Raw genomic sequence first — 55,554 nt, forward strand, 5'->3', positions numbered from 1 at the left:
CACGCCATCATCGCCGATCATGCCGCGCTGACGATCGTCGGCCACAGTTTCGAACTCGCCAATCGCGCCGGCCTCGCGGCCAACCGCGTCCATGTCCAGCGGTTCGAGGCTTTGTGCCGGATGCTCGCCGCCCGCCGCGGCAAGGCGCCGACGACGCATTTCGCCGATCGCCCGAGGCTCCGGCTCGGCCGCGACGATCGCCCGCTCCCCGCCAGCCGCTGGCGGCGCGGGCGGCGCCAGGCGGAGCAGCTCTGGTCCAATCTGGTGGCCGAGCGGCGCGCGTGACGACGGCCGCCCTGCGCCTGCAGATCGGCGCCCGCACCTTCGCCACCATCCCGCGGCGCCTGACCCGCGTCGCGCTATCGCTCGATCAGGCGCTCGATCAGGCGCTCAATCAGGCGCTCGATCGGAAACTGGGCGGGGCGCTGCCGCCGCTGCCGCCGCTCGATCCCGCGGCGCACGGCTATCTCGTCACCTCGCTGCCACAGGCGCTGGCCCCCGACTGGCCCGGCGTGCTGTTCGAACGGTGGGTCATCTTCGAACGACAGCGTTACACCCGTTATTATGTCGATCTCGCCGCGGGGGAGGCGGCCTGGCGCGACGGCCTGTCACGGCAGGCGCGTTCCACCATGAAGCGCAAGGCGAAGAAGCTTGCCGCTGAATCGGGCGGCGCGCTCGATATCCGCCGCTTCCGCAGCGCTGCCGATCTCGCCGCCTTTCACCCGGTGGCGCGGCGGCTGGCGGAAAGGACCTATCAGGAACGGCTGATGGGGGCCGGTATCCCCGACGACCCCGCCTGGGTGCGCGCAATGCTGGCGCAGGCGGGCGAGGATCGGGTGCGCGCCTGGCTCCTTTATGTCAGCGATACGCCCGCCGCCTATCTGTGGTGCGGCGCCGACGGTGGGACGCTGCGCTATGATTATGTCGGCCACGATCCCGCCTTTGCCGCATTGTCGCCGGGCAGCGTCCTGATGGAAGCGGCGCTGGGTGACCTCTTTGCCGATCGCTTCGCCCGCTTCGATTTCACGGAGGGGGAGGGGCAGCACAAGCGCGGCATGGCGACCGGCGGGGTGGCATGCCGTGATCTGCTGCTGCTGCGCCCCTCGCTCGCCAATCGCGGCGCGGTCGCGCTGGTCGGCGGCTTCGATTCGGCGATGCGCGTGGCCAAGCGCCTGTCCGGCACCCCGCTGCTGCGCGGTGTCGCGCGCCGGATTCGTCGCGCAGGCTGACCGACGGGGCGCGCGGCCGGCGCGGCGACATGCTATGGCGCTGCGATGACATGGGAACGACGCACCTTTCTGGCCGGCACGGCTGCAGCGGCGGTGGTCGGACCCTTTGGGGCAATGGCAAAGGGGACGGGGATGTACGGGCTGATTGGAAAGATGACCGCGCAACCCGGCAAGCGCGCGGAGTTGACGGCGATCCTGCTCGATGGCGTCGCCGGCATGCCCGGCTGCCTCAGCTATGTCGTCGCCGATGATCCCGCCGAGGCCGACACCATCTGGATTACCGAGGTGTGGACCGATCAGGTATCGCATGTCGCCTCGCTGCAGATGCCCTCGGTCCGCGACGCCATCACGCGCGGTCGCCCGCTGATCGCGGGGATGGAGCGGATTGCCGAGACACGGCCGCTCGGCGGCACCGGGCTTTCGGCGCGCTGATCCTCTCCGGCGGCATGACGCGATTTTTGCGGGCGGGCGCATCGCCTTTGCGGCGCCTCGCCATTGATGCCCCGCGCGCCAGCCGCTAAGCGCTGGGACGACATGGGCATCAACCTCAATCCCTTCACCTGGTGGAATGGCGCCACCATCGGCACCTGGTTCGGCCTGCGCGGCATGACGCGCGTCGGCGAGGACTCGCTTGGCAACGTCTATTACCAGGGCGGCAAGGACACGGCCGGCAACCCGCGGCGCTGGGTGATCTACAACGGCTCCAACGATGCCAGCCGCGTGCCGCCCGAATGGTTCAGCTGGCTGCACAAGCATGTGGACGATGCGCCCACCCAGGCGCTGCCGCCGCCCCGCCCCTGGCAGAAGCCGGCGAAGCCGAACATGACCGGCACGCCCGAGGCTTATCGTCCGTCGGGCGCGCTCGAAAAGGGCGGTCGCCGCCAGGCCGCCACCGGCGATTATGAGGCGTGGAGCCCCGACGCGTGAAGCCGGCGGTCGCGGCGGCCGCGATCGGCGGCGCCGCCCTGCTCGGCGTCGGCGTCTGGTATGTCGCCAGCGACGGCGACGACGCCGCCTCGCGCCGCGCGCCGGCCGCGAGCCAGCAGCTTCCCGAGGCGGCCGAGAATGTCCCGTCCGACGTCGTGACGGTGGAGGGGGATGCCGCCCCGGTCGATGCCGGCAGCACCCCGATGGCGCAGCGCAGCGCGGTGATCGGTCTCCTCAACAAGCGCAATGGCGTCAGCCGCGACGTGCCGATCAAGCCGGGCCAGGCGGTGCGCGTCGGCGACACGATCATCCGCCTGCGCGCCTGTGAGCGGACCGCGCCGTGGGAGCAGGAACAGCTCACCGGCGCCTTCGTGCAGCTCGATGTGCGCGGCAGCGACGACAAATGGCGCCGCGCCTTTTCGGGCTGGCTGTACAAGGAACGCCCGGCGCTGAACGTCGTCCAGCACCCGATCTACGACGTCTGGCCCAAGAGCTGCACGATGTCCTTCCCCGACAAGGGGCCGGATACCGATGTGATCGCCGCGCCGTCGACCGCGCGGAAATCCGCTGGCGCTGCGACGGACAGCGGGTCGGCTCCCGCACCCTCGACGCCCGCCGCCGCGGCGCCGTCCGCACCCGCCGCACCCAGCACGTCGGCCAGCGCCTCGCCCAGCAACGCGATGTAATCGTCCCGGTCGATCTCGATCGCGCCCAGCGTTGCGAGGTGATCGGTCATGAACTGGCAGTCGAGCAGCGTGAACCCGCCATAACGCAGCCGCGCGACCAGCGCGGCGAGCGCGGCCTTGGACGCGTCGGTCGCGCGGCTCACCATGCTCTCGCCAAAGAACGCGCGGCCCAGCGCCAGGCCGTAGAGGCCGCCGACCAGCTCGTCACCTTCCCAGCATTCGATCGAATGCGCGAATCCCGCCTCGTGCAATTGCAGAAAGACCCGCTCGATCGACGGGTTGATCCACGTCTCCGGCCGGTCGCTCGCCGACTCGGCGCACAGCGCGATGATCTGCGCAAAGGCGGTGTCGCTGGTCAGGCGGAAGCGTTCGGAGCGCAGCGTGCGGCGCAGCGATCGCGACAGATGGAACTGGTCCAGCGGCAGGATCGCGCGGTGGCGCGGCTCGACCCAATAGACGCCGGGGGCGTCGCGCGCGTCCGCCATCGGGAACACGCCGACCGCATAGGCGCCAAGCACCGTCGCGGGGTCGAGGATTTCGAAGGGGCGATGGCGCGTCATGGTCGACGCGCAAGATAGAAAGCCGTCGCCGCTCCTGCAAAGGGGCGGCGACGGATCATCGATGGGTTAGCCGCGGCAGGTGAGGGCCTTCTGGCCCGGCTGCTCGATCGTCACGCTCTTGGTGTCGCCGGTCAGCTTCCAGCCGCCCTCGGCGGTCAGCGGCTCACCCGCGTTCGGGGCGGTCAGCGTGGTCGACGGGCCATCCTTGGCAGTCTTCACGACGACCTGCTTGTCGCCTTCGAAGAAGGTCACGTACACAAGGCTGTTGTCGCCGCAGCGCATCGACTTTTCCGCCTTGATCGACGGCGGAAGCTCGATCGCGCCGGCGTTGGCGAGTTCGCCCGCCATCGGATCGGGGTTCGAGTCGAGCACTTCCGGCACGGTGGGTTCGGAATTGCAGGCAGCGAGCGCGAGGAGCGCCGCGGTGGCGAAAAGGAAGGGGCTCTTCATAGCGGCCCGCGACTTCGCGCATGCAGCACAGAGCGTCAAGGCAAAGGCGGTGAGCCGCGATACTTTATTTCGATAAAAGCGGCCGGAACGGAAGGATCATCGCCTTTTCGCCCGCTTCACTCATGGAATTCGTCCAGTTCCGGGATTCGGCCAAAGGCGATCTTGCTCCCCACCCGGTCCGCCCGCCCGCCGCCCAGCGGGCCGAGCGATACCGCATGGCGGCCAAACCGCTGGTTGATCCGGTCCATCGCGCGGCTCAGCGCCAGCCCGCGAGTCTCGCGCGCCAGCGAGTCGGCGGGGTCGAGATGCGCGAACAGGCTCGCCTGCTCGCCCGCCACCGGCACAATCTCGGCCAGCGTCACGCCGATCATGCGCAGCCGGAACCCGCCCGGCCGCCCGCGCCCCGCCTCTCGCAAGCGCGGGAACAGCGCATCCAGCCGGTCGAGCACGACGAAGCTGTCCTGCGTCTCGGGCAGCCGGATCGACGTGCGCCACGCGCTCTTGTCGTCCTCGAACCGGACATGCAGCACCAGCAGCCGCGCGCGATAGCCCTTGCGCCTGAGCCGGCTCGCCGCCTTCAGCGCCAGCCGCCGCGCGGTCAGCCGCGCCGGCTCATAGCCGCGCTTGCCCGGCGACAGGACGTGGCTGTGCCCGATCGTCCGGCTCTGCGTCGGCTTCTCGGGCAGGTCGACGCCGTGCAGCAGGTACCACAGCCGGTCGCCGTCGGTGCCGCCCCAGGCGTGGCCGGCGTCACGCGGCCGCCGCGCGCACAGTTGCGCAATGTCGTTCACCCCGTCACGCGCCAGCCGCCGCTCCATCTTCGCGCCGATCCCGGCGATGTCGGTCAGCTTCAGCCGGAACAGCGCGTGCGGCAGGTCCTTGTCCTCGAACACCACCAGCCCGTCGGGCTTCTGCAGGTCGGAGGCGAGCTTCGCGAGCAGCCGGTTGGGCGCGATTCCCACCGACGACGTCAAGCAATCGCCAACCCGCCGGCGGATCCCCCCCTTGATCCGCTTGGCCAGCGCCATCGCCGCGTCGCGATCATTCTCATTGTCGAGCAACCGGCATGCCACCTCGTCGATCGAGCACACCCGCGTCACCGGAATGTGGCGCCAGATCTCCGCCACGATCGCATCGTGAAACTCGACGTAGCGCCGGTGCCGCGCCGGGGTGACGACAAGGTCCGGGCAGCGCTGCTTCGCCTCCCACACCGGCGTCCCCGTGGTGATGCCATAGCGTTTCGCCTCCACCGACGCGGCGATCGCGACCGTCGTATCGCTCCCCACCGGCGCGACGATCACCGGCCGCCCGCGCAGCGACGGCTGCAATTGCTGTTCGACGCTGGCGAAATAGGAATTGAGGTCGAGGAACAGCCAGCGCAGCGGCCGCGGCGGCAGGTCGTGCCGCGGCGCGATCGAAGGGAAGGGCGACTCGGCCGGCATCATGGCTACGGCAGGATAGCGAAGCGCGGGATTGTTCTCCAGTTGTTCTCACGATAGAACAGGCGGCGATGCTCCCGCCGCGATCCCGGAACCCCCATGGCTAAGATCCAGAAGCGCTTCGTCTGCCAGTCCTGCGGGTCGGTCTCGTCGCGCTGGCAGGGGCAATGCGTCGACTGTTCCGAATGGAACACCCTGGCCGAGGAAACGCCCGCGATCGTCACGCCTTTCCATGCCAAGCACAATCTGCAGGGCGGCGGCCGCACCGTGACGATGGTCGCGCTCGATGCCGAGATCCCGTTGCCGGCCCGCCGCGCCAGCGGCATCGCGGAGCTTGATCGCGCGCTCGGCGGCGGTTTCGTGGAGGGCAGCGCCACGCTGATCGGCGGCGATCCCGGCATCGGCAAGTCGACCCTGCTGCTGCAGGCGGCGGCGTTGATGGCGCTCGCCGGCGCCGACGTCGCTTATGTCTCGGGTGAGGAGGCGGCCGATCAGGTCCGGCTGCGCGCCCGCCGCCTGGGGCTGGGGGAGGCGCCGGTACGGCTCGCTTCCGCCACGTCGGTGCGCGACATCCTGACCACGCTCGGCAGCGGCCGTCCGCCCGAATTGCTGGTGATCGATTCGATCCAGACGATGCATTCCGACCTGATCGAGGGCGCGCCCGGCACCGTCAGCCAGGTGCGCGCCTCCGCGCAGGAGCTGATCCGCTTCGCCAAGGAACGCGGCACCGCGCTGGTGCTGGTCGGCCATGTGACGAAGGACGGCACCATCGCCGGTCCCCGCGTGCTCGAACATATGGTCGACACCGTGCTCAGCTTCGAGGGCGAGCGCAGCCATCAATACCGCATCCTGCGCGCGATCAAGAACCGCTTCGGCGGCACCGACGAAATCGGCGTCTTCGCGATGGAGGCGCAAGGGCTGACCGAGGTGTCCAACCCGTCCTCGCTGTTCCTGACCCAACGTGACGAGGGCGTGACCGGCACTGTTGTCTTTCCGGCGCTGGAGGGGACTCGCCCCGTGCTGGTCGAAATCCAGGCGCTGGTCGTCCGCCTCGCCAGCGGCGCCACGCCGCGCCGGGCGGTGGTCGGCTGGGACAGCGGCCGGCTGGCGATGATCCTCGCCGTGCTGGAGGCGCGCTGCGGGCTCAGCTTCTCCTCGGCGGAGGTCTATCTCAACGTCGCCGGCGGCTACCGCGTGCAGGACCCCGCCGCCGACATGGCGGTCGCCGCGGCGCTTGTCTCCGCGCTGTCGGAACGCCCGGTGCCGACCGACGCGATCGCCTTTGGTGAGGTCGCGCTGTCGGGTGAGGTGCGCAGCGTCGCGCACGCCGCGCTGCGCCTGAAGGAGGGGGCAAAGCTCGGCTTCGGCCAGGCGCTCGTCCCCGCCGCTTTGGCGAGGGAACAGGCGCCGATGCGCCTCTCCGGCTTTCCCACGCTGGCGCGGCTGGTGGATCATCTTCTCGGCCGCGGCTAAGGGCCCGCCAACGCCCCGCCGCATGGCTGGGTGACGTTGCAACCGGCGGACCCTAGATAAGCGACAATGAACCTGAACGGACTCGATATTGCGGTGCTCACCGCCGTTGGCGGCAGCGCCCTCCTGGGGCTGAAGCGCGGGTTCGTGACGGAGGTGCTGGCGCTGTTCGCCTGGGTCGCGGTGGTCTTCGCGATCAAGATCTTTCACCTGCCCGTGTCGCAGGCGCTGGCCGGGCCGATCGGCACCCCCTCGGGCGGCGCGGCCTTGGCCTTCGTTCTGGTCGGCGGCATCACCTATTTCCTTGGCCGCATCGTCGCGCGCGCACTGGGCGACCGGGTGCGCAAGTCGGTGGTCGGCCCGGTCGATCGCGCGATCGGCTTCGGCTTCGGCGCGTTGAAGGGGCTGATCCTCGCCAGCCTTGCCTTCCTGCTGGCATTGCTGGTGCTCGACACGATCGGCGGCGGCCCGCGCAGCCGCCCGGCGTGGATGAAGGACGCGCGCACCTATCCGTTGCTCAACGCGACCAGCAGCGCGATTGCCGATTTCGTCGATCGCCGCCGCCGGGGTGAGCCGGTGTTCGGCCCCGACGGCCCCTTCGGCGGTGCCACGCCCACCCCCTCCAGCAGCAGGACGCCGGCATGAGCGACACGCTCTACAATGATGCGATCCTTCGCCTCGCCACCGACAATCCGATCGACGAACGCCTGCCCGATCCGATGGGCAGCAGCGAGAAACGCTCGCCGATCTGCGGCAGCCGGGTGACGGTGGACGTCAATCTCGGCCCCGACGGTCGGGTGAGCGAGGCGGGGATGCTGGTGCGCGCCTGTGCGCTGGGCCAGGCATCCTCCTCGCTCCTCGCCGCGCAGATCATCGGCCGCTCGCCGGATGAACTGGCCGCGGCGCGCGACGCCTTGACCGGCTGGCTTGCGCGGACCGGGAACATCCCGGATTGGCCCGGGCTCGACGTGCTGACACCCGCGCTCGACTATCATGCCCGCCACGCCTCGATCCGTCTCGCCTTCGAGGCCGCGGCGGAGGCGGCGGAGCAGGCGACGCACGCAGCCGCGAGGAACTGATGGAACACGGTGCCACTGGATCACTGCTTCGCGATGGGGTGATCCTGCTCGGTGCCGGGCTCGGGTTCGTTCTTCTCTTCCGCCGGCTGGGGCTGGGCGCCACGCTCGGCTATCTCGTCGCCGGGGCCGTCGTCGGCCCCCATGTGCTGGGGCTGGTCGGTGATGCCGATGCCAAATTGGGTGTCGCCGAACTCGGCATCACCTTGCTGCTGTTCGTCGTCGGGCTGGAACTCAAACCGTCACGCCTGTGGCAACTCAAACAGGATATCTTCGGCCTCGGCCTGCTTCAGGTCGTCGCCTGCGGTATTGCGATCACCGCCATCATCGCGGTGTTTGCGCATTTCTCCATTCCCGCCGCGCTTGCGCTCGGCCTGCCGCTGGCGCTGTCCTCGACCGCGCAGGTGCTGCCGCTGCTGCAATCCTCCGGTCGGCTGCGCACCCCCTTTGGCGAACGCGCCTTTTCGATCCTGCTGTTCCAGGATCTCTCGATCATCCCGCTGATCACCATCATCGCCGCGCTGAGCCGCAATCCGGCCGATGCCGGCGGCCCGCCGGGCTGGCTGCTGATCCTCTACACGATCGCCGCCGTCGTCGGGCTGATCGCCGCGGGACGCTTCATCCTGTCGCCCTTGTTCCGCCTGATCGGCAACATGGGCGAACGCGAGATGTTCGTCTTCGCCGCGCTGTTCACCGTCATCGCCAGCGCCGCCTTGATGGAATCGCTCGGCCTTTCCACCGCGCTCGGCGCCTTTGTTGCCGGGGTGATGCTGGCCGACAGCCCGTACCGGCATGAACTGGAGGCCGACGTCGATCCCTTCCGCTCGATCCTGCTCGGCCTGTTCTTCCTCACCATCGGCATGATGCTGAACCTGACGGCGATTGCCGAACGCCCGCTGTTCGTCGTGTCGATGGCGCTGGCGCTGATCGCCACCAAGACGCTGGTCATCTTCGGCCTAGGCCTCCTGTTCAAGATGAACTGGCGCTCGGCGCTCGGCCTTGGCGTATTGCTCAGCCAGGGCGGCGAATTTGGCTTCGTCCTGTTTGCGCAGGCGACCAAGGCGTATCTGATCGCGCCGGAGGCCGCCTCGCTGTTCGGCGCCATCGTCACCTTGTCGATGGCGACCACGCCGTTCCTGATGAGCGCCACCAGGCGGCTGCGCGAGGCGCCGATCATCGCCGAGGAACGCGAGGGACCAAAGGCGGAGGGCGCCAATGCGATCATTGTCGGCTATGGCCGCTTCGGCCAGACGGTCGGGCAGATGCTGCTGACGCAGGACATTCCCGTCACGCTCATCGACACCGATATCGAGATGATCGACATCGCCGGGGAATTCGGCGCCAAGGTCTATTATGGCGACGGCACCCGGCTCGATCTGCTGCGCCAGGCAGGCGCGGCGGAGGCGGAGCTGATCCTGTTCTGCATCGACGACGAACAGGTCACCGCTGAAGTGGTCGAATCGGTGCATGAGGCATTTCCCCATGCGGCGATCTATGTGCGCGCCTATGACCGCCGCATGCTGATCAAGCTGAAGGGCAGCCCGGCCAAGCTGGTGGTCCGCGAAGTGCTCGAATCGGCGGTGAAGATGGCGCGCGGCGCGATGGCGGATCTTGGCATCGACCGCGGCGAGATCGACCGGTCGGAGGCGATGTACCGCGCCAGCGACCGCGAACGGCTGCGCATCCAGCTGGAGGCTGGCGATATCTATGCCGCCCGCGCGATCGTCGCCGCGGAGCAGCCATGGGGCAGGGGGAACGACACATGAACTGGTTGATGGTTCTGGCGGGTCTGTCGGGCGCGCTGGCGGTCGGCGCGGGTGCATTCGGCGCGCATGGCGCCAGCGGGCAGGCGGCCGAATGGCTGCGCACCGGCGGCCAGTATCAGTTGATCCACGCCGTGGCCGCTTTGGTCGCCCTCCGCCTCGACCTGCGCGGGCCCGGATGGCTGTTCGTCGTCGGCGCCGCGATCTTCGCCGGCACGCTCTATCTGATGGCGATGGGCGCCCCGCGTTGGCTCGGCGCGATCACGCCGATCGGCGGTACGTTGCTGATCGCCGGGTGGCTCTGGCTCGCCTGGGCGGGTGTTCGCGGCTGATGGCCAGCGGCCGCGTGTTCGAGGCCAGATTTCTCCGCAGACAGGCCGGATGCATCACGTCTTCTGCCGGCACGCGGCCGAACAATAGACCACCGCGTCCCAGTCGCGCGCCCATTTCTTTCGCCAGCTGAACGGCCGCTGGCACACCGGACAGGTCTTGGTCGGCAAGTCGCGCTTGGCAACGCCGTTGGGCATCAGCGCGGCTGGATTGCCAGGAATTCGCGCACATCGTCCAGCGACACCTGCTTGTCGAGGTAGGTCTGCCCGATCCCGCGCGCGAGAAGAAACGGGATATTTCCGCCACTTGCCTTCTTGTCGTGGCGCATATGCTCGACCAGCCGCTCGGCCGGCGCATCGATCCCCGCCGCCGCCAGCCCGCTCGGCAACCCCGCCGCCTGCCAATGCGCCGCCACCCGCACCGCATCCTCGATCGGGCACAAACCGTGCGCCGCGGAATAACCAAACGCCAGCGCACACCCCGCCGCCACCGCTTCGCCATGCAGCAGCTTGTCGGAAAACCCCGCCTCCGCCTCCAGCGCATGGCCGAACGTGTGGCCCAGGTTCAGCAGCGCCCGGCGCCCCAGCGTCTCGAACTCATCCTCACCCACGATCCGCGCCTTGGCCGCGACCGAATGGGCGATGGCATATTCCCTCGCCGCCGAGTCACCCGCGAGCAGCTTCTCGCCGTTTGCCTCACACCAGGCGAAAAAGTCCGCATCGTCGATCAGCCCGTATTTGACGACCTCGGCATAGCCGGCGCGCAACTCGCGCAGCGGCAGCGTGTCGAGTACCGACGGGTCGATCAGCACCACCTTGGGCTGGTGAAAGGCCCCGATCAGATTTTTGCCCGCGCGCGTGTTGATACCGGTCTTGCCGCCCACCGAAGAATCCACCTGCGACAGCAAGGTAGTGGGAATCTGCACGAAGCCGCACCCCCGCTTCAGGATCGCGGTGGCAAAGCCGACCAGGTCACCGATCACCCCGCCGCCCAGCGCCACCACATGGTCGCCGCGCTCGACACCCATCGCCAGCAACTGATCGGTCAGCGATTCCAGCGTCGCCCAGCTCTTTGACTTCTCACCCGCCGGGATGATGATCGCCTCGCTCTCAATTCCCGCCGCGGTCAGCGATGATCGCAGCGTGGCGAGATGGGCGCCGACATTGGCGTCCGCGACGATCGGCACCCGGCGCTTGCCGACCAGCGGCGCGAGGCGCTCGCCCGCGCGAGTCAGCAGTCCCGCCTCGATCACCACGTCATAGCTGCGCGTCCCCAGCGCCACCTGCACAATCGTCATGCGTTCCCGTACCCAATCGCTTTCAGGATCGCGCGCACGGTCGCTTCGTGCGGCGCATTGTTGCTCGTCACATGGATGTCGGCCTGCGCGTAGAGCGGATTGCGCACCTCGGCGAGCTCGCGCAGCACCTTCGCCGGGTCCTTGCCGCGCAGCAGCGGCCGCGTATCGCGCCGGCGCACCCGGTCGACCAGCACGTCGATATCCGCGTCCAGCCACACGGACAGCGCATCGGACAGGATCAGCTGGCGTGTCGCATCATTGATGAACGCGCCGCCCCCGGTCGCGATCACCTTGGGTCGCCCGTCGATCAGCCGCTGGATCACCCGTCGCTCGCCATCGCGAAAATAAGGCTCGCCGAATTGCGCGAATATTTCCGCGATCGACATGCCCGCGGCTTCCTCGATCGCATTGTCAGCGTCGACGAAGGGCAGGCCAAGCCGTTGCGCCAGCCGCTTGCCCACGGTGGATTTGCCCACGCCCATCAGGCCGACCAGCACGATCGGTTCACGCTGCCAGCGGCTCTTGCGGTCGCGGTTGGATGGGGCGGGGCTTTGCAACATGGGTCTGCGGGCTATACAGCGCGTCGGCGCCCCGGGCACAAGGCTCGCGGAAGGTTAGGCTCGACGCTGGCGGGTTTTGCCGGCGTCGTACAGGGTGTGGAACATGTCGCGGTTGATCGTCTCGCTGGTGGTACTCCTGGTCGTCGTGATCGGCGGGTTGTTCTTCCTCGCGGGCAGCGCGACCGAAAAGCCCACCACGCGTGTCGAGAAGGCGGTCGAGCTTGGCAACCTCGCGGGTTAGGCTGCTGGCGGCGCTCGCCGCAGCAGGATCATTGGCAGCAGCGGCGGTCGCACAGAACGCGCAGGCACCCGAATCACTCTTGCCGCCCGGCTTCGGCGAGCCGGTTGCGCCGCCCCCGGCCCAGGCGCCCAGCAACCAGACGGTTCAGCCGCTGCCACAAGCGCCGCTAGACCTGCCGGCGCCGGAGGCAAGCCCGTCGCCCATCCCGACGCCGACACCGCCGAGTGCCGCGGAACTGGCGAAATATGAGATGCCGCTGTTCGCGCGGCGCTCGCTGTCAATCGTTGGCCCCATCGGTCAGCCGGAGGGAGGCGTTGCGCCGAACGCGTTCGGCGACGCCGACGGCGGCTACCTCCAGGGGCTGATGCGCCGCCTGTCCGCGCCGCTGCCGTCGCGCTGGCTGTCGATCGCGCTTCGCCGCGCGTTGATGTCGCGCATCGATACGCCCGCCGGCCTCAACGGCGCCGATTTCGCCGCAGAGCGCGCGTGGCTGTTGCTCCGGATGGGCGAATCGGTCGCGGCGCGCAGCGTGATCGAGAGCGTCGACACGATGAACGCGACCCCCAAATACGAACAGGTCGCGATGCAGGCGATGCTCGCCAATGGCGACCCGGGCGGTCTGTGCACGCTGGCAGAGGCGCCACAGGATCGGGCGCGTGGCTGGATCCTCGCGCGGGCCATGTGTGCGTCGCTCGGCAATGAGGAAGGCGCCGGGCGCGCGCTGATCGATGCCGCGCGTCGCCAGCGGGTGGCCAGCGGCATTGACCTGGCGCTTGCCCGCAAGGTCGTCGGCGCAGGGCTGGGCAGCCGCCAGGCGGTGACGATCGAATGGGATCCGGTGGTTCAATTGACCAGCTGGCGCTTCGGGCTGGCGACGGCGACCGGAGTCGCCGTGCCAACCGAACTATATGAGACCGTCGGGCCGCAGGTGACCGGCTGGCGCGCGCTGGCGCCGGCCATCCCCATCGCCGATCGCGCCGCCGCCGCGGAAACCGCCGCTGCAATGGGCGTGCTGTCCAGTGCGGCGCTGGTGGATCTGTACGCAGCCCTTGATGCTGGCGAGGATACGCCGGCGGCGCTCGGCGCGATCGCGTCGGACCTGCGCTCGGCCTATGTCGGTGCCGACATCGCCACGCGTCTGGGTGCGCTGCGCCAATTGTGGGATGGCGTGGAAACGCCGCAGGCCCGCTATGCGCGCTACATCCTGACGGCGCGCGCCGCCGCGCGGATCCGCCCGGTCGACGGTCGGGAGGAGGCCAATCGCATCGTCGCTTCCATGTTGTCGGCGGGGCTCGACCGTACCGCGCAACGCTGGCGCGGCCAGGTCGACGAGGGCAGCGATGCCTGGGCCATGCTGGAATTGTCCGATCCGGACGCCAGGACTCGGCTCGGTTATGGCGCGGTGGGCAAATATGCGGGCAGCGGCAATGCGACGCTGAAGCGGCAGTTGTTCTTCGCTGGTTTGGCCGGTCTCGGCCGTCTTTCCCCGCAAGAGGTCGAAAGCGGCGCCGAGTCGCTGGACGTGCCGATCGGCGTGCAGAACAGCTGGACGCGCGCGCTGGATCGCGCCGTGCGCGACCGGCAGCCCGCCACGGTGCTGCTGCTGTCCGGGATTGGCATGCAGGCGGACTCCTGGCGGGCAATACCGCCGGCCGCGCTCTATCGGATCGTCGCTGCGCTGCGCGCGGTGGGGCTGGATGGCGAGGCGCGGATGATCGCCGTCGAGGCGCTCACGCGGGCCTGACCGGATGGGCGATACGGCCCTCATCGACCGCTTTCTGGAGATGATGGCGGCGCAGGCGGGCGCCGCGCGCAACACGATCGCCGCCTATCGCAGCGATCTCTTGCTTGCGTCGGAAGCGCTGGATGGCCGCTTGGCCGAGGCGAATGCCGACATGATCGGGCGGCTTGCAAGCGGCTGGTCCGCGCTGGCCCGGTCGACCGTGTCGCGCAAGGCATCAGCGCTCCGGCGCTTCTTCACCTTCCTCGCGGAAGAAGGGTTGCGGGCGGACGATCCGGGCGCGGCGCTGCCGCAGCCGGCACGCCGTCGTCCGCTTCCCCGCACGCTCAGCCATGCCGACGTCGATCGGCTGTTCGCGGTCGTAGCGGCGCGACTCGCGCGTGATCCGCCGCTCGCTCCCGATATGCGCAACGCGGCGCTGCTGGAACTGCTGTACGGTTCGGGCCTGCGCGCGACCGAGCTCGTGTCGTTGCCGCGCAATGCCATTCATCCCGATCGGCCCTTCATCATCCTCTCGGGCAAAGGCGGCAAGGAACGGCTGGTGCCGATATCCGACCGCGCCCGTGCCGCCGTCGCGCAATGGCGCGATCATGTCCCCGCGGACGACAAGTTCCTGTTTCCGTCCGGTACCACGCACATTTCGCGCGTGCGGCTGTTTCAGATCATCCGGGCGCTTGGTGCCGAAGCCGGTATCCCGCCCGATCGCATCAGCCCGCATGTGCTTCGTCACGCCTTTGCCACCCACTTGCTTGAGGGGGGCGCAGATCTTCGTGCGCTCCAAGCAATGCTGGGGCATGCCGACATTGCGACGACGGAAATCTACACACATGTCGATCGTGCCCGGTTGGTCACGCTGGTCAATGAACGGCACCCGCTCGTTGACGTGGCGAAACCGCGCGCCTAGCTCCGCGCGATGGCGACTTTCCTCGACTTTGAAAAACCCATTGCCGAACTGCAGGCACGGATCGACGAACTACGCGATACCGGCGCCGAGGGCGGTGTCGACATCGCGGCAGAGGTCGCGAAGCTTCAGGCGAAATCCGATCGGCTCCTGAAGGAAACCTTTTCCAAGCTGACGCCGTGGCAGAAGACCCAGGTTGCCCGGCATCCCGAGCGGCCGCACTTCAAACATTATGTGGCTGGGCTGTTCGACGAGTTCATCCCGCTCGCCGGCGATCGCGCCTTTGGCGACGATCAGGCCATCATTGGCGGGTTCGCCAGTTTCCGCGGGCAGCGTGTGCTGGTGATGGGACATGAGAAGGGTGACGACACCACCTCCCGTCTCCGCCACAATTTCGGCATGGGCAAGCCGGAGGGGTATCGCAAGGCGGTGCGCCTGATCTCGCTCGCTGATCGCTTCAACCTGCCGATCGTGACCCTGGTCGACACGTCCGGCGCTTTCCCGGGCCTGCAGGCGGAGGAGCGTGGCCAGGCCGAGGCGATCGCGCGCTCGACCGAGGCGTGTCTCGCCGCCGGCGTGCCCTTCGTATCGGCGGTCGTGGGCGAGGGCGGCTCGGGCGGCGCCGTTGCGCTGGCCAGCGGTAATCGCGTGCTGATGTTCGAACACGCCGTCTATTCGGTCATCTCGCCCGAAGGCTGCGCCTCCATCCTGTGGCGCACGGCCGACAAGGCGGCCGACGCGGCTGAAGCGATGAAGGTAACGGCGCAGGATCTGAAGGCGCTTGGCGTGATCGACACGATCGTGCCCGAGCCGCTGGGCGGCGCGCATCGCGGCCCCTCGGCAGCAATCGGCGCGCTGGGGGACGCGATCGAATCGGCGCTCGGGGAATTGCGCGGCATGGATGCGGTCGCGCTGCGGCGCGAACGGCGCGAGAAGTTCCTCGCGATGGGCCGCGCGCTTAGCTGACGCGAGGCAAAAGAAAAGGGCGGCGAGCCGAAGCTCGCCGCCCTTTTCTTTTTTTGACGATAGCGCGGACGATTATTTAGGCGCGCCGTCCTTCATCGTCGTCGAGACCTTGCTGAAGGTCGAAGTCAGTTGGTTGCCCAGCGTGCCCATGGCTGCAATGGCGGCGACGGCGATCAGGGCGGCGATCAGGCCGTATTCGATCGCGGTGGCACCCTTGGAATTCTTGAGGAATGCGCGCATCTTCTGCATGTTCGGTCTCCAGTGGTTGTCTAACGCTTCAGTCACCCGACCGGATGAAGGTGCCCCCCGCTCCGGTACCCACCCCAATTAACGTGGCCAGGTTGAAAAACATTTAAGGGCCGTTGCGGCTGGGCGGATTGAGGACGGCGGTGACGCTGCTGCTGAGGTCGTTCCACATACTTGTCGTCTTTTCCGCCAAGCCGGCCACGCTTGCCATGATCGCAATCACGATCAGGGCGAGGATGAACCCATATTCGACCGCGGTGGCACCACGCTGATCGCCTGCAAGCCGCAGGGTTGCGGCAAGCGCGCGTTTGATCGCTGAAGGGCCTCGGTGCATGCGCTGCTGATCGCATGGCTGTGTTAAGGAAAGGTCGACATGCCCCATCGCGCCAGCGCGCCTTCTCTACCGATGCTGGTGGTCGCCGCTGCGCTGATCGCGGCGGATGGCCGGATCCTGGTTCAGCAACGCCCGCTCAACAAGCATCATGGCGGCCTGTGGGAGTTCCCGGGCGGCAAGGTGGAGCCAGGCGAGACACCCGAGGCGGCCTTGGCTCGCGAGCTGGCGGAGGAACTCGGAATCGGGGTTGAAGCTGCGGACCTTCACCCCGTCGCCTTTTCGCGCGGCAGCGCTGGCGATCGCCCGATGGTCCTGCTCCTCTATCGTGCCGAACGGTGGGAGGGGACTGCGCAGGCAATCGAAGCCCCGGCAATCCGCTGGGTCGCGACCGAGGAACTGGCCGCACTGGCCATGCCGCCCGCCGACCGGCCGCTCGCCGAGGCGCTGATGGCGCTGATGGCGCTGATGGCGCTGCGCTAACGCCCATCGCGCGGACGCGACGCCCGGCAAGTCACAGCATCAACAGCGTCCCCGTCCCGCCAAGGACGAATGCCAGCACCAGCCAGTAATGCGAGCGGACGAGCCAATCGGAATCGCCGTCAAAGATGCGCATGAGGTCCCTCGATTCTTCGAGAACGGGCAAGCCGCCGGAGCCCGCCAATCTGCCACCGGCCTTATCGCACGCGCGACCCGTAGCGACCTAGAAATGGCACCGAACCGGAGCAACCAGGCTTGCGGACAAGAAGGGGATACCACGCTGGAGGCCCGACCGGGAATCGAACCCGGGTGCAAGGATTTGCAGTCCTCTGCGTCACCACTCCGCCATCGGGCCTCGATCGCGTGGAGGCGGGCTGATGGGGCGGCGCGCCAGCCATGTCAAGTTTCGACATTGGCGCATTTGCCGCGACAGGATAAAGCGCCACTTCGATGGTAAGTGTATTGCCATGCTAAAACAGCCGTGCGACAGGTGACAGAATGACGATGACCATGGAACGCCAACCCGATTTCGCCGCCCTGCGCACCGCGATGGTGGCCAGTCAGCTGCGCACCAATGCGGTGTCGGATGCACGCGTGGTCGCCGCCATGGCCAATGTGCCGCGCGAGCGCTTCGTGCCCGCCGATCAGGCGCCGTTCGCCTATCGCGACGGGCTGGTGGAGCTGGGCGGTGGTCGTTCGCTCAACCTGCCGATCGCCACCGGCCGCTTGCTCACCGAGGCGCGCCTCACGTCGCACGACCGCGTGCTGCTGATCGGCGCAGCGTCGGGTTATACGGCCGCGGTTCTGGCGGAACTGGTGGCTGCGGTCGTCGCGGTCGAATCGGATCCCGCGCTGGTCGCCAGGGCGCGTACGGCGCTTGGCGGCGAGGATCGCGTGACGATCGTCGAGAGCCCGCTGGAACATGGCCATCCTGCCGATGCACCGTACGACGTGCTCATCATCGACGGCGCGGTCGAGCAGGTGCCGGAGACGTTGGTGACTCAGGTTCATCCCGCCGGCCGGGTGCTTGGGGGCCTCGTTGATCGAGGCGTGACCCGGCTTGCGGCTGGTCGCCGAAGCGAAGGCGGCTTCGCGCTGCTCGATTTTGCCGATGTCGAATGCTGCCGGTTGCCCGGCTTCGCCAAACCGGCACGTTTCACCTTCTGAGCAAAGGCTGCAATGACCCGCGTTCGTTCCCTTGCCATGCCGCTGACGATCGCGGCCGTGATTGCGGTATCTCCGGCGCGCGCGGACACGCTGCGCGAGGCGCTGGCGCGGGCCTATCAGGATAATCCGACGATCACCGGCAGCCGCGCGCGGCAGCGGGCGATTGACGAGACGGTGCCGATCGCGCGCGCTGCGGGCCGTCCCACGCTGGGCAGCAACGCGGGGGTGACGGAAAATTATCTGCGCAGCGGCAATTCCTTCACCACGCCGGAGAAGGTGGCGCAGGCGCAACTGGCACTGAACGTACCCTTCTATTCCGGCGGCGCGGTGCGCAATTCGGTGCGCGCGGCCGAAACCCGGGTGGAGGCAGGGCAGCTTGGCCTGCGCGGGACGGAGGCGGGGCTCTTCACCGAAGTGGTCGGCGCCTATAACGACGTACTGCGTGACGAGGCGATCGTCGGCCTCAATGCCCAGAATGTGCGCGTGCTGGAGACCAACCTTCAGGCCAGCCGCGATCGCTTCCAGGTCGGCGACCTGACCCGCACCGATGTCGCCCAGTCGGAGGCGCGGCTCAGCCTCGCCCGCGCGCAGCTCGACCGCGTGCGCGCCAATCTCATTGCCAGCCGTGAGAATTATGTCCGTCTGGTCGGCGGCGCCCCCGGCGCGCTCGAGCCGCCGCCGCCGCTGCCCAATCTGCCGTCCAATGCGGATGCGGCCGTCGATGTTGCGCTGCGCGACAATCCGACTTTGCTGTCCGCCCTGAAGGAGCGTGACGCCACCGCCTTCGACGTGCGCGTCGCCCGCGCCAGCCGTCTGCCCACGCTCGGCATCGGCGCCACCGGAAATTATGTGAACTATCTCGGCTCGCTGGGCTCAGGCACCGGGCTCGGCGTCGGCCAGAGCGGCACCTCCGCCGGCATCGGGCTCAATGTCAGCCTGCCGTTCTTCCAGGGCGGGCGCCCCGCCGCGCTGGTGCGCCAGGCGCAGGCGCAGCGATCGCAGGCAATCGAAAATGCAACCGCGGCCGAACGTCAGGTGATCGCCTCGACCCGGTCGGCCTATGCCGTGTGGCAATCCTCGCTTCAGGTGATCGCCTCGTCGGAACAGGCGGTGGCCGCCAACCAGCTCAGCCTGGAGGGCGTTCGCGCGGAAAACAGTGTCGGCACCCGCACCATCCTCGACATCCTCAATGCCGAGCAGGAATTGCTGAACAGTCAGGTGACCTTGGTGACGGCCCGCCGCGACGCATATGTCGCCGGCTTCGCCTTGCTCGCCGCGATGGGGCAGGCGGAGGCGCAGGACCTCGGGCTGGAAGCAGGGCCGCTCTACAATTCGGCCGACAATTACCGTTCGGTGCGCGGCCGCTTCTCCGACTTCTCGGACGGGCCGGCGCCACAGGCCATCGCACCGTCGACCAGCACCGTCCCGCCGCAGAACGCCACCGTCACCCGTCCGCTCGATCCCGCGCTCGACAGCAGCAAGGTTGACAGGAGCCCGGCGTTGACCACAGGTGAGAACGCACCGAACCGCTGATAGTCAGCCGTTTTTGGGACGAGGTGGACTGCGCGCATGGGGGATGTCAGCGCCGAGCCGTCGATGGAAGACATTCTGTCCTCCATCAAGCGCATCATTGCGGAGGAGGGCGATGACCGCCCGATCCGGCCGCGCCGCAGTGGCGCGGTGCGTGCCATGCCGGCCGCCCCGATCGCTGATGACGACGACGAGCCGGAAGAAGTGCTTGAGCTGAGCGATCCGATGCCGCCGTCGCGCGCGCCGGCCAGCGGCGCGGCGGCCGCAGATGCGCCCGTTGCTTCTCCCGCACCAAACACCGCTTCGGCCAGCATGTCCTCGGCGCAGGCCGCCGCCGCTTTGCTGTCCGAACAGACGACTCAGGCGACTCGCGGCGCGCTCGACGCGCTCTCGCGGCTCATGGTGAAGCCGGAACCGGGCAGCGACGGTACGCTGGAGGGGCTGGTGCGCGACATGCTGCGCCCGATGCTGCGCGAATGGCTCGACGCGAACCTGCCGGCACTGGTCGAAACGCTGGTCGCGCGCGAGATAGCGAAGATCACGCGCGGTTCCTGATCGCCTGTCCCGGCACCTGGCCGGGAATATGACAAGATCATTGTCGCGCCTGATACGATCTGCTTTACCGCAGGGCCATGAGGATGCTCCTGTCCGCGAGCTTCGTTGCGCTCGCCGTCGCCGCCGCTCCGGCCTTTGCCCGCCCGCTGACGATCGAGGATCTGACGATGCTCAGTCGCATCGGCGCTCCGGCCGTCTCCAAGGACGGCCGCTGGATGGTCTGGGCGCAGCGGGAGACCGATCTCGACTCCGATCGCGGCCGCTTCGATCTGTGGCGGCTCGATCTGACGAAGCCCGGCGCCGCGCCGGAGAGGTTGCTCGCCGATCCGCAGAAGGACGAGAATGATCCGCAGATCGTCGGCAACACCGTCTATTTCGCGATGGACGATGCGGTCTGGGCCGTCCCCGTCACCGGCGGCACGCCGCGCCGGCTGACCGACTTCAAGGGCGGCTTCAACGGCTTCAAGGTCGCACCGACGGGCGACAAGATCGTGGTCTGGGCGGATCGGCTGCCCGGCGCGCCCAGCCTCGAGGAACCGATGATCCGCAAGCTGGCGGATGCCGGCTCGGGCCGCACCTATGATCAGCTCTTCGTGCGCCACTGGGATAAGTGGAGCGACGGCAAAAGGTCGCAGCTGTTCGTCCTGCCGCTGACCGCCGCCGGCGCGCGCGGCAATGGCAAGGCAGTGGTCGGCAACCTCGTCGGCGACACACCCTCCAAGCCGTTCGGCGGCGCCGAGGAAGTCGCGTGGAGCCCCGACGGCAAGACGCTCTACTTCGCGCTCCGCGAGGCCGGCCGGATCGAGCCGACCTCGACCAATCTCGACATCTTCGAGGTGCCAGCGGACGGCAGCCGTGCGCCGGTGAACCTCACCGCGGACAACAAGGCGACCGACAATCAGCCGGTCGTCTCGCCCGATGGCCGAACGCTCGCCTGGTTCGCGATGCGCCGTCCCGGCTACGAGGCCGATCGCCAGGTCCTGATGCTGCGCGATCTCGCCACTGGCCGCATGACGTCGCTCACCGAAAAGTGGGACCGTTCGGTCGGCTCGATCGCTTGGGCGCCCGACTCGCGCTCGCTTTACGTGACGGCGGATGACACGCAGGAAACCCCGCTGTTCCGCGTCGATGCGACGACCGGTCAGGTCACGCGGCTGACCCAGCAGGGCCATGTCGGGGCGGTCGCCGTGACGCCGAGCGGGCCGGTCATCGCGCTCGATTCGCTCACCGCCCCGGCCGATTTCTACCGCGTCGCCGCCACCGGCACGCCGCAACGGCTGACCAACGTCAACGCCGCCAAGCTCGCCGGCATCGACATGCCGACGGTCGAACGGTTCAGCTTCACCGGCGCCAACAACGACACCGTCTGGGGCTATGCGGTGAAGCCCGCCAATAGCACCGGCAAGGTGCCGATCGCGTACATGGTCCATGGCGGGCCGCAGGGGTCGAGCAACAACAGCTGGTCCTACCGCTGGAACCCGGCGGTGTTCGCTGGTGCGGGCTACGGCCTCGTCGCGGTCGATTTCCACGGCTCCACCGGCTACGGCCAGGCCTTCACCGACAGCATCCGCAACAATTGGGGTGGCTGGCCGCTGGAGGACCTGAAGAAGGGCCTCTCCGCCGCGACCACCAGGTTCACCTGGCTCGACGCGGACAATGCCTGCGCGCTCGGTGCCTCCTATGGCGGCTATATGATGAACTGGATCGAGGGGCAGTGGCCCGATCGCTTCAAGTGCATCGTCCAGCACGATGGCGTCTTCGACGCGCGCGCCATGGCGTATGAAACCGAGGAGCTCTGGTTCGACGAGTGGGAGCATGGCGGGAAGACCTATTACGAGGACCCGCAGGCGTTCGAGAAGTGGAACCCGGTCCACCACGTCGCGAAATGGAAGACGCCGCAACTCGTCATCACCGGCGAAAAGGATCTCCGCATCCCCTACACCCAGGGGCTCGCCGCCTTCACCGCGCTCCAGCGCCGCGGCATCCCCTCGCGCCTGCTCGTCTTCCCGAACGAGAACCACTGGGTGCTGAAACCGAAGAACTCGCGCCAATGGTATCGCGAAGTGACCGGCTGGATGGACAAGTGGACCGGCAAGGCGGCCGCTAACCAATAACACCTCGTCATCCCGGCCTGGAGCCGGGGTGATGGTGTGAGGAGGGGGGACTTGGGTTCCCCCCACCGCCTCGCTATGGCCGCTCCATGAGCGAGCTGCCGAAAACCTTTGACCCCGCCGCGATCGAATCCCGCTGGTACAGCCATTGGGAAGAAAGCGGCCTGTTCCGCCCCGAGCGTCCCGGCGCGGAGCCGTGGACGATCGTCAACCCGCCGCCCAACGTCACCGGCTCGCTCCACATCGGCCATGCGCTCGATAACACGCTGCAGGACATCCTGACGCGCCACGCGCGGCTGAAGGGCAAGGACGCGCTTTGGGTCGTCGGCACCGATCACGCCGGCATCGCGACGCAGATGGTGGTCGAGCGGCAGATGGCGCTCAAGCAGCAGAAGCGCACCGATTTCACCCGTGACGAATTCGTCGCCAAGGTGTGGGAATGGAAGGCGGAGAGCGGCGGCCAGATCACGGGCCAGCTCCGCCGCCTCGGCTGCTCGATGGATTGGGCCAATGAGCGGTTCACGATGGACGAGGGCTTCTCGAAGGCCGTGATCAAGGTCTTCGTCGAGCTTCACCGCCAGGGCCTGCTATACCGCGACAAGCGCCTGGTGAACTGGGATCCGGGCCTCGGCACCGCGATCAGCGATCTCGAGGTTGAGACGCGCGAGGTGAAGGGCAGCTTCTGGCAGATCCGCTACCCGCTCGCCGACGGCTCGGGCACGATCACCGTCGCCACCACGCGCCCCGAGACGATGCTCGCCGACATGGCCGTCGCGGTGCATCCCGACGACGCGCGCTACAAGGACATGATCGGCAAGCAGATCAAGTTGCCGATCACCGGCCGCCTGATCCCGGTGATCGCCGACGAACATGCTGATCCGTCGCTTGGCACCGGCGCGGTGAAGATCACGCCGGGGCATGACTTCAACGATTTCGAGGTGGGCAAGCGCGCCGGCATGAAGGCGGGCGAGATGCTCAACATGCTCGATGCCAAGGCCAACGTCACGCAGACCGCGGACGGCCTGATCCCGGCCGAGTTCCTCGGGCTTTCGACCGCAGACGCACGCAAGGCGGTCGTGGCCCGGCTCAAGGTCGATGGCGTCCTCGTGCCCCACGTCGACAAGGAAGGCGTCGAGCATGATGCCGAGCCGCGCACGATCCAGACGCCCTATGGCGATCGCTCGGGCGTCGTCATCGAGCCGTGGCTGACCGACCAATGGTATGTCGACGCCAAGACGCTGGCGCAGCCCGCGATCGAGGCGGTGAAGTCCGGCGCGATCCGCCTCGTCCCCAAGACGTGGGAGAAGACCTACTTCAACTGGATGGAGAACATCCAGCCGTGGTGCGTCTCGCGTCAGCTGTGGTGGGGCCACCAGATCCCGGCGTGGTTCGATGCCGAGGGCAGGGCCTATGTCGCCGAAACCGAGGAGGAGGCACAGGCGCAGGCGGGCGAGGGCGTTGCCCTGACGCGCGATCCCGACGTGCTCGACACCTGGTTCTCCTCCGCGCTGTGGCCCTTCGCCACGATGGGCTGGCCGGAGAATGCCGACCCCACGCTAGGCGGGCGCTATCCCAATGACGTGCTGATCTCGGGCTTCGACATCCTGTTCTTCTGGGATGCCCGCATGATGATGCAGGGCATTCACTTCATGAAGGACGTGCCGTTCCGCACGCTCTACCTGCACGGCCTTGTCCGCGCGGCGGACGGCGCGAAAATGTCCAAGTCCAAGGGCAATACCGTCGATCCGCTCGGCCTGATCGACAAATACGGCGCCGACGCTTTGCGCTTCTTCATGGCGGCGATGGAAAGCCAGGGTCGCGACATCAAGATGGATGAGAAGCGGGTCGAGGGTTACCGCAACTTCGCGACCAAGCTGTGGAATGCCAGCCGCTTCTGCCAGTCGAACGGCATCGGCGGATCGACCACGCTGGAACCGCCGGCGGCGACCCATCCGGTCAACAAGTGGATCATCGGTGAGGCGATCAAGGCGATCCAGTCGGTCGACCTCGCGCTTGGCGAATATCGCTTCGATGCTGCGGCGAACGCCATCTACCAGTTCGTCTGGAGCCAGTTCTGCGACTGGTATCTCGAACTCATCAAGGGTTCGATTGATGACGAGACGAAGGCGGTCGCCGGCTGGGTGCTCGATCAGATCCTGGTCGTCCTCCACCCGTTCATGCCGTTCATCACCGAGGAGCTGTGGCACGCGCTCGCGCCGCGCGATCATGACCTGATCGTCGCGCACTGGCCGATGGCGGACGCGCGCGCGATCGATCCGGCGGCGGCGCAGGAGATCGACTGGCTGATCCGCCTCGTCAGCGAGGTACGCTCCAGCCGTACCGAGCTGAACGTGCCCCCCGGCGCGCGGCTGCCCTATGCCGTGGCGGATGCGAACGAGGAAACGCAGGCGCGTCTCCAGCGCAATGCAGCCACGATCGCTCGCCTCGCGCGGATCGATCCGGGCGAGGTCTCGGGCGGCACCGCGCAGGTGGTGGTGGACGAGGCGACGTTCCGGATCGCGCTTGGCGACGTGATCGACCTCGCCGCGGAGCGCACGCGACTCGCCAAGGCAATCGCCGCGGCCGAAAAGGAGCGCGACGGGCTTGCCGGGCGCCTCAACAACCCGAGCTTTGTTGAACGCGCGAAGCCCGAGGCGGTCGAGAAGGCCCGCGCCGACCATGCGGAGAAATCCGCGGAGGCGCAGCGGCTTGCGGCCGCCCTGGCGCGGCTTGGCTGATCGCGTCCGTCGGTGGCGTTTCTCCAAATGGGACAGGTGCCACCGACAAATGCTGGCGAAAGCCGCGGCGAGATTATAGCGCGAGCGCTAGTTAGCCCGGAGTTGAAATGTCCCGCCTGAAGGTTTCGGTGATCGCCATGGTCGCCTCGCTCGCCATGGCCACGCCGGCGAATGCCCAGTCGATCGTTGGCCTCGATGTCCTGCGAACCTGGAACCTGGTGGTGCTCGGCGATCTTACCTCCTCGTCCGAGGTGGAGGGCCGCACCTTTGTCGGCGGCAACCTCAACGGCAATTCGTCCAACTATCAGATCCGCACCCCGGAACCCTCGCCCTACAATGTCACGGGCCTGACGGTGGTCGGCGACGTCAACGGCTCGCACAAGAATCTGAACGGCGGATCTGGCGCGGTCGTCGGCGGCAACGTCAACAGCGGCTTCAACCTGAACGGCGCGCCGCAGACAGTGAAGGTCGGCGGCACGATCGCCAACACCAACGTCAACCAGAACACGGTGACCTCGGGCCTCGCCGCGAGCGATCCCTCCTTCCTCGTCAACCTGAAGCAGCAGGGCAGCCTGATCGCCAGCAGCATGGGCGAGCTGTCGCGCACCTTCGGCGGCATGTCCTCGAACAGCAATCTGACGATCAGCGGCAACCGCGGCACGTTCGATGCGAAGCCCGATGCGCAGGGCGTGGCGGTGTTCAACATCACCAGCGCCGATCTCGATCGCATTGGCGAGATCAAGTTCAACCTCAACGGCGCCGATACCGCGATCGTCAATGTCACCGGCGCGAACGTGACGCTCAACGACAATTTCCTCGGCGGCACGACCGGGCTGGGCAAGCACGTGATCTGGAACCTGGTCGACGCGCAGAAGGTCGATGCCACCACCGCATGGGGCGGGTCGGTGCTGGCACCGGGCGCCGCGGCGACGACGGGGAATTACATCGAAGGCTCGGCGGTGTTCGGCAGCCTGGTGCAGAACGGCGAGTTCCACCTCGGCACCTTTGTGGGCGGCTATAACCCGCCGTCGGGCCCGCCGGTCAACGGTGGCGGCTCGCCCACGCCGATCCCGGGCGAGGCAGCAGGCCTGTTCGCGCTCGGCGCCATCGGCCTGTGGATGATGCGCCGCCGCCGCCACGCGGCCGCCTGACGACCCTCCACCGACGACGGACAAGAAAAAAGGGCGAGGCGTCCAGAACGCCTCGCCCTTTTTCATGCCTCTCTCCCTTCCCTAGGGGAAGGAAGCGACCCCCTGCCCTCCCGCGCGGGGAGGGCAGGGGGTCGCGATTACGCGGCCAGGTTGCGCAGCACGTACTGCAGGATGCCGCCGTTCAGGAAGTACTCCAGCTCGTTGACGGTATCGATGCGGCACAGCGTCTCGAACGTCTCGGTCGAGCCGTCCTTGCGGGTCATCGTCACGGTGACCGTCTGGCGCGGGCGCAGGCCGGCGACGTTCTGGATCGTGAACGTCTCGTCCCCGGTCAGCTTCAGCGTCTCGCGCGTCACGCCCTCGGCGAACTGCAGCGGCAGGACGCCCATACCGACCAGGTTCGACCGGTGGATACGCTCGAAGCTCTCCGCGATCACCGCGCGCACGCCGAGCAGGTTGGTGCCCTTCGCTGCCCAGTCACGCGACGAACCGGTGCCATATTCCTTGCCGGCGACGACGACCATCGGCGTGCCATCCGCCTTGTGGCGCATCGCGACGTCGTAGATCGGCATCACTTCCTCGCCATAACGGCTCATGCCGCCTTCGATCCCCGGCACCATCTCGTTCTTGATGCGGATGTTGGCGAAGGTGCCACGCACCATGACCTGGTCGTTGCCGCGGCGCGAGCCATAGCTGTTGAAGTCCGCCTTGGAGACCTGACGCTCCATCAGCCACGCGCCCGCCGGGCTGTCGGCCTTGATCGAACCGGCCGGGGAAATGTGGTCGGTGGTGATCGAATCGCCCAGGATCGCCAGCGGCTTCGCCTCGATGATGTCGGTCACCGGCGCCGGGGTCATCTCCATGCCCTCGAAATACGGCGGATTGGCGATGTAGGTCGATGCGGCCGGCCAGCTGTAGGTGTCCGAACCGGTCACGTCGATCGCGCGCCACTTGGCATCGCCCTCATACACGTTGCCGTAGCGGGTACGGAACATGTCGTCGTCAATGTTGGCGGTCATCAGCTCCGACACTTCCTGGTTCGAAGGCCAGATGTCCTTGAGGTACACCGGGCCGTTCGTCCCCTCGCCGATCGGCGTGTCGTTCATGTCGGTGGTGACGGTGCCCTTCAGCGCATAAGCGACGACGAGCGGCGGCGAGGCGAGGAAGTTCGCGCGCGCATCCGGCGAAACGCGGCCTTCGAAGTTGCGGTTCCCCGACAGGACCGATGCGACGACGAGGTCATTCTCGTTGATCGCGCTGCTGATCGGCGCGGCGAGCGGACCTGAATTGCCGATGCAGGTCATGCAGCCATAGCCGGTGAGGTTGAACCCCATGGCATCGAAATCGTCCTGTAGGCCCGACTTCACGAGATAGTCGGTGACGACCTGCGAACCCGGCGACAGCGACGTCTTGACCCAGGGCTTGGGCTTCAGGCCCAGCGCGCGTGCCTTGCGGGCGACGAGGCCGGCAGCGACCAGAACCGACGGGTTCGACGTGTTGGTGCAGCTGGTGATCGCGGCGATCACGACGTCGCCGTCGCCGATGTCATGGCCACGCTCGGCCACCTCGACGCGCTTCGGCTCGGCCTTGCTGTACACCTTCGTCAGGTCGGCGTTGAACACGTCGTCGACCTTATCGAGCGCCACCTTGTCCTGCGGGCGCTTCGGGCCGGCGAGCGACGGCACGACCGAACCCATGTCGAGTTCCAGCGTGTCGGTGAACACCGGGTCCGGCGTGTTGGCGTCGCGCCAGAAACCGTTCGCCTTGGCATAGGCTTCGACCAGCGCGATCGTTTCGGCAGGGCGGGCGGTCAGCTTCATGTAGTCGATCGTCTTGTTGTCGATCGGGAAGAAGCCGCAGGTCGCGCCATATTCCGGCGCCATGTTGGCGATCGTCGCGCGGTCGGCCAGCGTCATCTGGTCGAGGCCCGGGCCGTAGAACTCCACGAAGCGGCCGACGACGCCCTTGGCGCGCAGCATCTGGGTGACGGTCAGCACCAGGTCGGTGGCGGTGATGCCCTCGCGCAGCGCGCCGGTCAGCTTGAAACCGACCACTTCCGGGATCAGCATCGACACCGGCTGGCCCAGCATCGCGGCCTCGGCCTCGATGCCGCCGACGCCCCAGCCCAGCACGCCCAGGCCGTTCACCATCGTGGTGTGGCTGTCGGTGCCGACGCAGGTGTCGGGATAGGCGATCGCTGCGCCCGCGGTGGCGTTCTCGCCAGTCTCATTGGAGGTCCACACCGCCTGCGCGACATATTCCAGGTTCACCTGGTGGCAGATGCCGGTGCCCGGCGGCACGACCTTGAAGTTGTCGAGCGCCTTGGAACCCCACTTCAGGAACTCATAGCGCTCCGAATTGCGCTGATATTCGAGATCGACGTTATCCTCGAACGCCTTGGGCGTGCCGAATTCGTCGACCATGACCGAATGGTCGATGACGAGGTGGACGGGGACCTGCGGATTGATCTTCGCTGCATCGCCGCCCAGCTTGGTGATCGCGTCGCGCATCGCGGCGAGGTCGACGACGCACGGCACGCCGGTGAAATCCTGCATCAGCACGCGCGCGGGGCGATACTGGATCTCGCGGTCGGAACGGCGCTCCTTCTGCCAGTCGACGACGGCCTGCACGTCCTCCGCGGTCACGGTCTTGCCGTCCTCGAAGCGCAGCATGTTCTCGAGCAGCACCTTCATCGAGAAGGGCAGGCGGGAAATGTCGCCGAACTTCTCGGCGGCGACTTCCAGCGAGAAATAATCATAAGACTTGCCGCCGGCTTGCAGCGTGCGGCGAGCCTTGAGCGTATCGTGGCCGATGGCGGTCATGTGGGTCCTTTCCCCATAAGTGCGGCCAGCTCGGGCGCGGCGGGGAAGCAAGAAGCGCGATGGTCGCGCCTCTCGCGCGAGCGCGCCTGGGCGGGCGTGAGCGAGACGTCGCAGCGGCCGATAGCAGCGCTCAGGGGTGGGGGGAAGGTGTCAAGTCAGGCCGGCGGTGACTTCGTGCGCTTGCCGGCGCATCGGCCGCCACGCAGTCTCCCCGCGGCGTCGCGACAGATAGGTGTCGAGCCCGATCTGCGCCCCGATCAGCATGAACAGGAATGACTGGAAGGCGATACCGACGAACGCCCCGCCCAGCAGGTAGATCAGCTGCGCATTCTGCAACGCGCCCGCCAGGCTCCCGGCCCAGGCGAACGCGCCCTCGCGATAGCGCCGCCGCAGCACCTCCATCCGCACCAGCCCGATGACATTGATCAGCAGCCAGATCGCCAGCCCGGGATAACCCTGCTCGCCCAGCATCTCGAAATAGCTCGAATGATAGGCGCGGCTCTTGTCCACCGTCAGGTTGCGCTGGACGGTGCGATGCGGGCCTTCGCCCTCGACCGAAACCGTGTCGTAGCGGATCCGGTTCTGGCGATAGGCCTCGAACCCGCCGCCGAACGGATGGTCCTTCACATAGTCCATCGTCCACTTCCACACGGCGATGCGGGTGGAGGCGGATTCGTCCGCCTGATAGGTCTTGATCGTCCCCATCCGCTCGCTGAACGCGCTCGGCAGGAACGGGATGGCGGCAACGCCGATCAGCCCCAGCGCCGCGAGGTACAGCACCTTGCGTTTCACTTCGCGCAGCATCAGCACCGCGAGCAGGCCGATGCACAACAGGCCGGTCCGCGCCGAAGTGCCGACCGGGATCAGCAGGCACGCAAAGGTGAGCGCCGCACAGAACAGCCAGACGCGCCGGTCCGGCCGGAACACGGTGCCATATTTGCCCAGCCACAGGATGATCGGGATGAGCGAGATCGACACTGCCGAGATGATCGATCCTTCGTACAGGCCCGAATTGTTGCTCACCATCAGGTTCAGTTCGCCATAGCCGCCGCCGGAGGCGAGCGTCTTGATGCCGCCGACGATGATGATCGACGCGGCGGACAGCACCACGAACAGCAGCAGCGATTCGATCCGCAGCCGGGTGCGCAGCGTCAGCGGCAGGAACGCGGCAAAGGCCAGGTTCTTCCACACCCACTCCCACTTGCCCTCGGCCTCGATCGGGAAATCGGCGGTGCGGGTGGTGATCCAGCAATAGAGCAAGAGCAGCACGATCAGCGCCTGGCGCGGCGCGAAGCGCGAATCCTTCTTGTCGTCCACCAGCAGCCAGCCGAGCACCGCCAGCCCCGCGGCGATCATCGACACCGGCACGCTGTTGAGCAGGTAATAGGTAATCCGCTGCGGCGAGACGATATCGATATAGATATAGGTCAATACGAAGATGAACGGCCGCTTGAACCCGCATGCGAACAACGCGAGCAGGAAACCGATAAAGGCAAAGTCACGCACGCGGGCGACGTCCCGGGCGAGTCTTGTCGGCAGGCGGCGCTTCCGAATCGAGATCGTCGCGCCGCAGCAGCAGCCAGGCCGTCAGCAGCAGCAGGCCATGGCTGATCGCAAGGGCGAAATTGTCGATCATGGCGCGGTGCTGGTCGATCCCGAGGGGCGCCGCCGTGCACGGCGGGGCCGAAAAACGTTGCTCCCGCCTAGCGCCTTGGCAGTTGACGTGCCGTTAAGCGCCGGCGTGGCAGGCCAGCCGTGATGCGTATTCTTCACGTCCTCGATCACGGCCTGCCGTTGCAGAGCGGCTATACATTCCGCACCCGCGCGATCGTCAAGGCACAGCTCGCCCGCGGGTGGCAGGTGGCGGCCGTCACCGGCCCGCGCCATCATCACGGATCGCCAGCCACCGAGGTGGTCGACGGCATCACGTTCCACCGCACCGGCCCGTCGATGAAACTGCGCGCGCCCTTGTCGGAAATGGCCGAGGTCGCTGCCTTCGGTCGGCGGATCATGGCGGTGGCGCGCGATTTCCGCCCCGATATCATCCATGCCCATTCGCCCGTGCTCGACGCGCTGGCCGCGATGCGGGCGACCCGCGCGCTCCGCCTGCCGCTCGTTTACGAGATTCGCGCCTTCTGGGAGGATGCGGCGGTCGGCAATGGCACCGGGACCGAAGGCTCGCTGCGCTACCGCGCCACCCGCGCGCTGGAAAGCTGGGCGGTCCGCCGCGCCGATGCGGTGGCGGTGATCTGCGAGGGGTTGAAGACCGATCTGCTCGCCCGCGGCGTCGCTGCCGACAAGATCATGGTCTCCCCCAATGGCGTCGACATGGCGCTGTTCGGCGACCCGCCCCCGCGCGACGAGGCGCTGGCGCAGCAGCTCGGCCTTGACGGGGAGGTGATCGGCTTCATCGGCAGCTTCTACGATTATGAGGGGCTGGACGATCTCGTCGCCGCCATGCCCGCGCTCGTCGCGCAGCGCCCGCGCGCACAGCTGCTGCTGGTCGGCGGCGGCCCGATGGAGGCGGCGCTCCGCGCGCAGGTCGCGGCCTCGCCCGTCGCCGACCGGATCCACTTCGCCGGCCGCGTGCCGCATCAGGAGGTGGAGCGTTACTACAGCCTCGTCGATATCCTCGCCTATCCGCGCAAGAAGATGCGCCTCACCGATCTCGTCACCCCGCTGAAGCCGCTGGAAGCGATGGCACAGGGCCGGCTGGTCGCGGCATCGGACGTCGGCGGCCACCGCGAGCTGATCCGCGACGGGGAAACGGGCACGCTGTTCGCCGCCGATGATCCCGCCGCGATCACCGCCGCGCTCGCCGCGTTGCTCGCAGACCGCACGATCTGGGATAACCGCCGCGCCACCGCGCGCGCCTTTGTCGAGCGGGAGCGTAACTGGTCTTCAAATATTTCACGTTACGAACCGGTCTATCGGCGGCTGATGGATGCCGCGGGCAAGGGTGACACATGGTCGTAAGGCGCACCGGCACGGACGTGACACGCTATCTGATCCCCGCAGCCTTGCTGGCTGCCGGCGTCATCATTGCCGCGTCGATCGCCGCGATGCCGCGCGTGAACTTCGACCTGCTGCTGTGGCGACTCGGTCTGCCCGATGTCATCCCGGCGGCCGCCCCGCCTGTCGGCGCGACCGGGCGCACCCTGCTGGCACTGGCGGCGCTGTTCCCCTTCCTCCTTGTGTCGGCGATCGCCTGGCGGCTGGGAAATGGCGGCCCGCTGTTCGCCCTGCGCCGCCGAGACCGCGACGCTGGCCTCCCCGCCTTGCGCCGCGCGGACGCGCACCCCGATCACCCGCCGCGCTGGCCGATTCGCGCGGACGAGGATCTGGGCCCGCCCTTACCCGCGGTCGGCAGCCCGGCCGCGCGGGTGCTGCCCGGCGACGATCTGCCGCTCCCGGCCGATCTCGATCAGCCGCTTGCCGCCTTCGACCCGATCGCCATTCCCGACGTCCCGCGTGAACCGGCCCGCCCGGTCGCGCCGCTGGTCACGATCGTCGTCCCGCCGCGCAGCCACGATGCGGCGCCAGAAACGTCCGAGTCGCTGCCCGACATGCCGGCGGAGATCGCGGATGACCTCAGCCAGCCGCCGATCTCCGATAATGACGCCGCACCTGAAGAGCCAGTTCCGGAGCTTGTCCCGACCGCCGAGGTATCTCCCGCCGAATGGGAAGCACCAACGCCGGCCGCCGAAGAGCCAGATGCGGCCGCACCGGAACCGCTTCCCCTCAGCGAGCTGGCCGCCGAACCCGCGGCTGACCAGAGTGACGCCGACCAGCGGGACGAACCGGCCAGCCCCGAACCCCATCTCGAACCCGCGCCTGAACCCGCCAATACGGATCAGGACTCGATCAGCGCCTTGCTCGACCGGCTCGAACGCGGAGCGCAGCGGCGCAAGGGGGCGCCGCCGCCCGCACCGCCGCTGCCCGAACCCGATCCGCCGGCCCCGTCGCCCCCGCCGGGCAGCCTCGACGATACGCTGGTGATGCTCCGCCGCATGGCGCGCGGCTGATCGGTCGCGCGGGCTACGCGCGATCCACCGTCACCGCCTCGATCCGCGCCTGCCATTGCCCGTCCTGCTCACGCGCCCCCGTCACCGACAGCCCGGCAAGCAGGGAGCCCGGCAGCGCCACGTCCACATCCTCCACCCGCGACAGCCACTCGCGCGCCGCGTCTCCCGCAGGGGTCGTCAGCGTCATCGCATGCCGCTCTCCGGCAAAGGTGGCGCTATACCAGGGCGCCGACCCCATCGGTTCGATCGTCACCGACAGGCGCCGCTGCGCCGCCGATGCGTGCAGCGCGCGCTCGATCAGCGCCGCCGGCGCAGGGCCGCGCATCAATTCGCCTCCGCTTCGTGGCCGTTGGCGGCAATCGGCACGTCCGCCGCAGCCTCGCGCAGCGCCGCCTCGACGCGCGCGCGCATCTTCGGTCCCGGCGTGCGCCCGCGCCGCAAGTCGTGGACCAGCCGGGGGTCATTCACCACGCGCCGGCCAAAGGTGGTCGGCGGAATTCCCGTCCGCCGCAGGTAGCAATCGATCTGGGTGAGGAGGGACATGGCAAGCTCCTGAGTCGCTTATGTTCCTCTTTTGTTCTCTCAACTTTTCCAACTTGTCTAGGAAAAATCCTAGACTACAAGGATGGCATGGCGGACACGGTGGCCCAGACGGTTGAGCGGCTCGCGGCAGCGCGCGGGATCAGCCTGTCGGAACTGTCCCGGCTGCTCGGGCGCAACCTTGCCTATCTTCAGCAATTCGTCCGCCGGGGAACGCCGCGTCGTCTGGCGGAGGCCGACCGCCGCGTGCTGGCGCAATTCTTCGGCGTCGATGAAACGCTGCTCGGCGGTACCGCTGCGCCCGAGGCGCCGCTGGTATCCGTCCCTTATCTCACCGTCGCCGCCTCGGCCGGCGCGGGGCAGGCGACGGGGGAGGAGCGGGCGATCCGCCATGAGGCGTTCGGCGCGCGGCTGTTGCGTGACGCCGGGATTACCCCCGCTGCCGCCTCGCTCATCGATGCGGTGGGCGATTCGATGGCGCCGACGATCCTTTCGGGCGACCGCTTGCTGGTCGACCGCAGCGATGTCGCGCTCGCCAGCGATGCCATCTTCGTCGTGCGGCGGGGCGGGGAATTGCTGGTGAAGCGGGTGCGGCGGGATGGCGCCGGCCTGACGCTGCTCAGCGACAATCCCGATTATGCGCCGCTATCGTGCGCAAGGGGGGAGGCGGACGTGATCGGCCGCGTCCGCCTGCTACTGCGTGAACCCTGATCGCCGGTGGCTGCCGCGCGTCACGCGTTTCAGCCGCGATCCTTCAGCCACATGGCAACCGCGATCGCGCTGCCGATCGCCAGCCCGGCGAGAAAGCCGATCGACGGCTGCCCGACGAGCAACCCGATGACAGTGCCGGCTAGCAAGCCAACGGCAATCAGGAATCCGCCGGCATTGCCCGGGCGCTTGAGGGGATCGGCCATGACGCGCGCCTTGCCACGCCGCACCGCACGCTGCCAAGCGGCAAACCGTTAACCCTCGCCGTTCACGCCCGGGGAGGACGTTGCGCGGTAGCGCGGCCGCGTCATTCGCAACGGGGCGCCACCTTGTCATCCTTGTACCTCGCCGACCGCCAACTGGTGTCTGACGCCGCCGCGCTGATCCATCGTTTCGGCACTTATGCTGCGGACGAGGCGGCACGTCGCGCCGATCGCAGCCGCACCGTCGGCAACGTGATCCACTTCTGCCGCTGGCGTCAGGTCGAACGGTTGGTGCGGGTGCTTGCGACCGATCAACGCCTGGGCACGCTGCACTGAGCGTCACGCCGCATTGCCGCCCGGCGGCGGACGGCTTACGGCAGGGTCAATGGACGGGCGTAGGGCGCTGATCGCTGGGGCAGGTCTGATCGCGTCGATCGTCTCGGCGCCGGCTGGCGCGCAGCAAGCGGCCGGGACCGCTCCCGCGCCTGCGCTTCCTGCGGAACAGCCGATCGATCCCGCCGCGCCGCTCGCCGACATGCCCGATATCGGCGTGGCCTGGCCGGAACTGCCGCCACAGACCCCCGCCGCGCAACAGGCGACCGCCGCGCAAACCGGCGAGACACGCTATGCGTGGCGCATCGACGGGCTCGACGACATGGCCTCGCCGCTCCTGCGCGAACGCTTCGCCGCTTTGTCGGTGCTCGACCAGAACGATGGTGAGGCCGCCAACGCCGCGCAACTCGATCGCCGCGCGCGCGAGGATTCGACGCTGCTCGTCACGCTGCTGCGCGCGCAGGGCTATTATGATGCGGAGGTCGAACCGCGCATTGACACCGTCGATGGCCGTCCGCTGGTCATCCTCACCGCGACACCGGGGCCGATCTACCGGCTGAAGGAGGTGACGATCGATGGCGTCGCGGCGGCGGGGGACAAGGCGACCGCGCTGCGCGATGCCTTTGGCGTCAAGCCTGACGACCCCGTCGACGCCGATCGCATCACCACCGGAGAGGCGAAGCTGCGCGTCGAGGCGGGGGAACAAGGCTTCCCCTTCGCGAAGGTGGGCGAACCCGAGGTGACGATCGACCGCGAGGCGCGCACCGCCACGCTCGACATCAGCGTCGATCCCGGCACCGCGCGCGTCTTCGGACAGATCCGCGCCAATCCGAACAATCGCGTGTTCGATGCCGAGCATGTGCAGGAAATCGCCCGCTTCGAACCCGGAAAGCCCTATTACGCCCCGGCGCTGGACGACCTGCGCCGCGCATTGGTGCAGACCGGGCTGGTGTCGGTGGCGGAAGTGACGCCGGTACCCGGCACCACGCCCGACACGGTCGACATCGACGTCCGCCTCGAACCCGCTCCCCCGCGCACCATTGCGGGCGAAATCGGCTATGGCACCGGCGAAGGCGCGCGCGTCGAGGCGAGCTGGACTCACCGCAACCTGTTCCCGCCCGAAGGCGCGCTGACGCTCCGTTCGGTGCTCGGCACGCGCGAGCAGCTCGGCGCGGTCACCTTCCGCCGCAACAATTTCAAGGGCCGCGACCGCGTGCTGACGGCGCAGATCAGCGCCGCGCACACCAATCGCGAAGCCTATGAGGCGAACACCTTCTCGCTCTCCGGCAGCCTCGAACGCCAGACCAACATCTTCTTCCAGAAGACGTGGACCTGGTCGCTCGGCGCCGAGCTGGTGGCGTCCGACGAACGCGACGTGATCGTCTCGACCGGCGAGCCGCGTCGCCGCACCTTCTTCATCGCCGCCGCGCCGACCAGCCTCGTCTATGACGGCTCCGACGACCTCCTGAACCCGACGCGCGGCTTCCGCCTCGGCGGCCGCTTCAGCCCGGAGGTGTCGCTCCAGGGTTCGGCCTTCGGCTATGCGCGGACCCAGGTCGATGCCAGCGCCTATAAATCGGTCAGCGACGGCGTGGTGCTGGCGGGGCGCATCCGCCTCGGCACGATCGTTGGCGCGCCGCGCGATGCGATCGCGCCGTCACGCCGCTTCTACGCCGGCGGCGGCGCCTCGGTGCGCGGCTATGGCTATCAGCTGATCGGCCCGCGCGATCCCAACAATGATCCGATCGGCGGGCGCAGCCTCGCCGAATTCGCCATCGAAGGCCGGATCAAGGCATTCGGCGACTTCGGCATCGTGCCCTTCTTCGACGGGGGCAACATCTACACCTCCGCGCTGCCCGACTTCTCCGGCCTGCGCTACGGTGCCGGCGTGGGCGTGCGCTATTACAGCAACTTCGGCCCGATCCGCGTCGACGTCGGCACCCCGCTCAATCCGCAGCCGGGCGATTCGCGCGTCGCGGTCTATGTCTCGCTCGGGCAGGCGTTCTGATGCGGCTGTGGCGCTGGGCCCTCGGCGGGATCGTCGCACTCGCCACGATCATCCTCGCCAGCCTGTGGATCGTCGACACCGATGTCGGCCACCGCTGGGTCGCGCAGCGGATCAACGCCGCACGGCCGGCGAACGGGCTGCGCATCACCGTCGGCCGGATCGACGGCTCGCTCTTTGGCGCTGCCGTGCTGCGCGACGTGAAGGTCCACGATCCCGAGGGGCTGGTATTCGCTGCGCCGCGCGCCAACCTCGACTGGCGGCCCTTCGCCTGGCTCTCCAACCGGCTGGAGATCCGCTCGCTCGATATTCCGGTCGCCATGCTGGCGAAACTGCCCCGGCCGCGCCCGACTGGCCGGCACGGGCCGATCCTGCCCGATTTCGACATCGTGATCGGCCGTTTGTCGCTCGATCGGCTCGTGGTCGCGCCCAAGGTGACCGGGGCATTGCGCTACGGCCGCATTGCGGGCCGCGCCGATATCCGCAACGGCAATGCCCTCGTCGCGCTCGATGCCATCGTCGAGGGGAGCGATCAGCTCCGCCTGCGCATCGATGCCGCGCCCGATCGCGACCGCTTCGACCTCGACGTGCGCGCCCGCGGCAGCGCGAGCGGCGTGCTGGCGCGGCTTTCCGGCATCCGGCGCCCGCTCGCGCTTGAGATCGCCGGTGACGGCCGCTGGGCCAATTGGCAGGGCCGCGCCATGGCCCGCGCCGGCGACGCGCAGATCGTCGATCTCGCGCTTGGCAACCGCGCCGGCGCCTACACGCTCGGCGGCATGCTGGCCCCCGGCAGCATCACCCGCGGCAAGCTTCAGCGCCTCTCCGCCCCGCGTGTACGCGTCGAGGGCGCCGGCACCTTCGTCAATCGCCGGCTCGACGGCCGACTGTCCGCCCGCTCGTCGGCGCTCGCGATCGAGGCCACCGGCATTGCCGATCTGGGCGAAAGCGCGTGGCGCAACCTGCGCATCCGCGCGCGGCTGCTGCGGCCCGCCGCGCTATTCCCCAATATGAGCGGCCGGAATGTGGAGCTGCGCGCCGTGCTCGACGGGCGCTTCGCCACCGCCAGCTTCGACTATCGCGTCACCGCGCCGCGCCTCGCCTTCGACAATACCGGGTTCGAACAGGCGCGACTGGCTGGGAAGGGGCGGCTGTCCGCCTCACCGATCGCGCTCCCGGTCCGCTTCACCGCCGCGCGCGTGACCGGCGTCGGCGATGTCGCCGGCGGAATCCTGCGCAATTTGTCGGTCGACGGCATCCTGCGCGTGACATCCACGACGCTCACCGGCGATGACCTGCGCCTCAGGTCCGACAAGCTGACCGGCCAGATCAGCCTGCTCGTCGATCTGCGCACCGGCATCTATCAGGTCGGCCTGAACGGCGCGCTGGGCCGCTATCTGATCCCGGGCCTCGGCGTCGTCGACGTTACCTCGCGGCTGCGCGTGGTGCCGGGCCCGGGTGGGCGCGGCACGCGGGTGATCGGCGATGGCAGCGCGCAGATGGTCCGCCTCGACAATGGCTTCTTCCGCAGTCTGGCCGGGGGACTGCCGCGTATCGTCACTGGGCTGGAACGCACGCCCGACGGTATCCTCCATTTCCGCAATCTGGTGCTCACTGGCCCGTCGATCCGACTGGTCGGCAATGGCTACCGCCGCCGTGACGGTACCTTCGTCTTCGCCGGCGCCGGCCAGCAGGCACAATATGGCCCCGTCGCGCTGAAGCTCGACGGCCGCATCGAACGCCCGACGCTCGACCTTCAGTTCCGCCGGCCCAATGACGCCTTGGGGCTGCAGGATGTGCGGCTTCATCTCGATCCCACCGCGCAAGGTTTCACCTTCACCGCCGCCGGTCAGTCACGCCTCGGGCCATTCGATGGCGCCGGTGACATCCTGTTGCCCCGCGGCGCGAACGCGCAGATCGCGGTCCAGCGCCTCGATGTCAGCGGCACGCGCGCCACCGGCATGGTCACCATCGTCGATGACGGGTTCGACGGTCGGCTCGCGGTGAGCGGCGGCGGGATCGATGGAGACGTCGTGCTCCGCCCGGTCAACGCGGTGCAGCGGATCGAGACCCGGCTGGCGCTGCGCAACGCCCAACTCGTCGGCGGCGCGACGCTGCGCCAGGGGCGGATCGATCTGGCGATCATGCTCGACCCTGCCGGCACCACGCTGGAGGGGACGTTCAACGGCACCGGCTTGCGTCGTGGCCCGCTCAGCCTCGCGCGCTTCGCCGCCAATGCGCAGCTGCGCGACGGCTTGGGGCAGGTGCGGCTCGCCATCGCCGGCTCGCGCGGGCGATCGTTCGACCTGCAGAGCGTCGTGGACGTGACCCCCGACAGCTATCGCATCGTGGCGCAGGGCACGGTCGATCGCCGCCCGCTGCGCCTCGATGCGCCCGCGGTGGTGACCCGCGATGGCGATGGCTGGCGGCTGGCGCCGGCGACGATCGCCTTCGCCGGCGGCACCGCCACCGTCGGCGGCCGCTTCACCACCGACAGCAACATGATCGACGCCAGCCTGTCGCAGATGCCGCTCGCGGTGCTCGACATCGTGTCGCCCGGGCTTGGCCTTGGCGGCACCGCCTCGGGCAAGATCAGCTATGCCAGCACCACCGGCAGCGCGCCGACCGGCCGGATCGACATGGCGGTCAGCGGCCTGACGCGCTCCGGCCTGCTGGTGTCCTCCAACCCGATCGACATGGCGGTGGCCGGCGTCCTCACCGCCGATCGCGCCGGTATCCGCGCGGTGGTCGGCAGCGGCGGGCGGACGATCGGCCGCGGCCAAGCGCTGCTGCGCCTGGCACCGGGCGACATCACCACCCGCTTCGCGAATGCCGGCGTGTTCGGCCAGCTCCGCTACGAAGGTCCGGCCGACACCCTGTGGCGGCTGACCCGGGTCGAGCTGTTCGACCTCTCCGGCCCCGTCGCCATCGCCGCCGACGTGACTGGAACGCTCGCCGATCCCGCCATTCGCGGCTCGGTCCAGGCAAAGGGCGCGCGGATCGAAAGCGCCACCACCGGCACGGTCCTGACCGACGTGCAGGCCGGCGGGCGATTTGCCGGCTCATTGCTGTCGATCGACCAGTTCACCGCCAACGCCGGGCGCGAGGGCAAGGTCACCGGCACCGGCCGGTTCGATTTCGCCGCGCGCGGCGGCATCGGCCTTGACCTGACGCTCAACGCCAATCGCGCGGTGATGATCAACCGCGACGACATTGGCGCCACCGTCACCGGGCCGTTGCGCTTCCAGTCGACCGGCCGCGGCGGTACCATCTCGGGCGCGGTGAAGCTCGATCGCAGCCGCTACCGGCTGGGCCAGGCGACCGCCGCCAGCGCGGTGCCGCGCCTCAAGATAAGGGAGATCAGCGAACCGGGCGGCGGCAGCGACGTCACCACCCCGCCCGCCCCGTGGCAGCTCGATATCCGCGCGCGCGCCAGCGATCAGTTGCTCGTCACGGGTCTAGGCCTCACCAGCGAATGGTCCGCCGACCTCGCGATCGGCGGCGCGCCGGACAATCCGGCAATCACCGGCCGGGCCGATCTCGTCCGCGGCGACTACGAATTCGCCGGGCGTGAATTTGAGCTGTCGCGCGGCGTCATCCGCTTCGCTGGCGAAGTGCCCGCCAATCCCGCCCTCGATATCGAGGCGGATGCCAACACGACCGGGCTCAACGCGTCGATCCGCGTGACCGGCGTCGCGCTGAAGCCCGAAATCACCTTCAGCAGCACGCCGGCGCTGCCGCAGGACGAACTGCTCTCGCGGCTGTTGTTCGGCACGTCGATCACCAATCTGTCCGCGCCCGAGGCGCTTCAGCTCGCCGCCGCGGTCGCTGCGCTGCGCGACGGCGACGGCGGGCTCAACCCGATCAACGCGGTGCGCCGCGCGGCGGGGCTGGACCGGTTGCGCATCCTTCCTGCCGATCCGCAAACCGGGCAGAGCACGTCGATCGCCGCCGGCAAATATGTGACGCGCCGGCTCTATGCGGAGATCGTCACCGACGGTCAGGGCTATTCCGCCACCCGCGTCGAATATCAGGTCACCCGCTGGCTCTCCTTGCTGTCGAGCATTTCCACCCTCGGCCGGCAAAGCGCGAACGTGCGTATCTCGCGCGATTATTGATCCGCCAGCCCCTGTTTATCCAGCAGTCCCAGGCTGCGGCGCGTCGTTGCGTTGACCCTTCTCCTGTGCAAGCGTCGCCGAAACAATGATTTACGCGAACGGGGGCGCGATGATCGGCCGGGCAGCACTTCTTTTCGGCATCCTCTCGCTATGCGGCGCCTGTGCCGAACAGGGGGAGGGGCCGGTGCTCTCCTCCGGCGACCGCTACGTCGCGGCCGAGGCGCTGACGGCGGACTATCGCCTCGGCACCGGGGACAAGGTGAAGGTCAGCGTTTACAATGAACCCGGGCTCAGCGGCGAATATTGGATCAATCCCGACGGCACATTGTCGCTCCCGCTGATCGGCAGCGTCCCGGCGCGGGACAAACCGGTGGCCGAAGTCGCGGCGGAGGCGCGGGCGCGGCTCGCCGATGGCTATCTGCGCGAACCGATCGTCGCGATGGAGGTGGTCGCCTTTCGCCCCTTCTACATCATGGGGGAGGTCGCGGCGCCCGGCCAATATCCTTATGCCAGCGGCATGACCGCGATGAACGCCGTCGCGCTCGCCCGCGGGTTCACGCCGCGCGCCAACCGCGCCGTGGTCCGCATCCGGGGGGAGGGGACTGCAGCAGAAGTGAATTATCGCCTGACCCCCGAATTGATCGTGCGCCCTGGTGACACGCTGCGCATCGGTGAACGCTTCTTCTGAAGACCCGCGAAAGGGTGTTGCATTGCGCACGCGTTAACCACACTATCTGCTTGGTTTCGGGGGGGATCATGCATTGTGGATGGGGCGGCTGGGGGGCGCGTTGCTCGCGCTTGCCACGGCATTCGCGGCGCAGGGCGCGCGGGCGCAGGACGGGCTCATCGTGTCCGCGGCGATCCCGCAAGGGGTCGATCGCGGCCGCAACCTCAGCGTCGCCCAGCGCCTTCGTCCCGCCTACACCCCCAGCGGCGCGCGGATCGGCGGGCTGATGATCTTTCCCCGCCTGCGCACGGCGGCAGGGGGCACGTCCAACAGCTATCTCGCGCCCAGCAATGGCCGCCCATCCGCCTTCGTATCGTTGGCGCCCGCCGTTGAGGTCGCCTCGCTCTGGTCGCGCCACGCGCTGCGGCTGCAGGCCGAGGCGCTCGACCGCCGCTACCTCAATGAATCGCGCCGCAACGAACGCACATGGACGCTGGCGGGGGAGGGGGAACTGGAGCTTGGCGCAACGCTGCGCGCCGCCCCGCGTCTCGCAGCGTCGCAACAGGTCGAAGGACCGCTCTCGGGGGAAGTCGATGCGGCGCAGGCGGCCGTGTCGCGCTTCCGCCGCGATCTTGCGTCCGTCCGGGTGCAACATGTCAGCGGCCGCATACGCACCTTCGTCATCGCCGACGCCGCCACCTTCCGCTTCGCGCCCGTTCGCCGGGCCGACGGCACCCGCCTCGACCAAAGCGGCCGTGATCGCGAGGTGATCCGCGTCACCGGCCAGTTCGAATATGCCCGCTCGCCCGCCCTGTCGCTGTTCGTCCAGGCGGGGCACACCACCACCCGCTTCACCGCCCCCGGCCGCGCCCCGCTCGGGTCAGACATGATCCGCCTCGCCGCCGGCCTCAATGTCGATCTCGCGCAGCGCGCGCGCGGCACCATCGCCATCGGCCATGTCGACCGCCACTACATCAGCGGGGGAGCATCGCGGCGGACTGGTCGCGGAAGGCGCGCTGGAGCTGTTCCCGACGCAGCGTCTGACGCTCAGCGCCAAGGCGCGCCGCAGCCTGGAGGACGCGACCTACGGCAATCGCCGGCCCCGGCCGTTCTGGGACGATCGCCTGTCCGCCGGCGTCGACTACGAGCTGCTCGCCAACCTCATCCTGACCGCCACCGCCGACGCGGCCCTCCAGACGGAGATTGCCGCCCCCAACCGGCGCACCATCCGCCGCGTCGGCGCAGGCGCCCGCTACCTCGTCTCGCGCCGGATCACCCTGGACGCCGCGATCAGCCATGTCGTGCGCGACGGCACCGCCACCGCGGCGCGCGAAACACGGGGCCAAGCCGGCCTCACCTTTCACCTTTGAGACATCGGACATGCGAATGACGGCTGGCCCCAGGACAGAAGACGACGATCCACCGCTGGCCGACACCCTGGGCTATGCGCGTGATCTGCTCAGCCGGCGCTGGCCGATGCTGGCGGCGGTGACGATCCTCGTCGCAATCATCGGCGCCTTGCTGATCAGCAGCGTCCCGCCCAGCTACACCGCCACCGCGCGCATCCGCCTCGATCCCTCGCGCAATCCGCTGGCCGGCAACGCGCAGGCGCAGCGCAGCGAACTCACTCCCGAAGCGATCGAGACCGAGGTCAGTGCGATACGCTCGCTGGAGCTGGCGACCGGCATCGCGCGATCCTTCGGCCTCTTCGCCGATCCCGACTTCACCGCCACGCTCGATCCCGCCGCCGCCCGTTCGCTGGCGGTGCCGGCGGCGGTGCTGTCGCATCTGTCGGTCGATCGCGCCGCGCTCGCCTTCGTGCTCGACGTGCGCTTCACCGCCGCCGATCCGGTCAAGGCAGCGACGCTCGCGAACGCCTTTGCCGATGGCTATATCGAGCGGCGGACCCAGGGAAAGCTTGGCCATGCGGCGCGCCAGAGCGCCTGGTTCCAGCAGCGGCTGGAGGAACTGGGGCGCGAGGCGAGCGCCGCCGAGACCCGCGCCGCCGAATTCCGCGCGGCGACCGGCATCATCGAAGGCGGATCGGGCGCTGGCCTCGGCACGATCACCGATCAACAGGTCGCGCCGCTCGCCAGCAACCTGGCCAGCGCGGAATCGGACGCGGCCGCCGCCCGCTCGAACCTTGCCGCCGCGCGCATCCAGGTGGCGCATGGCGGGCTCGATGCGGTGGCCGAAGTGCTGGGCTCGGCCGTCATTGCCGACCTGCGTCGCCAGCGCGCCGAGACGCTGCGCAGTCGCGGAGAGGTCGACGCCCGCTATGGCGAGCGGCATCCCGAAAGCATCCGCGTGCGCGACCAGCTCGCCGCGCTCGACAGCCAGCTGGAGGCCGAATCACGCCGCGTCATCGGCGCCTTGCAGGCGAGCGCCGCGGCGACCGATGCCCGCGCCGCCAGCCTGCGCGGGGCACTCGATCGTCTCGAGCAGGAGCGGGCGCGCAGCACGCGAGACTCCGTCACCGCCGCCGCGCTGGAGCGGGAGGCCGCGGCCAAGCGTGCGCTCTACGATCGCATGTCGCAGCTCTCGCTCGACAGCATGCAGAACGCACGATTGGCGATGGCCCAGGCGGAGGTCATCGAACGCGCCGAGCCGCCGCTGCAGCCGGCCGCGCCCGACCGACCGATCCTCTATGCGCTGGCGCTGTTCGGCGGCGTCATCGCCGGGTCGGTGACGATCCTCGCGCTCGACATGGTTGGTGGCGGCTTCGCCTCGGTCGAGCAGATACAGCGGCGGCTGGGGCTGCCGGTGCTCGCGACCGTCCCGGTCGTGGCGCGCGGGCTCAACCCGCTCGATCTGATGCTGGAACGTCCGACGGTGATGTTCGCCGAAAGCTTCCGTGTGGCGCTGGCCGCGCTTGGCCGCGGGGGAGGGGGCAATCGCCGCGACGCCACGCCGCAGGTCATCGCCATCGCCTCGTCGCTGCCGGCGGAGGGCAAGTCGACCTCGGCGATCGCGCTTGCCCGCACCCTCGCGCTGACCGGCACGCGCACCCTGCTGGTCGACTGCGACACGCGGCGCGCCAGTGTGCGCCAGATGGTGCGCGCCCGCGCGCCCGGCGCCGGGCTGCTCGAGGTGCTGCGCGACAAGGCCGCGCTCGACGACGCGATCCAGCCTGGCGATGTCGCGGGGCTCGATCACCTCCTCGTCGCGCGCCCCTCGGCGGCCGGCGGTGAGCTGCTGCGCACCGGCCGGATGGAGGAGCTGCTCGCCACCTTGCGAGCCCGCTACGACCATGTCGTGCTCGATCTTCCCCCAATGGTCGGGCTGGCCGACGGCCGCCTCCTCGCGGCGATGGCCGACGCGACGGTGCTGGTCATCAAGTGGAACAGCACGCCCGTCCCGGCGGCGGTATCGGCGGTCGAATGGCTGCGGCACGACGGCGGCCACCCGGTCGGCGTCCTCTTCACCCAGGTCGACCCCGCCACCCGCGCCGCCGGCGGCATGCACCGCTACGCCAAACGCTACGCCAGCTATTACCCCGCCGATTAGGCCTGCTCGCCGGAGCAGGCGGCGTGCCAGGCGGATCGCCACCGCACCTCATCGGGAAGACAATCGGCTTCTTAAAGCTCGGCCTTGTGAGAATGGCATGTTGGTCCGCACCGGGAGGGCAGGCAAAATCATCGCTTGACGTAAAGTCTACCTAGGTAGACTTCTTGCGTATGTCCCGAACACGCGCGCTCTCGCCCCACGCCCGAATGGTCCTCGCCGTCCTGCTCGATGCCGACGGCCAATGGTCACACGGCTATGAGCTGGCGCGGCGCGCCGATGTAAAATCCGGCACGCTCTATCCGCTCCTGATCCGTCTGGAGGCGCAAGGCTATCTGGAAGCGGAGTGGCAGCATCCGGCGGAAGGAGGGCGACCGCCGCGGCACGCCTACCGTCTGACGGCGAGCGGCGTGCAACTCGCCCGCGCCAATCCCCCCGCCAATCCGGCGACCTCCACCACACGACCTCAAGAGGCGACCATATGAGCGCCGGCCTCCGCCGCGGTCTGGCCGATCTCGCCTGCCGTGCCTTGCAGGCGACGCTGCCTCCCTCGCTACATTCGTGGGGGTGGGCAATCCGGTGCGAGACGGCCGGCATCCCGAACGACACAGAGGCGCTTCTTTTCGCGCTTCACAGCGTGTGCGGGCTCCTGCCCCGCGCGGTCGCATCGCACCTGCTTAAGCCGTTTGCGGCGCTGAGCGGTGAAGGCACGTCGTTCGCTGAACGATCGACCGCCATGACAATCATCGACGCCATGATGCTTCGCCCTCGCGCCCTCGGTATCGCCTGCGCGGTCGGGGCGGTCATTCTCGGCCTTGCCTATATGGTGATCGCCGCTGCGCCGACGCGCTATCTTGGGGTCAACGTCGGCGCGTTGGCGATCGGCCTGGCGGTGCTGGCGCTGCTCGGCCGCACTCTCCCGCTGGACCGCCAATGGATGGGCGGCGCGACGATCGCGATGGCGGGCGCGCTGCTGGCGACGGCTTTCATGGGCAATGAGGTCGAAGGCATATCGCGCTGGGTGCGGCTTGGCGGCTTCGCACTCCAACCGAGCCTGATCCTCCTGCCGGTGATGATTGTCGCCTTCTCACGAAGCCGAAGCGGTGTGACGACGGCGGGCGTCATCGCCGCCATTGCTGCGATCGCGCTGCAACCGGACCGGGCGATGGCCGGGATGCTTGTCCTTGGCCTCGCGACACTCGCGATGATCCGCCGTGACCGACATTCCACCGCGGTACTGATCGCAAGCATCGCCGGCTTCGCGGTGACGCTCGCTCGTGCCGATCCCTTGCCGGCGGTGCCGCATGTCGAACAAGTTCTCTACTCGTCCTTCAGCGTTCATGTCGCTGCCGGCCTGGCCGTGCTGGGAGGCTTGGTGCTCCTCCTTGTCCCGGCGATCGTCGGTTGGCGGCGCGATTACGGCAACCGTGCGACCTACGCCGCTTTCGGCGCGGTCTGGTTTGCCGCGATCCTGGCGGCAGCCGTCGGCAACTATCCGACGCCGATTGTCGGCTATGGCGGCAGCGCAATCATCGGCTACGCATTGAGCCTGCTGGCATTGCCGAAGCGGGCAGGGGTTGGTGCCAGCGTGGTTTCTTGCGTTCGGGATGAGGCGGACGGCACGCTGTCCGACCGCCACCTGTTCGTCGGGCTGGCCTGATCGCATGTCGGCTTCCACCGATACCAGCAAGCTCCGCCGTGCGGCCCGGCTGATGATGACGCGCCGCTATCTATACTGGCTCATTGCCGCGATCATCGCTGCCCTGATCTACTACGCATGGGGACAGGTCACGCGAACGCGGGGCGCTCAAAAGGTATCGTTCCGCCCGGCGGAGGAAGCGTGCGATACATCCGGGTCGCTTCGCTACTGCGTCTATCGCGATCGGCGTGGGACCAACGGCGATGTCGTCTACCATATGCACGGTCGAAACCTCGACGAACGCATCTGGAACGACGACACCTACATGACCGCTCTGGTCCAGTCGGAATGGCAGCGCCGCCCCGAGCTGCCGCCGACCGTCGTGACCGTCTCCTATGGCTCGACTTGGCTGCTGACCCCGAAGGGAAAGAAGCCCGACAGTGGCCTGCTCGATGATCTGATGGCCCGTCTGCCCGCGATCGAGGCGAAGATCGGGCGTCCGCGTCGTCGCCTCCTGGTGGGAGAGTCGATGGGCGGCCTCAACGTCCTGATCGCCGGCCTGTCCTATCCGTCGCGGTTCGCCAAGGTCGCGGCCCTGTGCCCCGGTGTCTATTCCATCTCGCCGTTCGCATCGCTGTCCACGATACGCGCGACGATGCAGCGCACGGGGGCGAACCCCAAGATCGTCTTCGGCGTGTGGATGATGGCGCGCAGATATGCGGCAAACGATGCCGAGTGGCAGCGCGTATCGCCGCTCGCCCTGATCAAGCGGGCGGGGCCAGCCTATCCGGCGCTTTATCTCTCCAACGGCCTGTATGACGCTTACGGCAACTTCGAGGGCTCCCAGCAGCTTGTCGAAATGGCGCGCCGCCGCGGCGTCACGACACAGTGGCACCCGCTCTATGGCGGGCATTGCGCCACGGACGTGGCATCGCTGGCAGCTTTCCTATCGTCCTGACGGGCTTCCAGGTTGACAGGTTGAACGGGATGGCCCGGGCAACATCCGTCATCCTGCCGCGCCTGATGCGCTGGCTTTCCCGAGTCCCGTTCTCAATTCCGCTTGCCCGAAACGGTCCATCGGACATGGAGAAAGAGACTGCTGCGCGTTGGTCGATCGGCGGTTTCGGGGTGGTGCCCCGGTCTACAGAACGACCTTGATTTGGCACTTTCCGTCAGTCCGCTTTATGAGTCGACGGCTTAGTGTCGCTCCGATCATTGGCCACTCCACCTCAGGTCATCGCACCTCGCGATCAGACCACGGGGACCCCGGCAGATAACGGGGAAGCCGGAGCCGCACTCACGCCCACGCCGCGGGCCGATCAGAAGGCGTTGCGGTGCACCACCACCTTCAACGTCGCGAACAGGATCATGATGTCGCGCATCAGGCTCCATCCGTTGACATATTCCAGGTCGGCGCGAAGCCGGTTGATCAGATCCTCGCGCCGATGGGTCGCGCCGCGAAAGCCGCGGACCTGTGCCAGGCCGGTCAGTCCGGGCTTGCAGACATGGCGATGATGGTATCGCTGGTCGACTTCCCAGAACAGCTGATCCCCGGCGAGCGAGCCGATGGCGTGCGGACGCGGTCCGACGAAGCTCATGTCCCGGCGCAGGATGTTGAACAGCTGCGGCAACTCATCGATGCTCGTCGCGCGGATGAAGCGGCCGATGCGTGTCACCCGCGCATCGTCGCGCAGCGTCGAAACCCGCCCCTCGCCGTCGCACGCCGCCAGCCGCATGCTGCGGAACTTGTACATGGCGAACAGCCGGTTGCCCTTGCCGACCCGCGTCTGCACGAACAGCGCCGGCCCCTTGCTGTCGATCTTCACCAGCAGAGCGACGGTGATCAGCAGGGGCGCGAGGAAGACGAGCGCCGGGATGACGATGGCAAGGTCCAGCGCACGTTTCAGCAGGCGATCGCGCAGCGGCAGCCCGCCGGCCGATACCAGCACGCAGGCGACGCCGTTGAAGTGGCGGTGGCCGATCACCCCGATCGTGTCGAGTTCCGGGATCAGCAGGCGCGCGGTGACATTGCTGCCCTTCAACACGGTCGACCATGTCGCCCGGCGCGACGGGGGGCAGGCGACGAACACCTCGTCCACGCCGCGCAACTGCCGCGCGAGGCGGTCGAGCGCGAGCGGATGGATTGTCGTCTGCGCCGAATCCAGCGGCTCGCTCGCGACGATCTTCAGCCCGGGCGGCAGCGGCACGTCGACGCCATCGAGGATCAGCATGCGGCTGAGCGCGGAGCCCGCGAGCAACCGGTCGCTCCACATGCCGATGACGCTGCGCCCCAGCAGCAGCATCGCCGCCGAGCAGAAGAAGGTCACCATCGCGCTCACCCGGGAGATGGGCGACACTTCCTGCAACAGGAAGGCGATGAAGATCGTCAGCAGGAACGCGGTCAGGAGATTGGCAAACGCGCCCCATGCCGAGGCGCGCCAGCGTTCCAGGGTCGGCGCGCGATAGGTGCGCGTGCCCAGCAGCAGGTAGATCGGCAGGATCGCCGCAAGCAGCGCAGGGTTGCCCAGCGGCAGCCCGCGAAGGGCCGCGATCAGCCGACCCATGCCAAATCCGAACAGCGGCGACAGGATGTCGCAGACGAGCAAGGCCACATACAGCCGCAGCCGCAATGCCCGCTTCCCGTCGCTTGGCGCGCTGATCATATCGACGGGGGTCAGCCAGTCGCGCGCCAAGGGGAAGTCGGACAAAGTCGTCACCCAAACCCCCCTTGAACCCTCCAGGTCATGATCTTTCACGCCTGGTTTTGCGATGAACGCTTCAGAAGACGGCCTGATGAACCAGCCCGAATCCCGATCTTATCGTGTCTTATCTTGTCGCACTGGGTGCCTTCTTAGCGGACTGGCGGTCAAGCATCATTCTTCCGCAAGGCCGAAGGATGTATCCAATACGGGGGAAGTATTTGCGATAAGGAAGCGCGCATCACGCGCCGCCCGGGGCTTGGGAAGGTCACGCCACTCCGCGCATTATCTTGTTCTTTACTCGCCTGCGCGATCCCGGCGGCTGCAATAATGGCGTTGAAATGGATGGATGGCCGAATGGCAGGTGAGCTTCACGCCGATACGATCGCTTCGTCGGCCGCTCATGCGGACGCGCGGGACGGCGCAACCGTGCCGCGCCCGGCACCGCTCATCGGCGTGAGCTACGACGTAACCGCGGCATGCACGCTCGATCCGGCATGCCTCGGCTTCTGGATTGCGGCGTCGACCTTCCTCTGGTCGCTGATCGCGCTGGTCGTCCTGCTGCTCTGACGGCCAGCGACCAGCGCCCGCCATCACCTCAGGCGAGGAGGCCCATCGCCTTCTGCGCGTCCGCCAGCACCGGCGCCGCCAGATCGCGCGCCTTCTCCGCCCCGCGCGCCAGGATCGCGTCGATCGCCCCGCGATCGTTCAGCAGGCGCAGCATCTCGTCGCGGATCGGGCCCAGCTTCGCCACCGCCAGGTCGGCGAGCGCCGGCTTGAACTGGCCGAAGCCCTGCCCCGCAAATTCCGCCACCACATCCTCGGGCGTACGATCCGCCAGCGCGGCGAAGATCGTCACCAGGTTGCGCGCCTCGGGCCGCTCGGCCAGCGCCTCCCAGCTGTCGGGCAGCGCGTCGGGATCGGTCTTCGCCTTGCGGAACTTGTCAGCGATCTCGCTGTCGCTATCGATCAGCTTCACCACCGACTGCGCCGACGGGTTGGATTTGGACATTTTGGCCGACGCATCGCGCAGGCTCATGATCCGCGGCGCGGCCTTGCTGATCAGCGGCTCGGGCAGGGTGAACAGCTCGGTCTGATAGTCCTGGTTGAACTTGGTCGCGATGTCGCGCGCCAGCTCCAGATGCTGCTTCTGGTCCTCGCCGACCGGCACGTGGGTGGCGTTATAGAGCAGCACGTCGGCCGCCATCAGAACCGGATAATCATACAGGCCGACGCTCGCGCCCTCGCGGTTCTTGCCCGCCTTGTCCTTGAACTGCGTCATGCGATTGAGCCAGCCGACCCGCGCGACATTGTTGAGCAGCCAGGCCAGCTCGCTGTGCGCCGGCACGCGCGTCTGGTTGAACAGCGTCGATCGCTCGGGGTCGATCCCGGCGGCGACCAGCGTCGCAGTCATCTCGATCGTGTTGGCGGTCAGCTCGGCCGGCGCGATCCATTCGGTCAGGCCATGAAGGTCGGCGATGAAATACATCGTCTCGCCCCCGGCGGCCTGGATCTCGTCCTGCATCGCCACCCACTGCTTCACCGCGCCCAGGTAATTGCCGAGGTGAAGATTGCCGGTGGGCTTGATGCCGGAAACGACGCGCATTGTGGGGGGATCCTATCGACGAACAAGCCTTCTGACGTCGGCCATCCGAAAGGCGCCGAACAGGAAGGTGGCGGCGAAATAGACCAGCGCACCCGCGCTGACCAGCACCAGCATCGCGCCCCAGCGGTGCAGGCTCGGCCCGGTGGTATAGGGGCGGAACAGGTCATTGGCGAACCACATGACGACGCCCATCAGCAGCGCCGCCAGCACCAGCCGCCACGCCCGCCGCTTGAGCTGCGCGTCGGCGACGAAATGCCCCTTCGCCACCAGCGCACGCCACAACAGGACGACATTGACGGTGGAGGCAAGCGCCGTCGCCAGCGGCGGCCCCATATGCCCCAGCGGGTAGATGAAGGCGAGGTTGAGCACCAGGTTCACCACCATCGACGCCGTGGCATAGCGCACCGGCGTGCGCGTATCCTGCCGCGCATAGAAACCGGGGGTCAGCACTTTGACCAAGATGTACGCCGGCAGCCCGACCGAGAAGGCGGCGAGCGACTGCGCCGTCGCCACCGTGTCCGCCGGGGTGAAGGCGCCATGCTGGAACAGCGCGGCGACGATCGGCTGGCCGCACACGATCAGCGCCGCGGTCGCCGGCAGCGTCAGGAACAGCGCCAGCTCCATGCCCCGGTTCTGCGTCTCCATCGCCGCTGCGTCCTCGCCCCGGCCAAGCTGCGCGGAAATCGTCGGGAGAAGGACGGTGCCAAGGCCGATCCCGATCAGGCCCAGCGGCAATTGGTTCAGCCGGTCGGCATAATAAATGTAGCTGACGGATCCCGCGGACAGCAGGCTCGCCGCCAGCGCGGTGGAAATGACGAGGTTGATCTGCACCGCGCCCGCGCCCGCCGCGGTCGGCCAGATCAGCGACATCAGCCGCTTCACGTCCGGCGTCAGCGTCGGCCGCTTCAGCTTCAGCACCACGCCCGCCTTGCGGCACGCCCAGATCAGCCAGATCAGCTGAAGCGCGCCCGATACCGTCACCGCGATCGCCTGGTTGCGCGCGGTCACCAGATTGTCCTGATGGTGGAAGAACAGCAGCGCCGCGATCAGCGTCAGGTTGAGGAGGATCGGTGCCGCCGCCGCGACCCAGAAACGGTGCAGTGAATTAAGAATCCCGCCCAGCAGCGAGACCAGGCTGATCAGCATCAGATAGGGGAAGGTCAGCCGCGACAGTTCGACGGCATAGGCGAATTCCGCCCGCGTCGCATCGTTGAACCCGCCTGACAGCAGCCAGGTCACCGGCCAGGCGGCCAGCTCCATGACGATCGTGAAGACGATCAGCACGGGCACCAGGATCGACAGCGTATCGCTGGCAAAGCCGATCCCGTCGTTCAGCCCGCGGCCGTCCTTGTCGGCGACCTTGCGGTTGAACATCGGGATGAAGGCGGCGGAAAAGGCGCCTTCCGCGAACAATGCCCGAAACATGTTGGGCAGGCGGAACGCGATCAGGAAGGCGTCGGAGGCGAACCCTGCGCCGACGAAGCGCGCGAACAGCGAATCGCGCACCAGCCCAAGGATTCGGCTGGCCAGGGTCAGCCCGCCAACGGAGCCGAGCGCACGCGTCAGGTTCATCGTGTCAGGTTCCGCTCGCCGGATGGCCGTGGCGCCCGCTTGATGATGCGCGTGGTCGCCCGCTGGATCGCCCGCCTGGTCATTGCCGGCCGGCGGCGGGCGCGCCGGTCAGGTGGCCGTTTGCGGGCCGGCACGTCACAGCGCCAGCCCGCGGATCATGGCCCCAGTCAGGTTCAGGCCCAGCTTCAGGCCCAGCTTCAGGCCTGACCGAAATTGCCCGAGGCGATCTGCGCGTCGCGCTGCTCGGCCTGCTGCATGTACAGCGAGTTGAAATCGATTGGCTCCAGCAGCAGCGGCGGGAAGCCGCCGTCGCGGATCGTGTCGGCAACGACGCGGCGCGCGAACGGGAACAGAAGGCGCGGTGCCTCGCCCAGCAGGAACGGCTGCAGCGCGTCCATCGGCACGTTGCGCACGCCGAACAGGCCGGCATAGGCCAGCTCGACGAGGAAGGTGACACGGCCCTGCGTCTCGGCGCGAACCTCGATCTTCAGCGTCACTTCGTGCGCGTCATCGGCCACCTGGTTGGCGGCGATGTCGAACTGGACGTTGATTTCCGGGCCCTGTGCGTCCTGGAAGACGGCCGGTGCGTTCGGGTTCTCGAACGACAGGTCCTTCACATATTGCGACAGCAGGCCGACGGCGGGGGAATTGTCCGCGCCGTTTGGCAGCGCGCCGTCCTGGCCGGGTTGGTTGCCGATTCCGGCGCCGTTGTCCTGCTCGTCCATGTCAATCTTCCTTGAGGATGATGGGGGCGCGGGGTGCCGCGCACATGCGGCCGGCGCCTAGCAGGGGGCAAAGGCGGATTCAACGCCGGCACCCATTTGAAACGTGGCGCGTTGCGCCCTATGTTGGAACCTTAGCGTATCGGAGGTCGGGTGTTCTACATAGTCCTTCTTGCGATGGTTGCGGCATTCCTTGCGCTCCGGCTCTATTCGGTGCTGGGCAAGCGTACGGGACATGAGCAGCCATTGCCCAAGCCGGCGGAGGACCGCGTCGTGGCCAGTGCATTGCCGCGCGCCGTGGAAACGACCGCCGAACCGCGTGAGCCGGTGGTGAAGCCGTTTGAGGGTAATGCCGAGCCTGGCATTCGCGCGATCATCGCGGCCGAACAGGGCTTTGACGTCAATCGCTTCGTCGATGGCGCGCAGGCGGCGTACCGCATGATTCTGGAGGCCTTCTGGAAGGGTGACGAGGATACGCTCCGCGATCTCGTCTCGCCCGATGTCGGCCGTGCGTTCAGCGATGCGATCGCTGCGCGCCAGGCCGCGGGGCAGGTGCTCGACAATCGACTGGTGTCGATCGACAAGGCGACGATCACGGGTGCCTCGCTGCAGGGTAAGGAAGCACGAATCACCGTTCGCTTCGACGCGCTGATCGCCGCGGTGACGCGCGATGCGGAGGGCAATGTGATCGCCGGCTCGACCAGCGACGCGCTCGAAACCCACGACATCTGGACTTTCGCCCGCACGCTGCGCAGCAGCGATCCCAACTGGAAGCTGTCGGACACCGACGAAGCGTGATGCATCTTCGGGGGGGGATTACGCTGGCCGCGGCGCTGGCGCTGTCGGCCTGTGTCGGCGGCGTCGTGCCGCCAACGCCGGGTTCGGCGCCGCCGCGCGGCACGTCCCAGCAACAGCCACCGCGCACCAGCGGCCCGGTGCGCCAGCCCACGCCCGCGACGCCGATGGCGCCGCTGCCGGCCACGACCAACGCTGGTGCCACCACTGCCGTCGCTGCCGGCCTTGCGGCGGGGCCTTCGGTCGCCAGCCTGCCGATCACCCGCGATGCCGCGGCCCGCGCGCTGGCCGCCTTCCGCATCAGCTGCCCCTCGCTGGTCCGCCGCACCGACCCTACCGGGCTGACGCGCGGCGCCGACTGGAAGCCGGCCTGTGACGCCGCGGCGCGTAGCGGCGACCCGCGCGATTTCTTCACCCGCTGGTTCGAAACCGTTCAGGTCGGCGACGGCAAGGCCTTCGCCACCGGCTATTACATCCCTGAAATCGCCGGCTCGCGTACGCACCGCCCGGGCTATGCGCCGATCTACGGCCGTCCCAGCGATCTCGTCGATGTCGATCTCGGCCAGTTCTCCGAGGCGCTGAAGGGCAAGAAGATTCGCGGCCGCGTCGAAGGCAGCAATTTCGTCCCCTATTACGATCGCACCATGATCGAGGAAGGCGCGCTTTCCGGTAAGGCGCGGATCCTCGGCTATGCCGTCGATCCGGTGGAGCTGTTCTTCCTTCAGGTGCAGGGCTCGGGCCTCGTCCGCATGCCCAACGGCCAGGTGCTGCGGATCGGCTATGAAACGCAGAACGGCCGCGATTATACCGGCATCGGCAAGCTGATGCTCGATCGAGGGCTGATCGGCCGCGGCGAGGCGAGCATGCAGGGCATCGTCGCCTGGCTCCACGCCAATCCCGCGCAGGGGCGGGAGATCATGCGTGAGAACAAGAGCTACGTGTTCTTCCGCGAACTCGACGGGCCACCGCTCGGCGCGATGGGCCTGCCGGTCTCCGATCAGGCGACGGTCGCCGCTGACGTGCGCTTCGTGCCGCTCGGCGCGCCGGTGTTCCTGTCGATGGACCGCACCGACGCGACTGGCCTCTGGGTGGCGCAGGATACCGGCGGCGCGATCAAGGGCACCAACCGCTTCGACACCTTCTGGGGCGCTGGCGACGAGGCCCGCGCGATCGCCGGCGGGATGAGCGCACGCGGCACCGCATTCCTGCTGGTGCCGGTGGGCACGCTGGCCCGGATCGGTGTCGCGCGCCCTTGATCCTGACGAGGCCGCGCTCTGGGCGCGGGTGATGGCCACCGTCCGTCCGCTGCGCGCGGCGGCGGTGACGATCGTGCCGCGTCCGGTGCCGGGGCCGGCACCGGCTGATCGCAGGCCAAAAGTCTCCGCAAACGGGCCGATTACCCCCGCCAAGACCCCGCCCCCCGCGCGTCCGGGGCCGGGCGTCACCCTGGATGGCGGCTGGGACAAGCGCCTATCGCGCGGCCTGGTCAGCCCCGACGCGACCATCGACCTCCACGGCCACACCCTCCATTCCGCCTATGACATGCTCGACGGCGCACTCGCCCGATCGATCGCCCACGGCGACCGGGTGGTGCTTCTGGTGACCGGAAAACCGCCCCGCCCCGAGAGCGAACGCCCCCACGCCCGCGGTGCGA

54 protein-coding genes, 1 tRNA gene and 2 pseudogenes (2 of these 57 cut by a window edge) are annotated in these 55,554 nt (G+C 68.2%); 38 read left to right on the top strand and 19 right to left on the bottom strand.

Annotation, left to right across the window (positions count from 1 at the left end; all coding sequences use genetic code 11):
* From XM50_RS10025 to XM50_RS19685, 5 genes and pseudogenes are all read left to right on the top strand, one after another.
* Positions 1–285, top strand: the final stretch of a protein-coding gene (locus XM50_RS10025) for a polysaccharide deacetylase (protein ID WP_046409199.1). Its footprint begins 666 nt before the window's first position; 285 of the gene's 951 nt are visible here — the last part of the coding sequence; its start codon lies off the left edge, out of view; it ends in the stop codon at positions 283–285.
* Entirely contained in the window at positions 282–1,229 is a 948-nt protein-coding gene (locus XM50_RS10030) for a GNAT family N-acetyltransferase (protein ID WP_231621928.1), read from the top strand. The genes XM50_RS10025 and XM50_RS10030 overlap by 4 nt, the downstream gene beginning before the upstream one ends.
* Before the next feature lie 45 nt (positions 1,230–1,274).
* The gene (locus XM50_RS10035) at positions 1,275–1,661 is read left to right on the top strand and encodes a putative quinol monooxygenase (RefSeq protein ID WP_136450687.1); all 387 of its coding nucleotides are present in this window, start codon (positions 1,275–1,277) and stop codon (positions 1,659–1,661) included.
* Between the two features lie 102 nt (positions 1,662–1,763).
* Positions 1,764–2,156: an NADH:ubiquinone oxidoreductase subunit NDUFA12 gene (locus XM50_RS10040; protein WP_046409201.1), complete on the top strand. Its 393-nt coding sequence runs from the start codon at positions 1,764–1,766 to the stop codon at positions 2,154–2,156.
* A gap of 203 nt (positions 2,157–2,359) precedes the next feature.
* Positions 2,360–2,593: pseudogene (locus tag XM50_RS19685) on the top strand (DUF2155 domain-containing protein); the annotation flags it as partial.
* A gap of 35 nt (positions 2,594–2,628) precedes the next feature.
* On the opposite strand, the gene aat reads toward XM50_RS19685, so the two are convergent.
* The 3 genes from aat to XM50_RS10060 form a co-directional block, all read right to left on the bottom strand.
* Positions 2,629–3,402 carry a leucyl/phenylalanyl-tRNA--protein transferase gene (aat, locus tag XM50_RS10050; RefSeq protein ID WP_046409203.1) on the bottom strand — a complete coding sequence of 258 codons (774 nt, stop codon included), beginning with the start codon at positions 3,400–3,402 and terminating at the stop codon, positions 2,629–2,631.
* Between the two features lie 66 nt (positions 3,403–3,468).
* Positions 3,469–3,852, bottom strand: a complete 384-nt coding sequence (locus XM50_RS10055) for a hypothetical protein (protein WP_046409204.1) — start codon at positions 3,850–3,852, stop codon at positions 3,469–3,471.
* Between the two features lie 116 nt (positions 3,853–3,968).
* Positions 3,969–5,297: a Y-family DNA polymerase gene (locus tag XM50_RS10060; protein ID WP_052742530.1), complete on the bottom strand. Its 1,329-nt coding sequence runs from the start codon at positions 5,295–5,297 to the stop codon at positions 3,969–3,971.
* Positions 5,298–5,390: 93 nt separating this feature from the next.
* Between XM50_RS10060 and radA the strand changes: the two genes are divergently transcribed.
* The 5 genes from radA (at position 5,391) to XM50_RS10085 (ending at position 9,932) form a co-directional block, all read left to right on the top strand.
* A complete protein-coding gene (radA, locus tag XM50_RS10065) occupies positions 5,391–6,764 on the top strand; it encodes a DNA repair protein RadA (protein ID WP_046409205.1) in 1,374 nt (457 codons plus the stop codon).
* A 66-nt stretch (positions 6,765–6,830) separates the two neighbouring features.
* Positions 6,831–7,406: a CvpA family protein gene (locus XM50_RS10070; protein ID WP_046409206.1), complete on the top strand. Its 576-nt coding sequence runs from the start codon at positions 6,831–6,833 to the stop codon at positions 7,404–7,406.
* The gene (locus tag XM50_RS10075) at positions 7,403–7,840 is read left to right on the top strand and encodes an iron-sulfur cluster assembly scaffold protein (RefSeq protein ID WP_046409207.1); all 438 of its coding nucleotides are present in this window, start codon (positions 7,403–7,405) and stop codon (positions 7,838–7,840) included. The genes XM50_RS10070 and XM50_RS10075 overlap by 4 nt, the downstream gene beginning before the upstream one ends.
* Positions 7,840–9,603 carry a cation:proton antiporter domain-containing protein gene (locus XM50_RS10080; protein ID WP_046409208.1) on the top strand — a complete coding sequence of 588 codons (1,764 nt, stop codon included), beginning with the start codon at positions 7,840–7,842 and terminating at the stop codon, positions 9,601–9,603. Before XM50_RS10075 ends, XM50_RS10080 begins: the two co-directional genes overlap by 1 nt.
* Positions 9,600–9,932, top strand: coding sequence for a DUF423 domain-containing protein (locus XM50_RS10085; protein WP_046409209.1), 333 nt, complete (start codon positions 9,600–9,602; stop codon positions 9,930–9,932). The genes XM50_RS10080 and XM50_RS10085 overlap by 4 nt, the downstream gene beginning before the upstream one ends.
* Before the next feature lie 54 nt (positions 9,933–9,986).
* On the opposite strand, the gene XM50_RS19690 is transcribed toward XM50_RS10085, so the two are convergent.
* From XM50_RS19690 to XM50_RS10095, 3 genes are read right to left on the bottom strand one after another with little or no spacing between them, the layout of a single operon-like run.
* Positions 9,987–10,127 (bottom strand): DUF2256 domain-containing protein, encoded by a 141-nt coding sequence (locus tag XM50_RS19690; protein WP_082102957.1) that lies wholly within the window; start codon positions 10,125–10,127, stop codon positions 9,987–9,989.
* The gene (gene aroB, locus XM50_RS10090) at positions 10,127–11,227 is read right to left on the bottom strand and encodes a 3-dehydroquinate synthase (RefSeq protein ID WP_046409210.1); all 1,101 of its coding nucleotides are present in this window, start codon (positions 11,225–11,227) and stop codon (positions 10,127–10,129) included. The genes XM50_RS19690 and aroB overlap by 1 nt, the downstream gene beginning before the upstream one ends.
* The gene (locus tag XM50_RS10095) at positions 11,224–11,787 is read right to left on the bottom strand and encodes a shikimate kinase (protein ID WP_046409211.1); all 564 of its coding nucleotides are present in this window, start codon (positions 11,785–11,787) and stop codon (positions 11,224–11,226) included. Before XM50_RS10095 ends, aroB begins: the two co-directional genes overlap by 4 nt.
* Before the next feature lie 103 nt (positions 11,788–11,890).
* Between XM50_RS10095 and XM50_RS20520 the strand changes: the two genes are divergently transcribed.
* Genes XM50_RS20520 through XM50_RS10110 form a run of 4 tightly spaced genes read left to right on the top strand, consistent with a single transcriptional unit; the run spans position 11,891 to position 15,636 of the window.
* The gene (locus XM50_RS20520) at positions 11,891–12,028 is read left to right on the top strand and encodes a hypothetical protein (protein ID WP_164518820.1); all 138 of its coding nucleotides are present in this window, start codon (positions 11,891–11,893) and stop codon (positions 12,026–12,028) included.
* Positions 12,009–13,772, top strand: coding sequence for a hypothetical protein (locus XM50_RS10100; RefSeq protein WP_156167228.1), 1,764 nt, complete (start codon positions 12,009–12,011; stop codon positions 13,770–13,772). Before XM50_RS20520 ends, XM50_RS10100 begins: the two co-directional genes overlap by 20 nt.
* Positions 13,773–13,776: 4 nt before the next feature.
* Positions 13,777–14,673 carry a tyrosine-type recombinase/integrase gene (locus tag XM50_RS10105; protein WP_046409213.1) on the top strand — a complete coding sequence of 299 codons (897 nt, stop codon included), beginning with the start codon at positions 13,777–13,779 and terminating at the stop codon, positions 14,671–14,673.
* A 9-nt stretch (positions 14,674–14,682) separates the two neighbouring features.
* Positions 14,683–15,636, top strand: coding sequence for an acetyl-CoA carboxylase carboxyltransferase subunit alpha (locus XM50_RS10110; RefSeq protein WP_046409214.1), 954 nt, complete (start codon positions 14,683–14,685; stop codon positions 15,634–15,636).
* A 72-nt stretch (positions 15,637–15,708) separates the two neighbouring features.
* Here XM50_RS10110 and XM50_RS10115 read toward each other — a convergent pair whose 3' ends face one another.
* Together XM50_RS10115 and XM50_RS10120 are read right to left on the bottom strand one after the other, a co-directional pair.
* On the bottom strand, positions 15,709–15,885 hold the full coding sequence (locus tag XM50_RS10115) for a Flp family type IVb pilin (RefSeq protein WP_046409215.1): 177 nt from the start codon (positions 15,883–15,885) through the stop codon (positions 15,709–15,711).
* A gap of 103 nt (positions 15,886–15,988) precedes the next feature.
* Positions 15,989–16,264, bottom strand: coding sequence for a Flp family type IVb pilin (locus XM50_RS10120; RefSeq protein WP_314471013.1), 276 nt, complete (start codon positions 16,262–16,264; stop codon positions 15,989–15,991).
* On the opposite strand from XM50_RS10120, the gene XM50_RS10125 reads away from it, so the two are divergent.
* Positions 16,256–16,696: a (deoxy)nucleoside triphosphate pyrophosphohydrolase gene (locus XM50_RS10125; RefSeq protein WP_046409217.1), complete on the top strand. Its 441-nt coding sequence runs from the start codon at positions 16,256–16,258 to the stop codon at positions 16,694–16,696. The genes XM50_RS10120 and XM50_RS10125 overlap by 9 nt on opposite strands.
* 278 nt (positions 16,697–16,974) lie before the next feature.
* On the opposite strand, the gene XM50_RS10130 is transcribed toward XM50_RS10125, so the two are convergent.
* Positions 16,975–17,048: transfer RNA gene (locus tag XM50_RS10130), tRNA-Cys, on the bottom strand.
* Positions 17,049–17,191: 143 nt separating this feature from the next.
* On the opposite strand from XM50_RS10130, the gene XM50_RS10135 reads away from it, so the two are divergent.
* From XM50_RS10135 to XM50_RS10160, 6 genes are all read left to right on the top strand, one after another.
* Positions 17,192–17,860 (top strand): protein-L-isoaspartate O-methyltransferase family protein, encoded by a 669-nt coding sequence (locus XM50_RS10135; protein ID WP_046409218.1) that lies wholly within the window; start codon positions 17,192–17,194, stop codon positions 17,858–17,860.
* Positions 17,861–17,872: 12 nt separating this feature from the next.
* Positions 17,873–19,393 carry a TolC family outer membrane protein gene (locus XM50_RS10140; RefSeq protein ID WP_082102959.1) on the top strand — a complete coding sequence of 507 codons (1,521 nt, stop codon included), beginning with the start codon at positions 17,873–17,875 and terminating at the stop codon, positions 19,391–19,393.
* Positions 19,394–19,429: 36 nt separating this feature from the next.
* The gene (locus XM50_RS10145) at positions 19,430–19,945 is read left to right on the top strand and encodes a DUF2497 domain-containing protein (protein ID WP_046409220.1); all 516 of its coding nucleotides are present in this window, start codon (positions 19,430–19,432) and stop codon (positions 19,943–19,945) included.
* 77 nt (positions 19,946–20,022) lie between these two features.
* On the top strand, positions 20,023–22,059 hold the full coding sequence (locus XM50_RS10150) for a S9 family peptidase (protein WP_046409221.1): 2,037 nt from the start codon (positions 20,023–20,025) through the stop codon (positions 22,057–22,059).
* A gap of 86 nt (positions 22,060–22,145) precedes the next feature.
* Positions 22,146–24,794 (top strand): valine--tRNA ligase, encoded by a 2,649-nt coding sequence (locus XM50_RS10155; protein ID WP_046409222.1) that lies wholly within the window; start codon positions 22,146–22,148, stop codon positions 24,792–24,794.
* Positions 24,795–24,901: 107 nt separating this feature from the next.
* Positions 24,902–25,945 (top strand): choice-of-anchor A family protein, encoded by a 1,044-nt coding sequence (locus XM50_RS10160; RefSeq protein WP_156167229.1) that lies wholly within the window; start codon positions 24,902–24,904, stop codon positions 25,943–25,945.
* A 137-nt stretch (positions 25,946–26,082) separates the two neighbouring features.
* On the opposite strand, the gene acnA is transcribed toward XM50_RS10160, so the two are convergent.
* The 3 genes from acnA to XM50_RS20525 form a co-directional block, all read right to left on the bottom strand.
* On the bottom strand, positions 26,083–28,767 hold the full coding sequence (gene acnA, locus XM50_RS10165; RefSeq protein WP_046409223.1) for an aconitate hydratase AcnA: 2,685 nt from the start codon (positions 28,765–28,767) through the stop codon (positions 26,083–26,085).
* Positions 28,768–28,917: 150 nt separating this feature from the next.
* On the bottom strand, positions 28,918–30,273 hold the full coding sequence (locus XM50_RS10170; protein WP_046409224.1) for a putative O-glycosylation ligase, exosortase A system-associated: 1,356 nt from the start codon (positions 30,271–30,273) through the stop codon (positions 28,918–28,920).
* Positions 30,266–30,403 (bottom strand): hypothetical protein, encoded by a 138-nt coding sequence (locus XM50_RS20525; RefSeq protein WP_164518821.1) that lies wholly within the window; start codon positions 30,401–30,403, stop codon positions 30,266–30,268. The genes XM50_RS10170 and XM50_RS20525 overlap by 8 nt, the downstream gene beginning before the upstream one ends.
* Before the next feature lie 122 nt (positions 30,404–30,525).
* Between XM50_RS20525 and XM50_RS10175 the strand changes: the two genes are divergently transcribed.
* Positions 30,526–31,743 carry a TIGR04063 family PEP-CTERM/XrtA system glycosyltransferase gene (locus tag XM50_RS10175; protein WP_046409225.1) on the top strand — a complete coding sequence of 406 codons (1,218 nt, stop codon included), beginning with the start codon at positions 30,526–30,528 and terminating at the stop codon, positions 31,741–31,743.
* The gene (locus XM50_RS19215) at positions 31,734–32,792 is read left to right on the top strand and encodes a hypothetical protein (protein ID WP_052742531.1); all 1,059 of its coding nucleotides are present in this window, start codon (positions 31,734–31,736) and stop codon (positions 32,790–32,792) included. The genes XM50_RS10175 and XM50_RS19215 overlap by 10 nt, the downstream gene beginning before the upstream one ends.
* Positions 32,793–32,805: 13 nt before the next feature.
* Here the strand turns inward: XM50_RS19215 and XM50_RS10185 are convergent, their stop codons facing one another.
* Both XM50_RS10185 and XM50_RS10190 read right to left on the bottom strand, forming a co-directional pair.
* Positions 32,806–33,117, bottom strand: a complete 312-nt coding sequence (locus XM50_RS10185) for a hypothetical protein (protein ID WP_052742532.1) — start codon at positions 33,115–33,117, stop codon at positions 32,806–32,808.
* A complete protein-coding gene (locus tag XM50_RS10190) occupies positions 33,117–33,335 on the bottom strand; it encodes a hypothetical protein (RefSeq protein ID WP_046409226.1) in 219 nt (72 codons plus the stop codon). Before XM50_RS10190 ends, XM50_RS10185 begins: the two co-directional genes overlap by 1 nt.
* Before the next feature lie 87 nt (positions 33,336–33,422).
* Here XM50_RS10190 and XM50_RS10195 point away from each other — a divergent pair, with 87 nt between their 5' ends.
* Positions 33,423–34,043 carry a S24 family peptidase gene (locus XM50_RS10195; RefSeq protein ID WP_046409227.1) on the top strand — a complete coding sequence of 207 codons (621 nt, stop codon included), beginning with the start codon at positions 33,423–33,425 and terminating at the stop codon, positions 34,041–34,043.
* A 29-nt stretch (positions 34,044–34,072) separates the two neighbouring features.
* Here the strand turns inward: XM50_RS10195 and XM50_RS20530 are convergent, their stop codons facing one another.
* Positions 34,073–34,246 carry a hypothetical protein gene (locus XM50_RS20530; protein WP_164518823.1) on the bottom strand — a complete coding sequence of 58 codons (174 nt, stop codon included), beginning with the start codon at positions 34,244–34,246 and terminating at the stop codon, positions 34,073–34,075.
* Between the two features lie 123 nt (positions 34,247–34,369).
* On the opposite strand from XM50_RS20530, the gene XM50_RS10205 reads away from it, so the two are divergent.
* The 10 genes and pseudogenes from XM50_RS10205 (at position 34,370) to XM50_RS10245 (ending at position 47,464) form a co-directional block, all read left to right on the top strand.
* Positions 34,370–34,579, top strand: coding sequence for a hypothetical protein (locus tag XM50_RS10205; protein ID WP_046409229.1), 210 nt, complete (start codon positions 34,370–34,372; stop codon positions 34,577–34,579).
* 49 nt (positions 34,580–34,628) lie between these two features.
* Complete coding sequence (locus XM50_RS10210) at positions 34,629–36,584, top strand: autotransporter assembly complex protein TamA (protein WP_046409230.1); 1,956 nt, start codon at positions 34,629–34,631, stop codon at positions 36,582–36,584.
* Positions 36,584–40,696, top strand: coding sequence for a translocation/assembly module TamB domain-containing protein (locus tag XM50_RS10215; RefSeq protein ID WP_046409231.1), 4,113 nt, complete (start codon positions 36,584–36,586; stop codon positions 40,694–40,696). The genes XM50_RS10210 and XM50_RS10215 overlap by 1 nt, the downstream gene beginning before the upstream one ends.
* Before the next feature lie 85 nt (positions 40,697–40,781).
* Positions 40,782–41,384 carry a polysaccharide biosynthesis/export family protein gene (locus XM50_RS10220; protein ID WP_231621929.1) on the top strand — a complete coding sequence of 201 codons (603 nt, stop codon included), beginning with the start codon at positions 40,782–40,784 and terminating at the stop codon, positions 41,382–41,384.
* 265 nt (positions 41,385–41,649) lie between these two features.
* Positions 41,650–42,276 (top strand): annotated as a pseudogene (locus XM50_RS21150) (outer membrane beta-barrel protein); the annotation flags it as partial.
* 43 nt (positions 42,277–42,319) lie between these two features.
* Positions 42,320–42,733: an outer membrane beta-barrel protein gene (locus XM50_RS10225; RefSeq protein ID WP_046409232.1), complete on the top strand. Its 414-nt coding sequence runs from the start codon at positions 42,320–42,322 to the stop codon at positions 42,731–42,733.
* Positions 42,734–42,749: 16 nt separating this feature from the next.
* Positions 42,750–44,870 carry a GumC family protein gene (locus XM50_RS10230; RefSeq protein ID WP_052742533.1) on the top strand — a complete coding sequence of 707 codons (2,121 nt, stop codon included), beginning with the start codon at positions 42,750–42,752 and terminating at the stop codon, positions 44,868–44,870.
* Positions 44,871–45,040: 170 nt separating this feature from the next.
* Positions 45,041–45,352, top strand: coding sequence for a PadR family transcriptional regulator (locus XM50_RS10235; protein WP_046409233.1), 312 nt, complete (start codon positions 45,041–45,043; stop codon positions 45,350–45,352).
* 251 nt (positions 45,353–45,603) lie between these two features.
* A complete protein-coding gene (locus tag XM50_RS10240; protein WP_231621930.1) occupies positions 45,604–46,527 on the top strand; it encodes a hypothetical protein in 924 nt (307 codons plus the stop codon).
* Between the two features lie 4 nt (positions 46,528–46,531).
* A complete protein-coding gene (locus XM50_RS10245) occupies positions 46,532–47,464 on the top strand; it encodes an alpha/beta hydrolase-fold protein (protein ID WP_052742534.1) in 933 nt (310 codons plus the stop codon).
* A gap of 361 nt (positions 47,465–47,825) precedes the next feature.
* Here XM50_RS10245 and XM50_RS20850 read toward each other — a convergent pair whose 3' ends face one another.
* Positions 47,826–49,223, bottom strand: coding sequence for a sugar transferase (locus XM50_RS20850; RefSeq protein ID WP_231621931.1), 1,398 nt, complete (start codon positions 49,221–49,223; stop codon positions 47,826–47,828).
* A gap of 339 nt (positions 49,224–49,562) precedes the next feature.
* Here XM50_RS20850 and XM50_RS10255 point away from each other — a divergent pair, with 339 nt between their 5' ends.
* Complete coding sequence (locus XM50_RS10255) at positions 49,563–49,775, top strand: hypothetical protein (protein ID WP_136450664.1); 213 nt, start codon at positions 49,563–49,565, stop codon at positions 49,773–49,775.
* Positions 49,776–49,803: 28 nt separating this feature from the next.
* Here the strand turns inward: XM50_RS10255 and trpS are convergent, their stop codons facing one another.
* The 3 genes from trpS to secB form a co-directional block, all read right to left on the bottom strand.
* Positions 49,804–50,811: a tryptophan--tRNA ligase gene (trpS, locus tag XM50_RS10260; RefSeq protein ID WP_046409235.1), complete on the bottom strand. Its 1,008-nt coding sequence runs from the start codon at positions 50,809–50,811 to the stop codon at positions 49,804–49,806.
* A 12-nt stretch (positions 50,812–50,823) separates the two neighbouring features.
* Complete coding sequence (murJ, locus tag XM50_RS10265; RefSeq protein ID WP_046409236.1) at positions 50,824–52,383, bottom strand: murein biosynthesis integral membrane protein MurJ; 1,560 nt, start codon at positions 52,381–52,383, stop codon at positions 50,824–50,826.
* A 197-nt stretch (positions 52,384–52,580) separates the two neighbouring features.
* Entirely contained in the window at positions 52,581–53,108 is a 528-nt protein-coding gene (secB, locus tag XM50_RS10270) for a protein-export chaperone SecB (protein WP_082102965.1), read from the bottom strand.
* A 150-nt stretch (positions 53,109–53,258) separates the two neighbouring features.
* Between secB and XM50_RS10275 the strand changes: the two genes are divergently transcribed.
* The 3 genes in view from XM50_RS10275 to XM50_RS10285 are tightly spaced (at most 31 nt apart) and all read left to right on the top strand, a layout consistent with a single transcriptional unit that may run on beyond the window.
* Positions 53,259–53,903 carry a Tim44/TimA family putative adaptor protein gene (locus tag XM50_RS10275; protein ID WP_136450662.1) on the top strand — a complete coding sequence of 215 codons (645 nt, stop codon included), beginning with the start codon at positions 53,259–53,261 and terminating at the stop codon, positions 53,901–53,903.
* Positions 53,903–55,156 carry a murein transglycosylase A gene (gene mltA / locus XM50_RS10280; RefSeq protein ID WP_082102967.1) on the top strand — a complete coding sequence of 418 codons (1,254 nt, stop codon included), beginning with the start codon at positions 53,903–53,905 and terminating at the stop codon, positions 55,154–55,156. Before XM50_RS10275 ends, mltA begins: the two co-directional genes overlap by 1 nt.
* A gap of 31 nt (positions 55,157–55,187) precedes the next feature.
* On the top strand, positions 55,188–55,554 hold the 5' portion of the coding sequence (locus XM50_RS10285) for a Smr/MutS family protein (RefSeq protein ID WP_046409327.1). 131 nt of this gene lie beyond the right edge of the window; only the first 367 of its 498 coding nucleotides appear in the window; the start codon lies at positions 55,188–55,190; its stop codon lies off the right edge, out of view.

Source organism: Sphingomonas sp. Ag1 (genome assembly GCF_000980895.1).
Lineage (GTDB): Bacteria > Pseudomonadota > Alphaproteobacteria > Sphingomonadales > Sphingomonadaceae > Sphingomonas > Sphingomonas panaciterrae.

Excerpts from the sequence above, each read along its gene's own strand:
- XM50_RS10095 (WP_046409211.1), bottom strand. The coding sequence starts at position 11,787 with ATGTTGCAAAGCCCCGCCCCATCCAACCGCGACCGCAAGAGCCGCTGG.
- XM50_RS10140 (WP_082102959.1), top strand. The coding sequence starts at position 17,873 with ATGACCCGCGTTCGTTCCCTTGCCATGCCGCTGACGATCGCGGCCGTG.
- XM50_RS10175 (WP_046409225.1), top strand. The coding sequence starts at position 30,526 with ATGCGTATTCTTCACGTCCTCGATCACGGCCTGCCGTTGCAGAGCGGC.
- XM50_RS10245 (WP_052742534.1), top strand. The coding sequence starts at position 46,532 with ATGTCGGCTTCCACCGATACCAGCAAGCTCCGCCGTGCGGCCCGGCTG.
- XM50_RS10055 (WP_046409204.1), bottom strand. The coding sequence starts at position 3,852 with ATGAAGAGCCCCTTCCTTTTCGCCACCGCGGCGCTCCTCGCGCTCGCT.
- aat (WP_046409203.1), bottom strand. The coding sequence starts at position 3,402 with ATGACGCGCCATCGCCCCTTCGAAATCCTCGACCCCGCGACGGTGCTT.
- XM50_RS10240 (WP_231621930.1), top strand. The coding sequence starts at position 45,604 with ATGACAATCATCGACGCCATGATGCTTCGCCCTCGCGCCCTCGGTATC.
- XM50_RS10035 (WP_136450687.1), top strand. The coding sequence starts at position 1,275 with ATGACATGGGAACGACGCACCTTTCTGGCCGGCACGGCTGCAGCGGCG.
- XM50_RS20520 (WP_164518820.1), top strand. The coding sequence starts at position 11,891 with ATGTCGCGGTTGATCGTCTCGCTGGTGGTACTCCTGGTCGTCGTGATC.
- XM50_RS10185 (WP_052742532.1), bottom strand. The coding sequence starts at position 33,117 with ATGCGCGGCCCTGCGCCGGCGGCGCTGATCGAGCGCGCGCTGCACGCA.
- XM50_RS10210 (WP_046409230.1), top strand. The coding sequence starts at position 34,629 with ATGGACGGGCGTAGGGCGCTGATCGCTGGGGCAGGTCTGATCGCGTCG.
- XM50_RS10080 (WP_046409208.1), top strand. The coding sequence starts at position 7,840 with ATGGAACACGGTGCCACTGGATCACTGCTTCGCGATGGGGTGATCCTG.
- XM50_RS20530 (WP_164518823.1), bottom strand. The coding sequence starts at position 34,246 with ATGGCCGATCCCCTCAAGCGCCCGGGCAATGCCGGCGGATTCCTGATT.
- acnA (WP_046409223.1), bottom strand. The coding sequence starts at position 28,767 with ATGACCGCCATCGGCCACGATACGCTCAAGGCTCGCCGCACGCTGCAA.
- XM50_RS10120 (WP_314471013.1), bottom strand. The coding sequence starts at position 16,264 with ATGGGGCATGTCGACCTTTCCTTAACACAGCCATGCGATCAGCAGCGC.
- XM50_RS10155 (WP_046409222.1), top strand. The coding sequence starts at position 22,146 with ATGAGCGAGCTGCCGAAAACCTTTGACCCCGCCGCGATCGAATCCCGC.
- XM50_RS10085 (WP_046409209.1), top strand. The coding sequence starts at position 9,600 with ATGAACTGGTTGATGGTTCTGGCGGGTCTGTCGGGCGCGCTGGCGGTC.
- XM50_RS10135 (WP_046409218.1), top strand. The coding sequence starts at position 17,192 with ATGACGATGACCATGGAACGCCAACCCGATTTCGCCGCCCTGCGCACC.
- XM50_RS10070 (WP_046409206.1), top strand. The coding sequence starts at position 6,831 with ATGAACCTGAACGGACTCGATATTGCGGTGCTCACCGCCGTTGGCGGC.
- XM50_RS10145 (WP_046409220.1), top strand. The coding sequence starts at position 19,430 with ATGGGGGATGTCAGCGCCGAGCCGTCGATGGAAGACATTCTGTCCTCC.
- XM50_RS10225 (WP_046409232.1), top strand. The coding sequence starts at position 42,320 with ATGTCGACCGCCACTACATCAGCGGGGGAGCATCGCGGCGGACTGGTC.
- aroB (WP_046409210.1), bottom strand. The coding sequence starts at position 11,227 with ATGACGATTGTGCAGGTGGCGCTGGGGACGCGCAGCTATGACGTGGTG.
- XM50_RS10075 (WP_046409207.1), top strand. The coding sequence starts at position 7,403 with ATGAGCGACACGCTCTACAATGATGCGATCCTTCGCCTCGCCACCGAC.
- radA (WP_046409205.1), top strand. The coding sequence starts at position 5,391 with ATGGCTAAGATCCAGAAGCGCTTCGTCTGCCAGTCCTGCGGGTCGGTC.
- secB (WP_082102965.1), bottom strand. The coding sequence starts at position 53,108 with ATGGACGAGCAGGACAACGGCGCCGGAATCGGCAACCAACCCGGCCAG.
- XM50_RS10105 (WP_046409213.1), top strand. The coding sequence starts at position 13,777 with ATGGGCGATACGGCCCTCATCGACCGCTTTCTGGAGATGATGGCGGCG.
- XM50_RS10110 (WP_046409214.1), top strand. The coding sequence starts at position 14,683 with ATGGCGACTTTCCTCGACTTTGAAAAACCCATTGCCGAACTGCAGGCA.
- XM50_RS10230 (WP_052742533.1), top strand. The coding sequence starts at position 42,750 with ATGACGGCTGGCCCCAGGACAGAAGACGACGATCCACCGCTGGCCGAC.
- XM50_RS10160 (WP_156167229.1), top strand. The coding sequence starts at position 24,902 with ATGTCCCGCCTGAAGGTTTCGGTGATCGCCATGGTCGCCTCGCTCGCC.
- XM50_RS10215 (WP_046409231.1), top strand. The coding sequence starts at position 36,584 with ATGCGGCTGTGGCGCTGGGCCCTCGGCGGGATCGTCGCACTCGCCACG.
- XM50_RS10255 (WP_136450664.1), top strand. The coding sequence starts at position 49,563 with ATGGCAGGTGAGCTTCACGCCGATACGATCGCTTCGTCGGCCGCTCAT.
- XM50_RS19690 (WP_082102957.1), bottom strand. The coding sequence starts at position 10,127 with ATGCCCAACGGCGTTGCCAAGCGCGACTTGCCGACCAAGACCTGTCCG.
- XM50_RS10125 (WP_046409217.1), top strand. The coding sequence starts at position 16,256 with ATGCCCCATCGCGCCAGCGCGCCTTCTCTACCGATGCTGGTGGTCGCC.
- XM50_RS10195 (WP_046409227.1), top strand. The coding sequence starts at position 33,423 with ATGGCGGACACGGTGGCCCAGACGGTTGAGCGGCTCGCGGCAGCGCGC.
- XM50_RS20525 (WP_164518821.1), bottom strand. The coding sequence starts at position 30,403 with ATGATCGACAATTTCGCCCTTGCGATCAGCCATGGCCTGCTGCTGCTG.
- XM50_RS10060 (WP_052742530.1), bottom strand. The coding sequence starts at position 5,297 with ATGATGCCGGCCGAGTCGCCCTTCCCTTCGATCGCGCCGCGGCACGAC.
- trpS (WP_046409235.1), bottom strand. The coding sequence starts at position 50,811 with ATGCGCGTCGTTTCCGGCATCAAGCCCACCGGCAATCTTCACCTCGGC.
- XM50_RS10235 (WP_046409233.1), top strand. The coding sequence starts at position 45,041 with ATGTCCCGAACACGCGCGCTCTCGCCCCACGCCCGAATGGTCCTCGCC.
- XM50_RS10220 (WP_231621929.1), top strand. The coding sequence starts at position 40,782 with ATGATTTACGCGAACGGGGGCGCGATGATCGGCCGGGCAGCACTTCTT.
- murJ (WP_046409236.1), bottom strand. The coding sequence starts at position 52,383 with ATGAACCTGACGCGTGCGCTCGGCTCCGTTGGCGGGCTGACCCTGGCC.
- mltA (WP_082102967.1), top strand. The coding sequence starts at position 53,903 with ATGCATCTTCGGGGGGGGATTACGCTGGCCGCGGCGCTGGCGCTGTCG.
- XM50_RS10115 (WP_046409215.1), bottom strand. The coding sequence starts at position 15,885 with ATGCAGAAGATGCGCGCATTCCTCAAGAATTCCAAGGGTGCCACCGCG.
- XM50_RS10150 (WP_046409221.1), top strand. The coding sequence starts at position 20,023 with ATGAGGATGCTCCTGTCCGCGAGCTTCGTTGCGCTCGCCGTCGCCGCC.
- XM50_RS10040 (WP_046409201.1), top strand. The coding sequence starts at position 1,764 with ATGGGCATCAACCTCAATCCCTTCACCTGGTGGAATGGCGCCACCATC.
- XM50_RS19215 (WP_052742531.1), top strand. The coding sequence starts at position 31,734 with ATGGTCGTAAGGCGCACCGGCACGGACGTGACACGCTATCTGATCCCC.
- XM50_RS10190 (WP_046409226.1), bottom strand. The coding sequence starts at position 33,335 with ATGTCCCTCCTCACCCAGATCGATTGCTACCTGCGGCGGACGGGAATT.